This window comes from Aestuariivirga sp., from assembly GCF_046294715.1.
Classification (GTDB): Bacteria; Pseudomonadota; Alphaproteobacteria; order Rhizobiales; family Aestuariivirgaceae; genus Aestuariivirga.
The window spans coordinates 1-56,118 of record NZ_JBKBKI010000026.1; the positions used below are offsets into that span (position 1 = coordinate 1).

The window sequence follows — 56,118 nt, forward strand, 5'->3', positions numbered from 1 at the left end:
ATGCTTCATCTCGTGACGGATCATCGCTTCGGTCACGATGCCCTTCTCGTAGCATTCCTTCAGAAGGCCGAAGAACAGCCGCTCCTGGTTCGGATCCGGATGGCGGTGGTAGGTACCCAGCATGCCGTAGTCGCCGAACAGCGCCCGGCGCACGCGGTGGTACAGATTCTTCGGCGTGAGAGATCCCTTGCTCTCCGGCGGCCGGAAATCTACCGGCAGGCCGGATTTCCACGGCTGGGTCTGGCGCTTGGTGTTGTGGATCATGCGGGTTTCAGGGGTGAGCTTGTCGAAGTCGTTCCAGTAGGTTTCGAGGAGGCCGATCGAGCTCTGATCCTCCATTTGCAGCGTGATCCACTTCATGTAGTCGCGCTCGAAGCGGAACATCTCTTCGAAGTTTTCCCTCACCTTCCAGTGGGTGAGCTTGGCATTGTCCAAAACCATCACGCTCGAAGCCCAGACCTCTTGCTTTCCGCCCACGCGATGGCGCGCCAGAATTGCCTTGCCCTGCATGTCGCGCTGGAAGAGCTCCGTGACGTCGCTGATGCAGAACACGTCCGGGTCCACCACGATGGATCGGCCCTCGTAGCCCATGAGTTCCGGCGGCGTGAAGCGTAGAACCGTGAAGGACTGCAGGTCCTCGTTGAGCCATTTTCGCTTCAGACCGTCGCGCAGATAGAGTTGGCCCTCATGCGAGCGCAAATAGTCGAAATCCTTGGTCTCGACGAGCTTCACGTCGAAGGTCGAAGGATCGGATGCGAAACGCTCGAAGGAATACTTCGATACGATCGCGCCGACGATCTGCTTCTCGTTGGTGTGGATGAAGACGCAGGGCTTCATGGACGGTCATCCTTCTTTCGAATGAAGGCCCATTAGCAAATCGGGGCGCTCTGCTCAATCTCCGTGGAGGGCAATTCTTCTCAGGCGCTCCACGACCTTGGGTGTGTCGTCAGCAGGCGGCAAGGATGCCTGCGGCAGGCTCTCGCCCAGGCGGATCGCGTGCCCGCCGCGGATGAGGAAATCGGCGGCTGCCCCGAGGTCCCGGGAACCGGGGCGAAGGAAAGGGCGGGCGAGACGGCGCCAGAGCGATACCTGCTCCGGCGGCTCTGCAATGGCCAGCGGACGGCCCAGACGAGCCACCTCCGTCAGCATCGAGAGGCTGTCCGCCGTCACTGTGAAGCTGTCGCCATGGGCGAGGAGGCCGAAATAGGGATTGTCCGCCGCACCCTCACGCCAGCGATAGAGCCTGTCCTGCGGCCTGAGCGCTCTTGCCACTGCCTCCGCCGCATCGGCGGGGGTGCGGCGCGAGGTGCTCACGTAGATCGAGCCGTCCCGGGCAAAGCCCTCCTGCATGCGGCGCAGGGTCTTTGTCACAAAACCCGCGTCGAGCCTGCGTGCACCCATGTCGCCGCCAAGCAGCAATACATGAAGGGGGCGGAGGAGGTCCTCGAAAGTGGAAGCGAAGTCCTGGCGCGCCTTGTTGACCCGTGCGGGGTCGGCCGCGATCAGCGGCAAGCCGATACGGCAGACGCCGGGGCCGTCGGGGAAGCTGTAATAGGCCGGAACGACCACCAGGTCGAAATCCGCCGCTCGGCCCTTGGGTGCATTGAAAAGGGCGATCCGGGTCTTGCCGCCGGACTGCTGCTTGATCCACAGCGCCGCGAGCGACAGCCGCCTTCCGATGGTGATGACGAGATCGGGCCAAGGTGGCGAAAACGTGTCCGAGGCCGCGAGTTCGACGATATGAAGTGAAGGCTCGACCTTCGGCTTTGCCGTCTCGAACTCCGGCCGAAGCACGATCCGCTTCACCTCGAAGGGCAGGTCCATGGCACGGGCGGCGCGCAGGACCTGGGCATTGTCACCCGTCTTTCCGCCGGTGAGCACCCAGATGAGGGGCAAGCCTAGCGCCTCCGGAACCGCCAGCCGGGCTGCACGCTCTCGACCATCATCATCTCCGCGATGTTGTCATGGGTGAGAATGCCGACGGGCCGTCCTTCGGCGTCGATCACCACCTCCGCCTTCACGCCACGGCCCCGCATCGCGGTGAAGGCATCGATCAGGGTCTGCTCGGCGCGAAGCGGTTCGGACGCGCGCATGACCTCGCCCACTGAAACGGCGGAGCCGCGGTCCCGGAGGCCGAGGATCATGGCGTCGCGATCAAGGAGGCCGACGATCCGGGAGCCGGCATCGAGCACAGGGTACTCCTTCTGCGGCGAGGAGAGCAGCGCCTCGATCGCCCGGGTCAGCGGCTGGGTGGACTCGAGCAAAATGGGGGAGGGCTCCATCGCATCCCGAACCCGGAGCTGCGAGGCAAATCCAGTGAAGGATGACTGCTGTTCCTCCGCAGTCGCGGCGAAATAAATGAAGATGCCGATGAGCATCAGAATCGGGTTGTAGAACAGCCCCAGGAGCACGAAGAGGAAGGCGAAGCCCTGACCGATCCGCGCCGCGAGAGCGGTTGCCCGCTGCGACCCCATGTTCATGGCGAGCAGAGCTCTCAGCACCCGGCCCCCATCCATCGGGAAGGCAGGGATGAGATTGAACAGCACCAGCGTCACGTTCACGATGAGGAGCCGCTCCGCCAGGGTGGACGATTCGAAGTGGGCCGCGGTGGCGGTGTCGATGGCGAGGCCGAAAGCTGCCATCAGCAGAAGCGCGATCGCCACGTTCACCAGCGGCCCGGCAATCGCCACCAAGAGTTCCTGCGCCGGCTTCTGCGGCATGCGCTCGAGGCTGGCGATGCCGCCGATGGGAGAGAGGATCACCTGCGGCGTGCGGATGCCGAAACGCCGCGCCATGGCGATGTGGCCGAACTCGTGGAGCGTCACGCAGAGGAAGACCAGCAGGATGAAGGAGATCGAATCCAGCGCTGCAGCCGGCCCACCCGCCATGTAGTCGGCGACCCCGATCCACACCAGGAACAGAAGGAATGTGAAATGCAGCCGGATGTCGGTTCCGGCGATGCGACCTATGGTGAGAGACCAGCCCATGGACCTTAAATACCCGAGACCGGGCCCAGTTCAAAACCGAAGCTTCAAGTTCCCGGGAATTCGTCTCTTCTCCATGCCTGCGAGGCTCACAGCACCGGCCGCTTCCTTTTGTCGCCGTACCAACCTCCGACCGCCTTTTCGTAGGCGAGAGCGGCCCTGAACACACGGGCATCGTCCCAGGTGCGGCCGACGATCTGGATGGCGGTCGGCACTGCCGTAGCCGCATGGCCCGTGGGCACGGACAGAACCGGGCAGTTGTGCAGCATGTTGAACTGGTGCGTCATCACCCATCCATACTCGGGATCGACCTTGCGACCAGCCACAGTGAAGTTGGGGTCGTAGGGATCGTGGTCGGCCCTGACCGCCGGTGCGTTGTTGGTGGGACAGATGAACACGTCGTGCCCGGCGAGGACCGGCCCCAGCGTCTGGTACATGCGATGCGCCTGCTCCCAGGACTTGTGGACGTCGTCGATGTTGCTCGATGACTTGGCGATATCGGCGAACTTCAGGGCATAGTCGGTCATCAGGTCGGCATTCTGCTTCTGCTGCCACACCGTCATGCGCCCGAAATGCATGGTGTTGTACCAGTGCATGCCGTTCCGCTCGACGTCCCCCGTCCAACCGAGATCGACCTCCTCCACCTCGGCGCCGAGCTTCCTGAACACGTCCAGTGCCGCCATCATGTTCCGGCGCACTTCGTCCTCGACCGGCACGTAGCCGAAATCGACGGAATAGGCGATCTTCATGCCCCTGATCGCCGCAGGCTCGGTGGGCAGCCGCACCTTCTGGCGGATCGAGTCATGGTCGAGGGGATGCGGGCCAGAGGTAATGTTCTGCATCAGCGCCGCGTCGGCCACGCTGCGCGTCATAGGGCCGCAATGGTTGAAGCGGTCGAAATTCGCGGGCGGCCCGTCGGGGTTGCGGCCGTGCGGCGGCTTGAAGCCGACGATGCCGCATGCGGCAGCGGGAATGCGGATCGAACCGCCGATGTCGGTTCCGGTGGCGAGCGTGGTGAGACCGGCTGCAAGCGCCGCGCCGGACCCCCCGGAGGAACCGCCCGGTCCCCACACGGTGTTCCAAGGATTTCGCGTGACACCCCAGATTCTCGAGGCCGTGATGCCGGAGAGACAGAATTCCGGGGTCGTCGTACGGGCGAAGATGTTGGCGCCTGCCTTCTCGAGGCGCTCGATCATGGGGTCGGAATGCTCGTCAACCCAGTCCTTGAAAATAAGCGAGCCCTGTGTGGTGCGCTTTCCCGCCACACGCTGCACGTCCTTGACCGCCAGCGGAATGCCTTCGAGCGGACGCGTCCTGGCGCCGCGCTTCATGTAGCGCGACTCTGCGGCGCGAGCCCTGGCCAGCGCCTCCTCGAAGTACCGGTCGGCGAAGCAGTTCACCTTCGGATTGACGCGTTCGGCGCGTGTGATGAGCGATTGGAGAAGTTCGACCGGCGAAAGCTTCCGCTTCTTGAAAAGCTTCAGGGCCTCCGTCGCGGAGAGATAGCAGACATCATCGTTATTCATGGACAAAACTCATGGTGAGGCGCTAGGGAGTGCGCCAGTAGAGCAGGATCAGGGGAGAGATGTCCATGGCCGGAAGGCTTTCTGGAAAAACGGCGATCGTTACATCCGCAGGTCAGGGGATCGGCCGGGCATCCGCCATTTGCATGGCGCGCGAAGGTGCGAAGGTCTGGGCCACGGACATCAACGCCGAGGCGCTTGCCTCGCTCGCCGCCGAACAGGCGGGGATAGAGACTTTCACCCTCGACGTGCTGAAGCAGGACCAGGTGGATGCCGCCGCCTCCCGCGTGGGCACGCCCGACATCCTCTTCAACTGCTCGGGTCATGTGCATGCCGGCACCATCATGGAGACCGACGACAAGGCCTGGGACTTCTCCTTCGACCTCAACGTCAAGGCTCATTACCGCATGATGAAAGCCTTCATGCCGGGCTGGCTGTCGCGCGGGAACGGCGTCGTGATCAACATGGCCTCAGCTGCTTCCTCGATCAAGGGCGTGCCCAACCGCTTTGTTTACGGCGCCACCAAGGCCGCCGTCATCGGCATGACCAAGGCGCTCGCAGCAGACTATACATCCAGGGGCATCCGCGTGAATGCCATCTGCCCGGGCACCGTCGAAAGCCCCTCGCTGATGGATAGGCTGAAGGCCACGGGTGATTTCGAGGCTGCAAAGTCAGCCTTCATCTCGCGCCAGCCGATGGGACGCATGGCACGGTCCGAGGAAATCGGCATGCTGGTGGTCTATCTGGCAAGCGATGAGGCTGCCTTCGTCACCGGCCAGACCTTCGTGATCGACGGCGGCTGGTCGATCTGAGCCATTGCCAGGCCTTGTCCTGCATGGCCGTCGCGTCACATCGGCTTTGTCGCTGAACCCATTGGCAAGACGGCAAATCTCGGCATAGGATGGAAATCGCAACCGGCATGAAGACACGGCGCGGGGAGGGAATATCTTGGCAGCGGGCCAGACCGCCATCGAGGCGAAAGGCGTCACGAAACTATTCCAAGGGGCGGGGCAGGACGCCGTCAAGGCTCTCGACAACGTCTCGGTGTCGATCCGGGAGAACGAGTTCTTCACGCTTCTGGGGCCATCCGGCTGCGGCAAAACCACGCTGCTGCGCCTGATCGCCGGCTTCGACTTCCCGACCGAAGGCGAGATCCTGCTCTACGGGGAGAACATCGCGCCCCTGCCGCCCTACAAGCGGCCGGTCAACACCGTGTTCCAAAGCTATGCGCTGTTCCCGCACATGACCGTGGGGCAGAATATCGGCTTCGGTCTCGAGATGCTGGGCAGGCCCAGGGCCGAGATCGATGCGCGGGTGGGTGAAATGCTGAGGCTCGTGCGCATGGAGGAACTCAGGAACCGGCGCACGAGCCAGATCTCCGGGGGCCAGCAGCAGCGGGTGGCGCTGGCGCGCGCACTTGCCCCCAGCCCCAAGGTGCTGCTGCTCGACGAACCGCTCTCTGCCCTCGATTACAAGCTCCGCAAGGACATGCAGATCGAACTGAAGCGGCTTCAGCACGAAACCGGCATCACCTTCATCTTCGTGACACACGACCAGGAAGAGGCCCTCACCATGTCGGACCGCATCGCGGTCATGTCCCGCGGGCGGATCCTGCAGGTCGGCAGCCCGCGCGACATTTACGACAGGCCTTCAGAGCGCTTCGTGGCGAATTTCATCGGCGAGACCAATTTTCTCGAGGGCGAGGTAATCGGCGGCGACGGCCAGGAGGCGTCCGTGAAGCTCGCAAGCGGCGCCACCATCAGCGCGGGTCTGCCTCAGGGCATCAGGCCATCGGGCCGGGTGACGGTGGTGGTGCGGCCCGAACATGCCGATCTGGTGAAGCCCGGTGCTGCCGCCGATCTTTGGGGAAAGCTCGAGAACGTCGTCTACTTCGGCACCGACACGCATTATCACCTGCGGCTCGACGGCGGCGTGCCCTTCATCATCCGGCAGCAGAATTCGCGCGGTGGCGGATTGGGGTTCGAAGCGGGTGACGCCGTCGGCGTCCAGCTCGAACAGCACGCCGCGCAGGTCCTGAGGGACTAGGCCGATGGTGAGCGCCCGCGAGTTCGCCGAGGCAGCCGAGCGCAAGGACGTGCGCGGCCGCTGGCTGCTGACACTACCCGCCCTTGCCATCATCGTCTTCGCCGCGGTGGGGCCGCTCCTCGTCGTGCTGCTCTATTCGTTCATGGAAAAGGGCGACTACGGTGGCGTGAAATTCGGCCAGCTCTCCACCGAAGCCTGGTTCAGCGTGTTCCTGCAGCGCGACATCTTCGATGATACTGTGACGCTGGCTGACGCGCATCTCGCGATCTTCTCGCGTTCTGTCGTGCTTTCGCTCGCCACCACCGTGGCAGCGCTCATCTTCGGTTTTCCGACGGCCTACTTCATCGCCACCCGGCCAGAGCGCACGCGCGAAGTTTGGCTCTTCCTCATCACTATTCCGTTCTGGACCAATCTCCTGATCCGCACCTTCGCGATGATGGAGGTGATCCGCAACGAGGGCATCCTGAACACCACGCTCATCAGCCTCGGCATCATCGACACGCCGATCCAGATCATGTTCACCGACACGGCGATCATGCTGGGCATGCTCTACGTTTATCTGCCGCTCATGGTGCTGCCGCTCTATGCCTCGATGGAGAAGCTCGACTTCAGGCTGGTGGAGGCGGCCTATGATCTCTATGCGACGCGCTTCAGGGTTTTGTGGCGGGTGGTCATCCCAATGGTGAAGCCCGGCATCATCGCCGGCTCGATCCTCGTCTTCATTCCCTCGCTTGGTGCCTACGTGACGCCGCGCGTGCTGGGCGGCGGCAAGAACATGATGCTTGGCAACCTGATCGACCTGCAGTTCGGCCAAGGCCGCAACTGGCCGCTCGGTGCCGCGCTTTCCATCACCCTGATGGCGATCGTCATGGTGGCGATGCTGATCTATGTGCGGCAGGTTTCCCAGAGGGACCAGACGCATGGCTAGGGGCTTCTCGATCCGCCGCCAGCCCGGCTTCACAACGGTTGCAGCCATCTGCTTCCTGATGCTCTATGCCCCGGTCCTCACGCTGATCTTCTATTCCTTCAACGAGGGCCGTTCCATCGCCATCTGGGAAGGTTTTTCGCTGCGCTGGTACGAGGCGGCCTGGAACAACAGCCAGATCCAGGAAGTCTCTCTCCGCTCGCTGCTGATCGCTTCGATCGCCGCCACCGTGTCGACCATCGTCGCCACCATGGCAGCGCTCGCCACGACGCGGAAGAAGGCCTTCGCCGGCATGACCACGATCTATGCCCTGATCAACGCACCGCTGATCGTGCCGGAGATCGTCACGGCCGTCGCGCTGCTCATCACCTTCGCCTCGATCAAGGTGGCCACCGGCTATGCCGGGCTCGGTTATCTCCTGGCGGCGCATTCCGCCTTCTGCATTCCCTTTGCCTATCTTCCCGTGCGGGCGAGGCTCGAGAGCATGGACCTGACGCTCGAGCGCGCTGCGGCCGATCTTTACGCCACGCCGTGGAACGCCTTCCGGCGCGTGACCCTGCCCTTGCTGTGGCCGGGAATCATTGCCGGATTCATGCTGGCCTTCGTCATTTCTCTCGACGACGTGGTCATCACCGAGTTCGTGAAGTCGGCGGGACAGGACACGCTGCCAACCTACATGCTTGGCCAACTCCGGCGCGAGATCACGCCGGAAATCAATGCGATCTCGACGGCCTTCTTCCTTCTCTCCGTCGTGATCGTGACGTTGTTCTTCTTCCTCAACAGGCGGAAGAGCTAGGGACTGCGAAGTGTCAACAGGGAGAAACGTGACATGAACTGGAAGCTGACTGGCGCCGCTGCGGGCGCGCTGATGCTGGCCTTTGCCGGCCCTGCCGCGGCCGAGGGCGAGCTCAACATCTACAATTGGGGCGATTACACCAACCCCGAGCTCATCAAGAAGTTCGAGCAGCAATACAATGTGAAGGTGACGATCACCGACTACGATTCGAACGACACCGCTCTCGCCAAGGTCCGCCAGGGCGGCCATGGCTTCGACATTGTGGTGCCGTCGGGCAGCGTGGTTCCGATCTGGATCAATGAAGGCCTGGTGCAGGAAACCCGTCCGGACCAGATGGAAAACTTCAAGAACATGGACGAGCGCTGGGTCAACGTCGATTTCGACCCCGGCCGCCGCTACTCGGTTCCGTGGCAGTGGGGTACCACCGGCACCTACGCGCTCAAAAACGTCTATAGCGGTGACGTGAACACCTCGGCGATCTGGCTCGATCCGCCGCAGGAACTCGTCGGCAAGATCAACGTCGTGCCGGAGATGGCGGATGTCCTCACGCTCGCGGTCTATTACATGGGCGGCAAGACCTGCGAATCCGACAAGGAGATCCTCAAGAAGGTGCGCGACAAGCTGCTCGAGGCCAAGCCCAAGTGGCTGTCCATGGATTACGGCTCCGTCGAGAAGATCTCGAAGGGCGATTTCGCCGGCGGCGTGAACTGGAACGGCTCCACCTTCCGGGCGCGCCTGCAGAATCCCAACGTCGTCTACGGCTATCCGAAGGAAGGCTTTGTGCTGTGGATGGATAACGTGATGGTTCTGAAGGACGCCAAGAACGTTGAGAACGCCAAGCTGTTCCAGAACTTCATCATGGACCCGGAGAACGCGGCGCTGATCTCGGCCTATGCCCGCTATGCGAACGGCATCAAGGGCTCCGAGCAGTTCATGCCAGCCGACATGAAGGACGCGCCAGAGATCAACATCCCTCCGGAACTGGCCGACAAGGGTCACTTCAACATGACCTGCCCGCCCGAGGTGAACGAACTCTACACCCGGATATGGACCGAGCTTCAGAAGTAACGCTCCCGCTCCACCGCCCCGGCGCCCGGCGCCGGGGCTTTTTCTTTGCCGGAAGAGGCCGATGTCCAGCTACCGCAATTCCGAGACGCGCCTGCCCATCATGCAGGGTTCGCCGCCCGCTCTGGTGCCGCCCAGGATGGACTGGGACCGCCCACCCTGGAACCGCTGGAGCTTTCAGAACATCCGCCAGATCTTGCCGACGGCGGAAGTGTGGCGGGGAGGCCGGTCCGCCCGCGAGCTGCCGCGCCGCGAGATCGACCTCGACGGACTGAGCGTCGACTCCACCCTCGGCGGCGCCACCACGCTCGCAGGGCTTCTCGACGAGACCTATACCGATGGCTTTCTCGTGGTGAGGGACGGCGCCATCGTTTATGAACGCTACTTCAACGGCATGACGCCCCGCACGCTGCACCTGTCGCAGTCCGTGGCGAAGTCGGTTACTGCAGCTGCTGCGGGGGCTCTTATCGGCAAGGGCCTGCTCGACCCGTCGGCTTCCGTCACCCACTACCTTCCCGAACTCAACGACACCGCCTATCGTGGTGCGCTCCTCCAGCACGTCCTCGACATGACGAGCGGCGTCTCGTTCGACGAGATCTATACCGATCCCTATTCCGACATCGGCCAGCTCGATGTCTCCTCGGGGTGGAAGCCCATTCCGCCGGGCAGCGATCCCTCTTTCCGCTGGCCGCGGCACGTCTTCGAGCAGGTGCTCGGGCTCGAAAGGCTGGAGCGCCGCCATGGCGACCTCTTCAGCTACCGCTCGATCGAAACGGAGGTGCTGGGCTTCTGCATGGAACGCGCCGCCGGCAAGCGCCTGCCGCAGATCGTCTCGGACGAGATCTGGGCGCCGATGGGCGCGGAGGAGAGCGCCAGCTTCACCGTCGACGCGGTGGGGAGCGCGCTTGCGGATGGCGGTTTCAATGCCACATTGCGCGACTATGCCCGTCTCGGCCTTCTCTATCTCGAGGACGGCGGCGGCATACTTCCACCTTCATGGATCGAGGCAACGCGCACCGGCAATCATGCGATCTTCGGTGCGCCCTACACGGATTCACTTCCCCACGGGGCTTACCGGAACCAGTGGTGGATCGAGGACAGCCACTCGCGCGCCATCTATGCGCGAGGCGTTTTCGGTCAGATGATCCATGTGAACTGGGATTACCGCATGGTGGCCGTGAAGCTCTCGAGCTGGCCCGATTTCCTCAACACGCGCTTCACGACCGCAACCCAGAAAGCACTGCATGCCATAGGACGGCACCTCTCATGAGCGACACAGAACTCTGCTACCTTCCCGCTGCCGAAGCGCTGCGGCTCTTCCGTAAGAAGAAGCTCTCGCCGGTCGAACTGATGGAGGCGACGATCCGGCGCGCCGGGGTCACCCAGGCCAAGGTCAATTGCTTCACCTATACCCATTTCGACGAGGCGATGGGCCTCGCCCGGAAGGCTGAAGCGAAGTACGCGAAGGGCAGGAGGACTGGCGCGCTCGAAGGCCTGCCCGTCGGAATCAAGGACGAGAGCTACATCGAGGGGAAGCCGACCTCGAATGGCTCTCTGGTGTTCAAGGACTACATCGCCACGCACACCTCGCCCATGAACGCGCGCATCCTGAAGGAGGGCGGCATCGTGCATGCGCGCACCGCGACGCCGGAGTTTTCCTGTGCGGGCTATACCTGGTCAAGGCTCTGGGGCGTCACCCGCAATCCCTGGAACCTGAAGTTCACGCCAGGCGGTTCGTCGGGGGGAACGGCCGCGTCGCTGTCCACCGGAACCTCTGCCATCGCCACGGGCTCCGATATCGGCGGCTCGATCCGAATTCCAGCATCGAATTGCGGGCTCGTGGGCTACAAGCCGCCCTATGGCCGCAATCCGGACGATCCGCCCTTCAATCTCGACTTCTACTGCCACACTGGGCCGCTCGCGCGCACCGTGGAAGATGCGATCCTGCTTCAAAACGTCATGGCGGGCCCGCACCCGCTGGACATCGCCACGCTGCGGCCGAAGCTCACGCTTCCCACCTCCTTCAAGCCGATCAAGGGCTGGAAGATCGCCTTCTCGATGGACCTCGGTTTCTATCGCGTGGACCGCGAGGTTCAGAAGAACACGCTGGCTGCTCTGGACGTCTTCCGTTCGCTCGGCGCTGAGGTGCACGAGGTCGACCTCGGCTGGACGGAGGAGGCTCTCGACGCCTCGATGACCTATCTCGAGCACCTGTTCGGAGCCTCCGTGTCGCGGCTTCTGGCGGAGCATGGCAGCAAGCTCACAACCTATGCCCGTGCCTTCGCAAAGAAGGGGCAGAAGTCGAAGGCCGTCGATTTCGTGCGCTCGCTGGACATGGCGAACAGGATGTATTCGACCCTGGGCCCCATCCTCGAGGATTACAACGTTCTCGTCTGCCCGACTTCCGCCATTCCGGCGCTCCCAGCGGATTACGACCAGTCCAAGGATGTGCCGAAGATCAACGGCAAGCCCATCCGGAACGCCTTTCTCGGCTGGGCGATGACCACGCCCTTCAACGCCATGAGCCGTTGTCCGGTGATCTCGATACCTTCCGGCCACGCCCGGAACGGCGTGCCCACCGGCATTCAGATCGTGGGCCGAACCTATTGCGATGCCGATGTGTTCCAGGCCGCCATGGCCTATGAGACGGCGCAAGGGCAGTGGTATCGTTCGGAGGGCATGAGGCCGAAGCTGTGACGCTCGAAGAGGCAATTGAACGACATGAACTCCGCCGGGCAGGCGCCCCGCCTTCGCGCGCGGGGGGAGTCGTCCTGCTGATCCACGGCCGCGGCGCCACGGCCGAAAGCATGCTCCCGCTGAGCGATGTCATCGCCATGCCCGATCTCTGCTATCTGGCGCCACAGGCCGAGGGCTACACATGGTATCCGCAGAGCTTCATGGCGCCTACCTCGTCGAATGAACCCTACCTCTCGCGCGCCCTTCAGCGTACTGCCTCGATCATCGCAGATGTGCTTCAGGCGGGGGTGGAGCCCGGACACTTGTCCGTGATCGGCTTCAGCCAGGGAGCCTGTCTTGCCAGCGAGACTGTGCTGCGAAATCCGCGCCCTTACGGCTTCGTCGGAATCCTGAGTGGAGGTGCCATCGGGCCCCCTGGAACGCCACACGACCATCCGGGATCCCTTGCCGGGGCGCGCGTGTTCCTCGGCTGCTCCGAACGAGACCCGCACATCCCGCTCACCCGCGTGAAGGAAACCGCCGAAGTCTTCACCCGCATGGGAGCGCAGGTGACGGAACGGATTTATCCCGGCAGTTTCCATGGCATCAACGACGACGAGGTCACGCAGCTGAGAGCGGGTCTCGCGGCACTCCTGTCTGCAAGTCCATAATTTTGCCCGCTGCGCAGGAGAGTCTGCCTGCAAGACAAGGAGGCCTACCCATGGACCGCCGTGCCGTGCTGATCGGGTTCTTATCCGCCGCTGCCGTCCGCCCTTCCCTGGCCCAGGAGGAGTTCGGGACGCAATCCGGACGCGTCAAGCTGGAAACCGTGGCATCTGGTCTCGATCATCCCTGGTCGCTCGCCTTCCTCCCCGACGGCCGGATGCTCGTGACGGAACGCAATGGACAGCTTCGCGCGATCACGGCCGCGGGTGAGCTCTCAGAGCCGATCAGGGGCCTCCCGGAAGTGTCTGCCGTGGGGCAGGGCGGCCTCCTCGACATTGCTCTCCACCCGCAGTTTCCATCCAATCGGCTCGTCTTCCTCTCCTTCGCGGAGCCGCGCGAGACAGGAAACGCCACCAGCGTGATGCGCGGTCGCCTCTCGGAGGACGCGACACGGCTTGATGAGGTGAAGGTGATCTTCCGCCAGCAGCCCTCCGCATCGGGCGGGCACCATTTCGGCTCGCGGCTGGTGTTTGACAGGACAGGCGCCCTTTTCGTCACGACCGGAGACCGCAACAGGCTGCGCCAGCTGGTGCAGCAGACGGACAATCACATCGGCAAGATCATCCGCATCACCGAGGACGGCGGCATCCCGCCGGACAATCCGAAGCCCCAAGGCTGGCTGCCGGAGATCTGGTCGATGGGCCACCGCAACCTGCAGGGCGCAACGCTTCACCCGGACACGGGAGCGCTCTGGACGGTCGAGCATGGCGCGCGCGGCGGGGATGAACTGAACCGGCCCGAGGGTGGCAAGAATTATGGCTGGCCGCTCATATCCTATGGAAAGGAATATTCGGGTGCGCGGATTGGCCAGGGCCGCGTGATGGAGGGCATGGAACAGCCCGTCCATTATTGGGACCCTTCGATCGCCCCCTCCGGCATGGTTTTCTATACGGGTGACAAATACCCGGGTTGGAAGGGCAACCTGTTCGTCGGCGCGCTGGTCCAGACTCATCTCGCGCGCCTGCTCATGCAGGGCGACGAGGTCGTGGAAGAGGAACAGCTGTTCAAAGGCATGGCGCGCATCCGCGACGTTCGCCAGGGGCCGGACGGTTTCCTCTATCTCGTGACGGACGAAGGCGCGCCCGACGGGCGCATCCTCCGCATCGTTCCCGCCTGAGCGCGCGGCTTCACATGGTGATGCCGGGAAGCTTCAGCCCCTGTTCCTTCGCGCAGGCGATTGCCGTCTCGTAGCCCGCGTCGGCGTGGCGCATGACGCCGGAGCCGGGGTCGTTCCAGAGAACGCGCTCGAGGCGGCGCGCTGCGTCTTCCGTGCCGTCCGCCACGATCACCATGCCGGCATGTTGCGAATAGCCGATCCCCACGCCGCCGCCATGGTGCAGCGACACCCAGGTGGCCCCGCTTGCGGTGTTGAGCAGCGCGTTGAGCAGCGGCCAGTCCGAGACGGCATCGGATCCGTCGAGCATCGCCTCCGTCTCGCGGTTGGGTGAGGCGACCGAACCTGAATCGAGGTGATCGCGGCCGATCACGATCGGTGCCTCGAGCTCGCCCTTCCTCACCATTTCGTTGAAGGCTAGGCCCAGGCGGTGGCGCTGGCCAAGCCCCACCCAGCAGATTCGCGCCGGAAGCCCTTGGAAGGCGATGCGCTCGCGCGCCATGTCCAGCCAGTTGTGAAGATGAGGATCGTCCGGGATCAGTTCCTTCACGCGCTGGTCGGTCCTGTAGATGTCCTCCGGGTTTCCCGAAAGCGCGGCCCAGCGGAAGGGTCCGATGCCCCTGCAGAAGAGCGGGCGGATATAGGCGGGAACGAAGCCCGGGAACTCGAAGGCGTTCCTCACCCCCATCTCCAGCGCCATCTGGCGGATGTTGTTGCCGTAATCGAGCGTCGGAACGCCCATGTGCCAATAATCCAACATTGCCTCGACATGGACCTTCATCGAGGCCATGGCGGCGGCCTTGACGGCCTGCGGGTCGGAGGCGCGCTTTTCCTCCCATTCGGCAAGCGTCCAGCCGGCGGGGAGGTAGCCGTTCACCGGGTCATGCGCCGAGGTCTGGTCGGTCAGCGCATCCGGCCTGATGCCGCGCTTCACGAATTCCGGGAGGAGTTCCGCCGCGTTGCCGAGAAGGCCGACGCTGACCGGCTTTCCCGACCTGTGTGAGCGGTCGACGATCTCGAGGGCTTCCTCGATCGAGCTCGCCTTCATGTCGAGATAGCGGGTCTTGAGGCGGAATTCGATGCGCGAGGGCTGGCACTCGATGGCGATCATCGAGGCGCCTGCCATGGTGGCGGCCAAGGGCTGCGCGCCGCCCATGCCGCCCAGCCCCGCCGTGAGAAACCATTTTCCCTTGAGGTTTCCGCCATAGTGCTTGCGGCCCACCTCGGCGAAGGTCTCGTAGGTGCCCTGCACAATGCCCTGGGTGCCGATATAGATCCAGGAGCCCGCCGTCATCTGGCCGTACATCATGAGGCCCTTGCGGTCGAGTTCGTTGAAGTGGTCCCAGGTTCCCCAATGCGGCACGAGATTGGAGTTGGCGATAAGAACGCGCGGCGCATCCTTGTGGGTGCGGAAGATGCCCACGGGCTTGCCGGACTGGACGAGCAGCGTCTCGTCCTCCTCGAGCGAGCGCAGGCCCGCCACGATCTTGTCGAAGGCCTCCCAGTTGCGCGCGGCGCGCCCGATCCCGCCGTAGACGACGAGTTCCTCGGGGCGCTCCGCAACGCCGGGATCAAGATTGTTCATCAGCATGCGCAGAGGCGCCTCGGTGAGCCATGACTTGGCCGTGAGCGCCGTTCCGGTTGGTGCCTTGATCAGGCGGGTATTGTCGCGGCGGCTGTCCATGAAGGCTCCTGTCGAATGCTCATTGCGGGAAGGTGCCGCGCGCCGTGGTGCGGTGCCGGCTGTAGAGCGCGTAGCGGCTGGCGGGATAGGTGAGGGTGGCGGCGGTGGCGATGCGGCCCCGGCTCCACGAGCGCCTATGCAACGCGAGGCAGGGCTCGAGCGGGCCGATGCCGAGCAGCCTTTGCTGGTCGGAGGTGGGAAGCGTGGCCTCCACCGTGTGTTCGAGCTCGTCCACTGGTGTGGCGGCAAGGAGGATGGCTGTCGGGGTCGCAGTCTGGAAATCGCGCTCCAGGAAGTCCGGAACCGCGAGAGGGTTCACGTAGCGGTCCTCGAGTTGCACCGCCACGCCGTTTTCCTCGTGCACGATCACGACGTGGAAGAGGCGCTTGAGCATGCGGTCCTCGAATTCCTCGGCCAGTGCCGCGTTCGTGTCGACCTCCGAACGGGCGATGAGTCGCGCGGAGTAACGGTGGCCGCGTTGGGCGATTTCCTCCGCGATGTTGCGCAGTTCGAGGAGGCTCGAGAAGGCGGTGGGCTCCTTCACGAAGGTTCCCACCCCGGGGACGCGTGAGAGGAGGCCCTCGGCGCTCAGCTCGCGCAGCGCCCGGTTCGCGGTCATGCGGCTGATGCCGAAGCTTTCGACGAGTTCGTTCTCGGAAGGCACGCGCCGGCCGGGCTCCCACGTACCGGCGCGGATGTTCTCGCGGATGTGGTCTTTTACCCTAGCGTAGAGCGGCTGGGCGTCGCTCATGCGAGACGCCCCCGAACCACTTCGCCGTTCTGGATGACCGCAGCGAGCGGATTGAAGCCCAGGGGATAGGCGAGATCGCCGGGGCGTTCCACCTCCCAGAGCGCGATATCCGCCTTCAGGCCGGGCGCGATCGCGCCTCTGTCCGCGAGGCCCAGTGCCCGCGCCGCATTGACGGTGACGCCGCGCAGCGCCTCCTGCGGCGTCAGGCCGAAGAGCACGCAGGCCATGTTCATGGTGGTGAGGATAGAGTGAACGGGCGAGGAGCCGGGATTGAGGTCCGTGGCGACGGCAATCGGCACACCCGCCTCGCGCAGGGAATCCACTGGTGGCAGCTGCTTCTCCCGGAGGTAATAGAAAGCGCCGGGCAACAGTACCGCCACCGTCCCGGCTGCGGCGACAGCCTTCACCCCCTCCTGGTCCAGATATTCGATGTGATCGACAGAGAGGGCGCCGAAGCCGGCCGCCATCTTGGCGCCGCCCAGATTGGTGAGCTGCTCGGCGTGCAGCTTCACAGGCAGGCCATGCGCTCTTGCGATCTCGAAGACGCGGCGCGTCTCGTCCACCGAGAAGGCGATCCCCTCGCAAAAGGCGTCCACTGCGTCGGCGAGTTTCGCGCTGGCAACGGCAGGCAGAACCTCGTCGCAGACGAGATCGACATAGGCGGTGCGGTTCTCCCTGAATTCAGGCGGCAGGGCATGGGCGCCGAGATAGCTGGTCACGACATCAATGGGGCGCATCCTTCCGAGGCGACGGGCCACCTTGAGCATCTTCAGCTCCGTGTCCAGGTCGAGCCCATAGCCGGACTTGATCTCGATGGTGGTGATGCCTTCCCCAAGCAGGGTATCGAGCCGCTTCAAGGCCGAAGCCGTCAATTCATCTTCGGACTGGCTGCGGGTGGCCCGCACCGTCGAAGCAATTCCCCCACCTGCCTTCGCAATCTCGGCATAGGGAACGCCGGTGAGGCGTTTCTCGAACTCGTCGGCGCGGTTTCCACCATAGACGATGTGGGTGTGGCAATCGATCAGGCCAGGGGTGGCGAGCTTGCCGCCGCAATCGACAACGTCTGGCCAGGAAGGCGCGTCGCGGCGCGGGCCCACCCAAGCGATGCGCGTTCCGTCGATCAGGATTGCCGCATCCTCTCGGAGGCCATATCCGTCCCGCATGGTGGCGGCCGTGAGGTTTGTGAGCAGCATGAGAAGCCCCTTGTATAAGGTTGTATATACAGTATGCTCGCGCCCATGCAAGCGACCAGATTCCACTTTGCCCATGCCTTGACGCCGGAAGGCTGGAGCACCGGCGTTACGGTCGAATGCGATTCACACGGCATCATCACGCGCGTGGCGATTGGGAGCGGGGCCGGCGCCGAGAGGCTCTCGGGCATTGCCGTTCCGGCCATGCCCAACGTCCATTCCCACGCCCATCAGCGCCTGATGGTCGGCCTCGCCGAGCGCGCGGGCCCCGGTTCCGACAGTTTCTGGACGTGGCGTGAAACGATGTACGGCTTTGCCCTGCGCCTCTCGCCAGAAGATCTCGAGGCCGTGGCGGCCCAACTCTACGTCGAGATGCTGAAGGCCGGCTTCTCGGCGGTCGGCGAGTTCCAGTATCTTCATCACCAGCCTGATGGTGCCCCCTATGCCGATCCCGCGGAGATGAGCCTCCGCTGCCTCGCCGCGGCGGACAGGGCGGGGATCGGCGTCACTATGTTGCCCACGCTCTACGCCCATGGCGGTTTTGGGGGGCAATCCCCGGTGCCGGCCCAGCGTCGCTTCATCAACGGCGTGGAACGCTTTCTGAAGATCGTCGAGCGGTTGACGGGCGAAGCGGGGCAAAACGCCCTCCGCCGGACCGGCATCTCGCCTCACTCTCTGCGCGCCGTGACGCCTGAGTTGCTGCGGGAGGTGATCGCCGCGCTTCCGCTGGAGGCTCCCATCCACATCCATGTGGCGGAACAGGTGAGGGAGGTCGAAGATTGCCTCGCCTCTTGTGGCCGCCGCCCGGTGGAAATGCTGATCTCGGAGCTTGACCTGTCGGATCGCTGGACGACGATCCACGCCACCCACATGACTGCCGCCGAGACGAGGGCACTCGCCGGATCGGGCGCCATTGCAGGGCTCTGCCCCACCACCGAGGCCAATCTGGGCGACGGCATCTTTCCGGCCGTCGGTTACATGGCGGCGGACGGCGCCATCGCCATCGGCTCCGACAGCCACATCAGCGTCTCCCCTGCGGAAGACCTCCGCAGTCTCGAGTATTCCCAGCGCCTTCGTGACCGAAGCCGGAACGCGCTGGCGGGCGGCGCGGGCCACTCCACCGGCCGAACACTCTACGAGGCGGCCCTAAGGGGAGGTGCCCGTTCCCTGCGCCAGCCGATGGGCGCCATCGCGCCGGGCTACCGCTGCGATGTCGTGATGCTCGATGCGGACCATCCGCTGCTCGCCGGCCGCTCCGGCGATGCGGCGCTCGACACGTGGATCTTCTCGGGCGGCAACGCGCTGGTGAAGGACGTTCTCGTCGCCGGCCGGCACATCGTGAAAGACCGTCACCACATTCATGAAGAGGCGGTTGCGCGGGACTATCGCGCCGCCATCCGGAGGCTCGAAACATGATCCCCATCGGAGACCGGCCACTGGAACTGGCAGACATGCGCGCAGCGCTCGAAGGGCCTCTCCGCGTGGAGCTCTCGGCGAGGGCCCGGGGTCTCATCGCCCGTTCGGCCGAAACCGTCGCCCGACTGCTGGCCACGGGTGAAGCGATCTACGGCGTCAACACCGGCTTCGGCAAGCTGGCCAAGACGCGAATTCCAGCGCAGGACCTGGACCGCCTGCAGGTCAACATCGTGCGTTCCCATGCGGCGGGCGTTGGTGAGCCGCTGTCACAGGGCGTTACTCGGCTCATCCTGCTTCTGAAGCTCAATGCGCTGAGCCAGGGTGCCTCCGGCATCTCGCCGGCCGCCATGCAGGCGCTCGCGGCCCTCATCAATGCGGATGTGCTGCCGGTCATTCCCGGGCAGGGTTCGGTCGGCGCCTCGGGCGACCTGGCGCCGCTCGCCCACATGAGCCTCGTCCTTATCGGCGAGGGGGAGGCTTTTGTGCGGGGAGAGCGCTTGCCGGGCGCAACGGCACTCCACCGCGCCGGTATTTCGCCTGTGGCGCTCGGCCCCAAGGAGGGGCTCGCATTGCTGAACGGCACCCAGGTGTCTACGGCACTGGCGATCGCCGGCCTTCTCGCGGCAGAGCGCAATGCCGAGGCGGCGATTATCGCCGGCGCCATGTCCGTCGACGCGGTGATGGGCTCCGACACGCCGTTCGATTCGCGCATCCACGCCTTGCGGCCTCATCCCGGCCAGCAGCTCGCCGCCGCGCATTACCGCCGCCTGCTGTCCGGTAGCGAAATCCGCGCCTCTCACCTGATGGGTGATGATCGCGTGCAGGACCCCTATTCCTTCCGCTGCCAGCCGCAGGTGATGGGGGCCTGCATGGACCTCCTCGCCCATGCCGGCCGAACCCTCGTGGTCGAGGCTAATTCGGTTTCCGACAATCCTCTGGTCTTCGCCGAGGATGGCGCGGTGCTCTCCGGCGGCAATTTCCACGCCGAGCCCGTCGCCTTCGCCGCCGACGTGATCGCCATGGCGATTGCGGAGATGGGCTCGCTTGCGGAGCGGCGGATCGCGGCGCTCATCGATTCGTCGATCTCGCTGCTCCCGCCCTTCCTGATCCGCAATCCTGGCCTCAATTCGGGCTTCATGATCCCGCAATGCACGGCGGCGGCTCTGATGAGCGAGAACAAGCAGATGTCGCATCCGGCGTCCGTCGATTCCGCACCGACCTCCGCCAACCAGGAGGACCATGTCTCGATGGCGACGCACGGCGCACGCCGGCTGGGGCCGATGAACGTCAACCTGGCCCGTATCCTGGCAGTCGAGCTCATGGCCGCGGCGGAGGGCATCGACTTCCGCCGCCCCCTTCGCTCCTCGCCGCTCCTCGAGGAGGCGCATGCGCTGGTGCGGGAGAAGGCGGCCAAGCGGGACGAGGACCGCGAATTCTCCACCGACATGGAGGCCGTCGCCACGCTCGTTGAGCAAGGCAGCCTTGCGCGTTTCGTGCCGGATCTTCTCAGCGCTCTCGGCTGCCGCTAGAAGCCGGGCATGACGAAGCTCTTCGATCTCTCCGGCCGCGTCGCGGTCATCACCGGGACGAGCCGAGGCATCGGCCGCGAACTGGCCCACGGTTTCGCTGATGCGGGCGCCGCCGTCGTGGGCTGCGCCAGGAGCTACGAGGCGGCTGAGAACACCGCTGCCGAACTCCGCGCCAAGGGGTACGAAACACTGCCGGTCCTCGCGGACGTCGCGACGCCCGAAGGGGCCGAGGCTCTCGTCACCTCCGCCGTGCGCCGCTTCGGCCGGATCGACATCCTCGTCTGCAATGCGGGGGTCAACGTGAAGAAAAAGGCGCTGGACTTCACGCCCATGGAGTTCGACACGGTGATCGGCGGAAATCTCCGGGCCTATTTCCTCTGCGCCCAGGCCGCGGCCCGCCAGTTCATCGCCCAGGGCGGGGGCGGCGCCATCGTCATGAATTCCTCCAACGCCTCCGTCGCCGCCTTCGAGGACCTCACACCCTATTGCGCCGCCAAGGGCGGCGTCGACATGCTTGTGAGGGGGCTCGCGGCCGAATGGGGTCCGCACGGCATCAGGGTCAACGCCTTCAACCCCGGTTACACGCGGCATTCGATGACGGTGGAAGGCCAGGCCTATCTCGCCCAGGCCGAGAAGGAGATCGCTGCGCGGACGCCGCTCCGCCGCATGGCCGAGATGAAGGAGATGGTCGGCCCCGCCGTGTTCCTCGCCTCGGATGCGGCGAGCTTCGTCACCGGGACCATCCTGCTGGCCGATGGCGGATGGTGCGCGCAGTGAACATCGACCACCCCTGGGTGGCGCTCGAACACGCGGCAGCACGCTGGCCCGATGCCGCGGCGCTGGTCTTTCCGCACCAGAACGCGCTGCGGAGCTTCGCACAGTACAGGAATGAAGCGCTGAGCCTGGCCGGGGCCCTCGCCGCGCGCGGCATCGGGCCCGCAGATCATGTCGCATTGCTGGCGGAGAACCGCGCCGAGTGGCCAGTCGTGCAGATGGCATGCGCGGCACTGGGCGCCGTCTTCGTGCCGCTCAACACCCACTACCGCCGCGACGATCTCGCCTATGCGCTGAAGCAGTCGGACTCGTGTGCCCTGATCTGCTCCACCCAGTACCGTTCCAATTCCTATCTCGAGAATGTCACGGCGCTCAGGCCCGGGCTGCCGCAGCTCGAACACGTCTTCACGCTCGAGGAAGACTATCCCCGGCTCGTTTCGGAGCCTCACGCCTTCACGCCCGCCGAGCCTGACCCTTCGGCGGTGGCGGCCCTTCTTTACACCTCCGGCACCACCGGCTTTCCCAAGGGAGCGCTCCTCTCGCATCGCGCGATGATGATGGTCGGCCGCAACAGCGCGGCGCGTCTGGGCCTTGCCGCCGACAGCCGCTGGACCTCGATCATACCGCTCTTCCATTGCGCCGGCTGCATACTCAATCTCCTGGGCTGCCTCAGCCATGGTGCCGCTTATGTGGGCGTGCCGAGCTTCGACCCGGAGAACATGTTTCGCCTCATCGAGACGGAACGCTGCACGCATCTCTCGGGTGTGCCCACCTCCTATCTCGCCATGCTCGATCATCCCTCGCGCAAGGACTATGACCTCTCGAGCCTCGTTGCCGGAAGCTGCGGCGGGGCGGACTGCAACCCCGATGTGCTGCGGCGCTGCGCGGAAGAGTTTCCCATGCCCGGCCTCTCCCAGGTCTATGGCCAGACCGAGGGCGGAACGCTCTTCGTATGCCCCGAGCATGACGACCCGTTTCGGTGGGAAACGGCGGGCAAACCCCTTCCCGATTATGACCTGCGCATCGTCGATCCGCAGACAATGGCCCCGCTTGCCGCGGGCGAAATCGGTGAGATCCAGGCGCGCGGTCCCATGGTGATGGAGGGCTATTACAGGAAGCCCGAGGAAACCGCCGAAACGGTTATCGCCGGCGGCTGGCTGCGCACCGGCGATCTCGGCTACCTGCGCGATGACGGGCGCCTCGTCATCGCCGGCGGCCGCCTGCGCGACATGATCATCCGCGGCGGCGAGAACATCTATCCGGCCGAGATCGAGAACGTGCTGCAAGCTCACGAGGCGGTGGCCGAGGCCGCCGTCTTCGGTCTGCCGGATGAATACTATGGCGAGATCGTCGCCTCCGCCGTGAAGCTCGTCCGCCCCGTCTCCGCAGGAGAACTCCGTGCGTTCTGCGCCTCCCGCATCGCGAAGTTCAAGGTGCCTGCGGTGGTCTACACGCTCGAGCGCTTTCCGCTCACCCCCTCCGGCAAGATCCGCAAGGTGGAGCTTCGCGAATGGGCGCGGGAGAACCGCATGGAGCGGCTGGCATGACAAGCATCACCTTCTGGTTCGACGTCCACTCTCCCTGGGTCTATCTCGCATCCTTCCGGGTAGGAGACATAGCAAGAAAGCACGGGCTGCCGCTTCGCTGGCGGCCGCTGCACCTGCCGCGCCTGCTGGACGAGATCGGCGGCGTGAAGCCGCTCGAGGCCTCTCCGCAGCGGGTCGCCTGGTTCCGGCAGGACATGCGCGACTGGGCAGAGCTCCAAGGCGTTCCCCTTCGCCAGCATCCCCGCTACCCGTTGCGGAATTCCAGAGCGCTGCGCGCCTGCATTCTCGCCGAAGACGAGGGCAGGGGAGAGGATTTCGCGCGCCGCGTCCTCCGCGGCTATTGGGCCGAGGAGGCGGACATCACCGATCTCGATCAGCTGGCCCGCTGGGGCGGCGAGGCGGGGCTCGAGCCCGCAGCCGTCAAGGCCGCGGCGGTGAGCGAGACCCTCAAGGAGCGGCTCGACGCCAACACGCGCGAGGCGATCGCCAGGGGCGTCTTCGGCGTGCCGACCGTCGACACGGGATCGAGACTCTACTTCGGCAATGACAGGCTCGACCTGCTCGATATTCATATCTCGCAGGGCAAAATCCCGATAGCCTGAGCCGCCATGCAAAGGACCCTCGTCGAGCGCCTGCGCGAGCTCACTCCGCGCATGGCCGGCACCAGTCTCCGCGAGCGCAGCATCGCCTGCCTCGGCGCGCTAATCGGTATCGGCATTGCGGGCCTGGTTTCAGGCTGGGTTGTAGGGGGCAGCGAGCAGCTTCCCCTGCTGGTGGCGCCGATGGGGGCTTCCGCGGTGCTCCTCTTCGCCGTGCCGGCGAGCCCGCTGGCGCAGCCTTGGTCCATCATTGGCGGCAACACGGTCTCGGCGCTCGTGGGCATCGCCATCGCCCATCTGGTGCCGGACAAGGCGCTCGCCGCCGCGCTTGCCGTGGCACTTGCCATCGGCGTGATGTCGGCGCTGCGCTGCCTCCACCCGCCGGGCGGCGCTGCTTCGCTGCTCTCCGTCCTCGGAGGACCCGCCGCGGCGTCATGGCAGTTCAGTTTCGCGCTCGTGCCCGTGGCGCTCAATTCGGTGCTGCTGGTCCTGCTGGGGGTGCTCTTCCACCGCTTCTCGAGGCATTCCTATCCTCACCGGCCGAAGCTCGTGATGGCGAGCACCCACGGCACATCCGACCTGCCGCCGCAGCTTCGCGTGGAACTCACCGCGGCGGATATCGATGCCGCCCTCGCCGAGAGCGGCGAGCCCTTCGACATCGCCCGCGAAGACCTGCACCGCCTGGTGCGCCGCGCCGAGTTCGCAGCGCTCGAGCGCACGGCGGAGGTGCCGCGCTGCAGTGACATCATGTCCCGGGACGTGCTCAGCAGCAGGGCCGATGCGCCGTGGAGCGAAGCGCATGCGCTGCTCCTCGCGCATGATCTCCGCATCCTGCCCGTCGTCGACGCTGAGAACAGGGTGGCTGGCATCGTCGAGATGCATGAGCCCGATCATACGCTGCAATACGTTTCGGAGATGATGAGCGACGCCGTCACCGCCCTGCCGGGCGACAGCATGCTGATCCTCGTCGATCCCCTTTCGGACGGCCGCCATCATGCCGTCCTCATTACCGACGGCGCCGGGAGGCTCCTGGGCCTCGTCACCCAGACCGACATGATCGTGGCGCTGGCCCGCCTCGCGGTATCCGGTGCAGCAAGACCACACCGGTGTGGCGAGGGGGTGGCGCGGCGCGCGCCGGATGAGGGCCGGTCGGACTGATCTCACGCCTTGGTGAGCCGTCCCTTCTCCTTCAGGTACCGAACGACCAGATCTGCCGCCCCCTCCGGGGTCACCTTGGCGGTGTCGATGCGGATCTCCGGGTTCTCCGGCGCCTCGTAGGGAGATGAAATCCCGGTGAAGTGCTTGATCTCGCCGCGCCGCGCCTTGGCATAGAGCCCCTTCACGTCGCGCTTCTCGGCTTCAGCCAGCGTCGTATCGACGAAGATCTCGATGAATTCGCCATCTTCCATCAACTCCCGCGCCATCAGCCGCTCGGAGCGGAAGGGCGAGATGAAGGACACGAGCACGATGAGGCCTGCATCGACCATGAGCTTCGAGACCTCGGCCACGCGGCGGATGTTCTCCACGCGGTCGACGTCGGAGAAGCCCAGATCGCGGTTCAAGCCGTGGCGGACATTGTCGCCGTCGAGCAGATAGGTCATGTGGCCTGCCGCGTGGAGCTGCTTCTCCACGAGGTTCGCGATCGTCGACTTGCCCGCACCCGAAAGCCCGGTGAACCACAGCAGCGCAGGCTTTTGTCCGGCGAGCGCGGCGCGCGCCGCCTTGTGAACGTCGACCGCCTGCCAGTGGATGTTGGCCGCCCGGCGGAGCGCGAAGCGGATCAGCCCCATGCCCACCGTGTTGTTGCTGAAACGGTCGATGATGATGAAGGAGCCGAGATGCCGGTTCTCGATATAGGATGAAAAGGCGATGGCCGAGTCGAGCTCCAGGTTGCACACGCCGATCTCGTTGAGCTGCAGCGTCTTCGCCGCCACGTGTTCCATGGTGTTGACGTTCACCTTGTACTTCAGTTCCTCCAGTGTGCCAGGCACCGTCTTGGTGGAGGACTTGAAGAGATAGGGCCGGCCGGGCAGCATGGGCTCGTCGCTCATCCACAGGATCTCGACCTCGAATTGGTCCGACACCTCGACCGGGTCATTGGCGGCGCAGATCACGTCGCCCCGACTGATGTCGATCTCGTCTTTCAAGGTCACGGTGAGGGACTGGCCGGCGATTCCCGCTTCGAGATCGCCGTCATGGGTGACGACGCGCTCGATGATCGAACTGCGGCCCGATGGCAGCACCTTGACGGCGTCGCCCGGCTTCACCGTGCCCGAAACGATGGTGCCGGAGAAGCCGCGGAAATTCTGGTTCGGGCGGTTCACCCATTGCACCGGAAGCCGGAACGGCTTCTCCGCGAGGTCATCGCCCACCGGCACGGTCTCGAGATGCGCCATCAGCGTCGGCCCGTGATACCACGGCATGTTGAGCGACCGGTTGATCATGTTGTCACCGAGGAGGGCGGAGACGGGGATCACCGTCACGTCGTCGGCCCCGATCGACTTGGCGAAGGCGCGGTAGTCCGCCTCGATGCGCTGGAACACCTCCTGGTCGAAGCCCATCAGGTCCATCTTGTTGACGGCGACGACGAGGTGCCGGATGCCGAGCAGCGTGCAGATGAAGGTGTGCCGACGCGTTTGCGTCAGCACGCCCTTGCGCGCGTCCATCAGGATGATGGCGAGATCGGCGGTGGAAGCACCCGTCGCCATGTTGCGGGTGTACTGCTCGTGGCCCGGCGTGTCGGCCACGATGAACTTGCGCTTGTCGGTGGTGAAGGCGCGATAGGCGACGTCGATGGTGATGCCCTGCTCGCGTTCAGCCGCCAGCCCGTCGACGAGCAGCGCGAAATCGAGGTTGCCGCCCTGCGTGCCCATCTTCTTGGAATCGGCCTCGAGTGCGGTGAGCTGGTCCTCGAACAGCATTTTCGCCTCATAGAGAAGCCTGCCGATGAGGGTGGACTTGCCGTCGTCCACCGAGCCGCAGGTGATGAAGCGCAGGAGGTCCTTCTGCTCCTGTGCCTGCAGATAGGCCTCCACGTCGCCGCCGGTGAATTCGATGAAACGGGCCATCAGAAGTATCCTTCCTGCTTCTTCTTTTCCATGGAGGCGGAGGCGTCCTTGTCGATGACGCGTCCCTGACGCTCGGAGGAGGTGGCCACCAGCATCTCTTCCACGATGTCGAGAAGCGTGGTGGCGCCGGAGTCGATGGCGCCCGTCAGCGGATAGCAGCCGAGCGTCCGGAAGCGCACCTTGCGCATCTCCGGCACCTCGCCCGGGTTGAGGCGCATGCGCTCGTCGTCGACCATGATCATCTGCCCGTCACGCCACACGATGGGCCGCTCGGCCGCAAAGTAGAGCGGCACGATGTCGATGTTCTCGCGGTGGATGTATTGCCAGATGTCGAGCTCGGTCCAGTTCGACAGGGGGAAGACGCGGATCGATTCGCCCTTGTTCTTGCGCGCGTTGTAGAGGTTCCACAGCTCGGGGCGCTGGTTCTTCGGGTCCCAGCGGTGGCGCGAGTCGCGGAAGGAGAAGATGCGCTCCTTGGCGCGGGACTTCTCCTCGTCGCGGCGCGCGCCGCCGAAAGCGGCGTCGAATCCGTACTTGTCCAGCGCCTGCTTTAGCCCGTCGGTCTTCATGATCTGGGTATGAAGGGCCGAGCCGTGGTCGAAGGGGTTCACGTTCTTGGCGAGGCCTTCCGGGTTCTTGTGGACGATGAGCTCCCAGCCGTATTTCTTCGCGGTCGCCTCGCGCATCGCGTACATGTCGCGGAACTTCCAGCCGGTATCGACGTGAAGCAGCGGGAAGGGCGGCTTCGAGGGGTAGAAGGCCTTGATGGCGAGATGCAGCATCACGGCCGAGTCCTTGCCGATCGAATAGAGCATCACCGGCTTCTCGCACTCGGCTGCGACTTCTCGGATGATGTGGATCGATTCGGCCTCGAGCCGCTCGAGATGGGTGAGGCTGGCCTTCGCAGGAACGGACGTTTCCGGCCCCGGACGCGCTCCGGAGGAGGACCTCGGAGCAACGGTCTGCTGCTGCTCCATCCACGCCCTCACCTTGTCGATCGTGCGGGTCGAGGGGGAACGTCCCTTGCGCAGGTCGAACACGAAGGAGGGGTCACCCAGCGCCTGCTTGCCGAAGGCGGTCGGCTCCACCCCCGCCGTCTCCAGGAACCGCTCGATTTCCGAAAGGAAGTTTTGCCCGATGCTGTTCATGATAGGATATTGCCTTCTGCTGCGCTTCGCGACGGCCTGAGATAACCGATTTCCTATCACTTGCCCACGCAAATTTTTCTCATGCTGAAGCTGAAATAGGAACTAGCCTATTTCGGAGCTTCACTTGAGCTGTCCTCGTGGAAGGTATAGAGTTTTTCACAGGAGGAAATAATTTGGCCAGAGGCAATGGAGCCAAAGCTGCCGCCGAGCAGTCCGGCATGCCCTTCCAGGACCCGCATGGGCATGGAACGGTTCAGGGCAAGCTGCTCGAGCAGGCCATTGGCCGCGAGGTCAAGGGCTATCGCGAGAAGCTCGGGCTCACCATCGCGGAGCTCGCCAAGGCGGCCGACATGTCGGCCGGCATGCTCTCGAAGATCGAGAATGGCGCCACCTCGCCCTCGCTCGCCTCGCTGCAGGCGCTGGGCCGGGCGCTCCAGGTGCCGGTGACGTCCTTCTTCAAGTCCTACGAGGAAATCCGGGACGCAACCTTCGTCAAGGCGGGGCAGGGCCTCACCATCGAGCGGCGCGGCACGCGCGCCGGCCACCAGTACCAGCTCCTCGGCCATAGTCCCCATGGGCCCGTCATGGTCGAACCCTATCTCATCACGCTCTCCCAGGAGTCGGACGTCTTCCCCACCTTCCAGCATGCCGGGCTCGAGTTCCTCTACATGCTCGAGGGCAATGTCGTGTACCGCCACGGCGACAAGGTCTATGACATGCATCCGGGCGACGCGCTCTTCTTCGACGCCGACGCCCCGCACGGACCCGAGGAGCTGAGGAAATTGCCGATCCGCTACCTCTCCGTCATCAGCTATCGCCGCGAGGATTGAAGAGCCCGTGCGGCGCCTTCTCCTTTTCATCGCAGCAGCCGCTTTCGGTCTTGCCTCCGCCCGCGCCGACGAGCCGATCGAGGGGGAGTTCATCGCGGAGAGGGTCTGCCCGGCCATGCTCTCCTTGCGCAAGGGCACCAACCCCGACCTGGCGGTGACCGGTCCGGGCATTTCCTACAGGCTGCTCGCCAGGAACCGGAAGAAAGCGACCCACTACCGGATCGAACTTCCTGGTGCCGCGCCGCCTGAGCGTTGGGTCGCCGCCGATTGCGGCAGGATCGTCAAGGCGGCGGAGCCGAAAAAGCCCGCCACGGATCTTCCGGCCTATGTCCTGGCGGTCAGCTGGCAGCCCGCCTTCTGCGAGGCCAACGCCTCGAAGCCAGAATGCCGCTTCCAGACCGCCACCCGCTTCGACGGCTCCAATTTCGCCCTGCATGGACTTTGGCCGCAACCCCGGACGAAGCAGTATTGCGGGGCGAGCCGGAAGGAGCGGCAGGCCTCCGCCGCCGGCAAATGGAAGGATTTGCCGCCTCTCGATCTGATGCCCCTCACCCGCGCCGAGCTCGACGAGGTCATGCCCGGCTCCCGTTCGCACCTGGACCGGCACGAATGGATCAAGCACGGCACCTGCTATCCGGGGCGCGATCCGGAAACCTATTACCGCGACACGCTCCGCCTGATGGACCTCCTGAACCGCTCTCCAGTCCGCGATCTCCTGGCCGAAAACATCGGCAGGACAGTGACTTCCGAAGAAATCCGGGGCCAGTTCGATGTCGCCTTCGGAGAGGGCGCGGGCGAGCGCGTCCGGGTGGCCTGCCGTGACGATGGCGGGAGGCGGCTCATCGCGGAGATCACCATCGGCCTCCGGGGCGACCTTTCCGGGCGAACCCCCATCTCGCAGCTCATCCTCGGCTCCGTTCCGACCGACCCCGGTTGCCCGGGTGGCGTGGTCGACCCCGTGGGCCTGCAATAGGAGCATGAGGGAATGCAATTCCCCACATGAAAAAATAGTTCCTCATAGTTGAAACCTGCCCGAGGGGCTGATATGCTTCGTCGATCACTCCAGACGAGGATATGGCCCATGTGCGGCATAGTCGGACTCTACCTGAAGAACCCGAAGCTGCAGCCGCAGCTCGGCGCGATGTTCAAGCCGATGCTCATCGAGATGACCAACCGCGGCCCCGATTCGGCGGGCGTCGCCATCTACCGCAACCCGGTGAAGGCCAACGAGATCAAGTTCTCGCTCGCCCACGACGACCCGGCCTATGACTGGAAGCACGTCGATGCCGGTCTCGAGGAGGCGCTGAAATGCGACGCGAAGATCGAGCAGATCGGAAACCATTGCATCCTCGTCACCACCGCCAGGGAAGAAGACGTGGTGAAGTGGCTCAAGGCCAATGCGCCGGGCGTGCGCGTGGTGGGCTCCGGCCACACTATCGAGATCTTCAAGGAAACCGGCCTGCCCGAGAAGGTCTATGACCGCTTCGACTTGGAAAGCGCCACGGGCACCCACATCATCGGCCACACCCGCATGGCCACCGAGAGTGCGGTGACCACCGCCGGCTCGCATCCTTTCGCCACCGGTGCGGATCTCTGCCTCGTGCACAACGGCTCGCTGTCCAACCACAACCGCCTGCGCGAGAACCTGAAGCGCGAGGGCATGGAGTTCCAGACCGAGAACGACACCGAGGTCGCCGCCGCCTACATGACCTGGAAGCTTCGGAACGGCGCCACACTCAAGGAAGCGCTGGAAGACGGGTTGAAGGACCTCGATGGCTTCTACACCTTCCTCGTGGGCACGGCGGACGGCTTCGCCGTTGTGCGCGATCCCATCGCCTGCAAGCACGCGGTGATGGCCGAGACAGATGACTGGGTGGCGATGGCCACCGAATGGCGGGCGATCGCCCATCTTCCCGGTGCTGACGATGCCAGGGTCTGGGAGCCCGAACCGACGACGATCTACACATGGGGCGGCAGCGCCTGACGAGTCCTCCCGGCGCCGGGGCCGCACCTCCTCCTTGCGGTTCCGGCGTTTTCCTTCAACCCCCTCTTTCCCGCCTCACGGAACGGCGGGGCGAGGGTCGCTCCACAAGGGCTGAAAACGAAATGAACGAGCTTGATCTCAAGGCGGTCGGTGTCACCGCCATCAACCAGAAACTCTACAAGGTGCCGAAGGACTCCAACGAGCGGCACTGGGTCATCCGCAATCCCATGGGCCAGCACGCCATCGCCTGCGGCCTCGACGGGCCACTCCAGGTCGACATCATGGGCCATGTCGGCTTCTACTGCGGCGGCATGAACAAGGAGGCAGAGATCACCGTGCACGGCCATGCCGGTGTCGGCGTCGCCGAGAACATGATGTCAGGCGTCGTCTGGGTGAAGGGCAGCGCCTCGGAATCTGCGGGCGCCACCGGCAATGGCGGGCTCCTCGTCATCGAGGGCGATGCCTCCTCGCGCTGCGGCATCTCGATGAAGGGCATCGACATCGTGGTGGGCGGTTCGGTCGGCCACATGTCGGCCTTCATGGCGCAGCGCGGCAATCTCGTGGTCTGCGGCGATGCCGGCGAGGCGCTGGGCGACTCGATCTACGAGGCCCGCCTCTATGTGAAGGGCCGTGCCGACAATCTCGGAGCCGACTGCATCGAGAAGGAAATGCGCCAGGAGCACCTCGAGGACCTCGCGAAGCTGCTCGAGCGCGCCAAGATGAACCATCGGCCGGAGTCCTTTCGCCGCTACGGTTCGGCCCGCAAGCTCTACAATTTCAACGTCGACCACGCCGACGCTTACTGAGGCAAGCACCATGGACATCAACGTTCCCCGTACACCTCCGCGCAAGTCCGCCACCTTCGACGATTATACGCTCGCCGAAATCCGCCGTGCGGCGACGACCGGCATCTACGACATCCGCGGCGCCGGCACCAAGCGCAAGGTGCCCCACTTCGACGACCTGCTGTTTCTCGGCGCCTCGATCTCGCGCTATCCGCTCGAAGGCTACCGTGAAAAGTGCGGCACGGACGTGGTCTTGGGCACCCGCTTCGCCAAGAAACCGCTCGAACTCAAGATCCCCATCACCATCGCCGGCATGAGCTTCGGCTCTCTCTCGGCCCAGGCCAAGGAGGCCCTGGGCCGCGGCGCCTCGATGGCCGGCACCTCGACAACCACGGGCGATGGCGGCATGACGCCGGAAGAGCGCGGCCAGTCGAAGCATCTCGTATATCAGTATCTCCCCTCGCGCTACGGCATGAACCCGGACGACCTCCGCAAGGCGGACGCCATCGAGGTGGTGGTGGGCCAGGGTGCGAAGCCCGGCGGCGGCGGCATGCTGCTCGGGCAGAAGATCTCCGACCGCGTCGCCCAGATGCGCTGCCTGCCGAAGGGCATCGACCAGCGCTCGGCCTGCCGCCATCCGGACTGGACGGGCCCGGACGATCTCGAGATCAAGATTCACGAACTCCGCGAGATCACCTGCTGGGAAAAGCCGATCTACGTGAAGGTCGGCGGCACCAGGCCATATTATGACGTGGCGCTCGCGGTCAAAGCCGGCGCGGATGTCGTGGTGCTGGACGGCATGCAGGGCGGCACCGCGGCCACCCAGGAAGTCTTCATCGAGCATGTCGGCATCCCGACGCTCGCCTGCCTCCGCCCCGCGGTGAAGGCGCTGCAGGACCTCGGCATGCACCGCAAGGTGCAGCTCATCGTATCGGGCGGCATCCGCTCGGGCGCCGATGTTGCCAAGGCGCTGGCGCTGGGGGCCGACGCGGTGGCGATCGGCACGGCGGCGCTCGTGGCACTGGGCGACAACGACCCCCATCTCGAGGAGGAGTACAGGGCGCTCGGCACCACCGCCGGCGCCTATGACGACTGGCACGAGGGCCGCGATCCGGCCGGCATCACCACGCAGGATCCAGTGCTGGCCGCCAGGCTCGACCCAGTCAAGGCCGGCCGCCGGCTCTCCAACTACCTCAAGGTCATGACGCTCGAGGCGCAGACCGTGGCGCGTGCCTGTGGCAAGAGCCACCTTCACAACCTCGAGCCTGAGGATCTTTGTGCACTGACCGTCGAGGCTGCGGCCATGGCGCAGGTGCCTCTTGCCGGAACAAGCTGGATTCCTGGCAAGGGCGGGTACTAATATAACAGCGCGTACGCCCCTCCGGTTCTCGGATCAGAGGCGCCGGAGGGCACTAAATCATCTCACGGGAGTGAAACACACTATGGGCGATCTCGCCTCCTATGCCAAAGAACACGGCATCAAGTTCTTCCTCTTCAATTTCACCGACCTGTTCGGCGTGCAGCGCGCCAAGCTCGTTCCGGCGGAAGCAGCAGCCAGGATGCAGAAGGCCGGCGCGGGCTTTGCGGGCTTCGCGACCTGGTTGGACCAGACCCCCGCTCACCCCGATATCCTGGTGATGCCGGATACCAACGCCATCATTCCGCTGCCGTGGCGGCCCGAAGTGGCATGGGTCGCGGGCGAGCCGTGGATGAACGGCGAGCCGCTGGCCCAGGCGCCGCGCGTCGTCCTCCGCAAGCTCACGGAACATTACGCCAAGCAGAACATGAAGCTGATGGCTGGCGTCGAGCCGGAATTCCACCTCATCAATGCCGACGGCTCGGCCGTCTCCGACCACCGCGACACGGCGGAGAAGCCCTGCTACGACCAGGCCGCCATCATGCGCAGGCTCGATGTCATCGCCGAGATCTGCCAGACGATGACGCAGCTCGGCTGGGGCCCGTACCAGAACGATCATGAGGACGCCAACGGCCAGTTCGAGATCAACTGGAACTTCAACGACGCGCTGACGACGGCGGACCAACTCGCCTTCTTCAAGTTCATGGTGAAGTCGATCGCCGAGAAGCATGGCCTTCGCGCCACCTTCATGCCGAAGCCCTTCATCAATCTCACCGGCAACGGCTGCCACGTGCACCTTTCGGTATGGACGAACGACCGCAAGACCAACCTCTTCGAGGACGAGAAGGGCGAGCTCGGCGTGTCGAAGCTCGGCTATCACTTCCTCGGCGGCCTGATCCACCACGCCGCATCAATGTGCGCCATCACCAACCCGACGGTGAACTCCTACAAGCGCATCAATGCGCCGCGCACCCTTTCGGGCGCCACCTGGTCGCCGTCCTCCATCACCTATGGCGGCAACAACCGTACCCACATGGTGCGCATCCCCGACGGCGGCCGCGCCGAGTACCGCCTGCCGGATTGCGCCGCGAACCCCTACCTGCTGCTGGCCTCGGTCATGGTCGCCGGCATGCATGGCGTTGAAAAGCAGATCGACCCTGGCCAGCGCCTCGACATCGACATGTATGCGGAAGGCCACAAGGTCACCAACGGCAAGAAGCTGCCGCTGAACCTTCTCGACGCTCTGCGCAACTTCGAGCAGGATACTTATCTGCAGGAGATGCTGGGCAAGGAGGTGTCCGCCGGCTACCTCAAGCTCAAGCACAATGAGTGGAACCAGTACTGCCGCCACCTCACGCAGTGGGAGCGCGACACGACGCTCGACGTGTGATCGGCCATTCAGCAACAAAGCCCGGCGCAATGACCGTTGCGCCGGGCTTTTGTTGTTGTTGGGTCGCCGAGATGCTTTCACCCGGGACAGTGGGGGGTCACTTCCGCTCGGACGCCGGCGTCACCCCGAACGTATTCTTGTAGGCGCGGCTGAAGTGGCTGGCGCTCGAGAAGCCGCAGCCCAGGGCGATCTCGGTGATCGGCACGGCGGATTGCCGCAACAGGTCGCGGGCGCGTTCGAGCCGGATGCGGCGATAATGTTCGGCATAGCTGAGGCCCAGCTTCTCCGCGAAAAGCCGGTCGAGCTGGCGCGTCGAGAGCCCGATGCGCCGCGCCGTTTCGCTCCGCTTCAGGGGTTCTCCCGGATGGCTCTCCATCAGTTCCAGCGCTCCCGCCAGGCGGTCGTCGTGAACGCCATAGCGCTCGGAGAACGAGGCGCGCTGCGCGCTCTGCGCCGGCCGGATGTCCGTGTGCATGAACCAGTCCGAGACCCGGCGTGCGAGCTCCGGCCCGTGCGCCTCGGCGATCAGCGCATGCATCATGTCGAGCGGTGCGGTGCCTCCGGCACAGGTGAGCCGGTTGCGGTCGACGATGTAGATCGAGCGTGTCAGCATGACCGCCGGGAAGGCTTCCGCCACCGCCGGCGCGTGCTCCCAGTGCACCGTCATGTGGTAACCGTCCATGATGCCGGCCCTGGCGAGGATCACCGGGCCGCCTGAAACCCCGCCGATCCGCAGGCCACGCGCGGCGAGAGTCCTGAGCCACCGCAGCGTTGTCCTGTCGCGGAAGGAGGCGGGGTTGCCTCCGGCGCAGACGAAGAGGAAATCGAGTTTCGCCGTTTCTCCCGCCTTGACGGGGCAGGGCACCGTCGCGCCGCAGGAGGCCCCGACCGTCTGCGGCCCGGGCGTGATGTGAATCCAGCGGTAGAGCTCCCGTCCCGCCAGCAGGTTGGCGGCGCGGAGCGGCTCCACCACCGAGGCATAGGACATCAGCGCGAAGCCGGGGACGAGCAGCAGGCCGACCGTCTGGGGTGCGGGAGACATGGCGCAATTCTATCAGGAAACGGCTCTCAACTGCAAGACGCGCCCACGCCCGGGGCCTACACCTGTCGGCAACAAGCTCCAGGACCAGCGCATGCGCTACAACGTATTCTCGCTCATCAAGAACTCCTTTTCCGGCCACAAGAACTGGCAGCCCGCATGGCGGGAGCCCGAGCCCAGGAAGGAATATGACATCGTCATCGTCGGCGGGGGCGGCCATGGGCTCGCCACGGCCTATTACCTCGCCAAGGAGCACGGCCTCACCAACGTCGCCGTGCTCGAGAAGGGTTGGCTCGGCTCCGGCAACATCGGCCGCAACACCACCATCATTCGTTCAAACTACCTGCTGCCGGGCAACAACCCGTTCTACGAATGGTCGATGAAGCTGTGGGAGAACCTGGAGCAGGATTTCAACTTCAACGCCATGGTCTCGCAGCGCGGCGTTCTGAACCTCTGCCACACGGACGCCCAGCGCGACGCCTTCGCCAGGCGCGGCAACGCCATGCGCATCGACGGCGTGGATGCGGAATTGCTCGACCGCGAGCAGGTGCGCGAGATGTATCCGTTCTTCGACTACGACAATGCCCGCTTCCCGATCAAGGGCGGTCTCCTGCAGCGCCGCGGCGGCACGGTGCGCCATGACGCGGTTGCCTGGGGCTATGCGAGGGGCGCCGACAGCCGCGGGGTGGACATCATCCAGCACTGCGAGGTGAAGGGCATCAGGATCGAGAACGGCAAGGTGCTGGGCGTCGACACCAGCAAGGGCTTCATCAGGTGCAAGAAGCTCGGCCTCGCCACCGCCGGCAATTCCTCCGAGACGGCCGCCATGGCCGGCATGAAGCTGCCCATCGAAAGCCACGTGCTGCAGGCCTTCGTGTCGGAGGGCTTGAAGCCCTACATCGACGGTGTCGTCACCTTCGGCGCGGGTCACTTCTACGTCTCGCAGTCGGACAAGGGCGGCCTCGTCTTCGGCGGCGACATCGACGGCTATAATTCCTATGCACGCCGCGGCAACCTGCCGATGGTGGAGCATGTGGTCGAGGCGGGCGTCGCCATGATCCCGTCTCTCGCCCGCGTGCGCGTGCTCCGCTCCTGGGGCGGCATCATGGACATGTCGATGGACGGTTCGCCCATCATCGACAAGACGCACATCCAGGGCCTCTATCTCAACACCGGCTGGTGCTACGGCGGCTTCAAGGCGACCCCCGCCTCGGGCTGGTGCTTCGCCCACACCATCGCCAGGGACGAACCTCACAAGCTCAACGCCGCCTATCGTCTCGACCGGTTCAGGACCGGCCACATGCTCGACGAGAAGGGCCAGGGCGCCACACCGAACCTGCACTGACGGAACCAGCCATGCTCATCCCATGCCCCCATTGCGGAACCCGCCCGGTCGAGGAATTCACCTTCCTCGGCGACGCCTCGGTGACCCGCCCCACCACCAACGATCCGGCCTCCATGGACCAGTGGTTCGACTACGTCTACCTGCGCGACAACCCGCGCGGCCGCTTTGACGAATACGCGCATCATTCGGGCGGCTGCCGCGCCTGGCTCGTCGTCACGCGCAACACCGACACGCACGAGGTCCATGGCTGCGTCACCGCCCGGGACCATGCAAAGGCGAAGGGAGCGCAGTCATGACCTCCTACCGTCTCCAGAGCGGCGGCCTCATCGACCGTTCGGCCGAACTCGCCTTCAGCTTCGACGGCAAGCGCTTTTCCGGTTACCGGGGCGACACGCTCGCCTCCGCATTGATCGCCAACGGCGTTCACCTGATGGGCCGGTCCTTCAAGTACCACCGGCCGCGCGGCGTCATCACCGCGGGTGCCGCGGAGCCCAACGCGCTCGTCGAACTGCGCGAGGGCGGCCGCAAGGAACCGAACACCCGCGCCACCATGATCGAGCTTTATGACGGGCTCGTCGCCACCAGCCAGAACCGATGGCCCTCGCTCGACTTCGACGTCGGCGCGGTCAACTCGCTCGCCTCCTCGATCTTCGTCGCGGGCTTCTATTACAAGACCTTCATGTGGCCGAAGAGCTTCTGGGAAAAGATCTACGAGCCGCTGATCCGCCGCGCCGCGGGGCTCGGCACCGCATCCCGCCTCCCCGACCCCGACAAGTACGAAAAGGCCTACGCCCACTGCGACATGCTGGTGATCGGCTCCGGTCCTGCCGGTCTCATGGCTGCGCTCGCCGCCGCGCGCTCGGGCAAGCGCGTGATCCTGGCGGATGAGGGCGCGGCGCTGGGCGGCTCGCTCCTCAGCGAGCGCGAGGAGATCGGCGGCACCACCGGCCTCGATTGGGCGATGGGCGTGCTCGCCGAACTCGCGTCGATGCCCAACGTCACGCTGATGCCGCGCACCACGGTGATGGGCTGGTTCGACGGCAACGTCTTCGGCGCCGTCGAGCGCGTGAACGATCATGTGGCCGCGCCCGATCCCTACGAGCCGCGCCAGCGCTACTGGCGCATCATCGCCAGGCGTGCGGTTCTGGCGGCGGGTGCCGAAGAGCGCCCCGTGGCGTTCGGCGGCAATGACGTGCCGGGCGTCATGCTGGCCTCCGCCATGCGTGCCTATGCCAACCGCTATGCCGCGGCGGCCGGCCGTTCCGTCGTCGTCTTCGGCAACAACGACTCGGCCTACCGCACCGCGCGTGACCTCAAGGCGCACGGCGTGCACGTCGAGGCGATCGTCGACAGCCGCAAGGAGTCGAAGGCGGATGCCGCGGGCGTCCTGGTGCTCCGCGGGCGGATGCTCGCCGACGTGGCTGGCGGCAAGGGCGTCAAGGGCGTGCACCTCACCGACGGCACCCACATCAGCTGCGACGCGGTGGCCATGTCGGGCGGCTGGAGCCCGGTCGTCAATCTGGCCTGCCATCGCGGTCAGAAGCCCAGGTGGGACGGCAATCTCCTCGCCTTCCTGCCGCCCGATACCGGAAGCGCCTTCAGCGTCGCAGGATCGGCCGCGGGCAAGATGCTTCTCTCGGAGTGTTTGGCAGACGGCGCGGCGAAGGGCGCAGCGGACGGCAAGGCGATCGCCGTGCCGCAGTGCCGTGACGAGGCCTTTGCGATCGCGCCGCTGTGGTGGGTGAAGGAGAGCCACGGCAAGGCCTTCGTCGACTACCAGAACGACTCGACCGCCAAGGACCTGCCGCTCGCCGCGCGCGAGGGCTACCGCGACATCGAGCTCGCCAAGCGCTACACGACCACGGGCATGGCCACCGACCAGGGCAAGCTCGGCAACGTGATCGCCATCGCCATCATGGCGCAGGCCACCGGCCGGAGCATGGACGAGGTGGGCACCACCACCTTCCGGCCATTCTACACGCCCGTCGCCTTCGGCGCGCTGGCGGGCCCATTCACCGGCCACCATTTCCAGCCCGTGCGCAAGACGCCGCTGCACGAGTGGGGGGAGGAGCAGGGCGCGGTCTTCGTCGAGACCGGCCTCTGGATGCGCTCATCCTGGTTCCCGCAGGAAGGCGAGGACTGGCTCGCCTCCGCCTCGCGCGAGGTGCTGGCCACGCGCAGCGCCGTCGGCCTCTGCGACGTCTCCACCCTCGGCAAGATCGACGTCCAGGGCAAGGACGCCGGCGCCTTCCTCGACAAGCTCTACTGCAACACCTTCTCCACTCTCGCGGTGGGCAAGGCGCGCTACGGCCTCATGCTGCGCGAGGACGGCATCGTCTATGACGACGGCACCACCTCGCGCCTTGCGGAGGACCATTACGTGATGACGACGACGACGGCGAACGCCGCCAAGGTCATGGCGCAGATGGAATTCGCGCACCAGGCGCTCTTCCCCGATCTCGACGTGACCTATGTCTCGGTCACGGAGCAGTGGGCGCAGATGGCGGTAGCTGGGCCGAAGGCCCGCGCCACGCTGCAGAAGATCGTCGACGGTCTCGTCATGACGGACGAAACCGTCCCCTACATGGCGGCTCTCGAAGTCACCATTCTGAGCGGTGTCCCGGCGCGGCTCTTCCGTCTTTCCTTCTCGGGCGAGCATGCCTATGAACTGGCCGTGCCTGCCGATTACGGCAACATGGCCGCGCGCGCCGTCATGCAGGCGGGCGAGGAGTTCGGCATCACGCCCTATGGCGTCGAGGCGCTGTCGATCATGCGCATCGAGAAGGGCCATGTGGCGGGCGGCGAGCTGAACGGCACCACGACCGCCGCCGACCTTGGCCTCGGCAAGATGATGTCCACCAAGAAGGACTACATCGGCCGCATGATGGCGCAGCGCCCCGGCCTGACGGACGCCAACCGCCAGTGCGTCGTCGGTATCCGGCCGGTGGATTCCACCGACCGCATCCGCTCCGGCGCGCATCTCCTGAAGAAGGACGATACGCCCTCCATGGCCAATGATCAGGGCTACGTCACCTCGGTCGCCTGGTCCCCCATGCTGAACATGTGGATCGGGCTGGCGCTCCTCGCCAATGGCCGCGCCCGCCACGGCGAGATCGTGCAGGTCTGGGACGGCCTGCGCGGCTCGCGCGTGATGGGCGAGGTCTGCGATCCCATGCATTTCGACAGGGAGAACAAGAGACTCCATGCCTGACACATCCGAGATCATGCTGCCGCGCGTCTCGCCCCTCAGGGACGTCGCGGTTCAGGGCCGCTTCGGAGCCTCCCGCGGGGTTCCCGGCGTAAGCTTCAGCGTCCGCCATCCATTGTCGATCGTGACGGTCATCGCCCGGGCGGGGCAGGGCGCTGCCACCGGCGCGGCGCTCAAGCCATACGCGGCGCAGTGGGCGGGTCCCGACCAGTATTTCGTGCTGGCGGAGGGCCGCGGCGAGGGAGCTCTCTACCGCGAGCTCAAGGCAGCATTGGCAGGCATTGCCTCGGTGAGCGACCAGAGCCATGGCCGCGTCGTCATCCGGATTTGCGGTCCGAAGGCACGCGCCGTGCTCGCCAAGGGCACGCCGGTCGACCTGCATCCGGATCACTTCCCGGTCGGCAAGTCCGCCATGACGCAGATGGCCCATGTCGGCGTCCATCTCACCCGCATAGGGGAAGACTCCTATGATCTGTCGGTCTTCCGCGGCTTTTCCGAAAGCTTCTGGGAATGGATCACCGAACAGGCCGAGGAATTCGGCTATCAGGTGACCTAGCGTTCGGCAGCCTCGGCGCATTATACTTTCGACTAAGTCGGCTTTTCCCATTGAACCGGCTCCCCGGATCATGCGTTAATTGTCGCTAAGCGCAAAAGCGCATGCATGAGCGGCAGCCCAAGGCCGCAAGAACCAGGGAGGACTAAATGCCGAAGATACGAAAGCCCGCCGAACCCGCATCCCGCCGCGCGTTCCTGAAATCGGGCGCTACCGCAGCCGCGGCGGGGGCAGCCACGCTCGCCATGCCGAATGTGGTGCGTGCGCAGGAAGCCGCGGTGTTCAAGTTCCAGAGCACCTGGCCCGCGAAGGACATCTTCCACGAATATGCCCAGGACTTCGTCAACCGCGTGAACGAGATGGGCGGCGGACGGCTCAAGATCGAGCTTCTGGCGGCCGGTGCCGTCGCCAAGGCGCTCGAAGTGCATGACGCGGTGCTCTCCGGTACGCTCGACGGCGGCCACGGGGTTACCGCCTACTGGTATGGCAAGCACAAGGCCTTCTCGCTGTTCGGCACGCCGCCCGCCTGGGGCTGGCGCGCCAACCAGATGCTCGGCTGGATCAAGTATGGTGGCGGCCAGGCGCTTTATGACGAGCTCGTCCAGCAGGTTCTTGGGCTCGATCTCGTCGGCTTCCTCTCGGGGCCGATGCCTACCCAGCCGCTCGGCTGGTTCAAGCAGCAGGTCACGGATGCCGAGCAGCTGAAAGGTCTCAAGTACCGCACGGTGGGCCTTTCGGCCGACCTGTTCAAGGAACTCGGCGCTGCGGTGACGATCATGGGCGGCGGCGAGATCGTGCCGGCCATGGACCGCGGCCTCCTCGATGCGGCGGAGTTCAACAACCCCACCTCCGACACGCTGCTGGGCTTCCCCGACGTGTCGAAGGACTACATGCTGCAGGGCTATCACCAGTCGGCCGAGTGCTTCGAGATCATCTTCAACAAGACGAAGTTCGATGCGCTGGCGCCGGAGCTGCAGGCGGTGATCCGCTATGCCGCCGAAGCGGCCTCTGCCGACATGAGCTGGAAGGCGATGGACCGCTATTCCAAGGACCTGGAGGCGCTGAAGGCCGCGGGCGTGAGGGTTCACCAGACGCCCGAGTCGGTGCTCCGGGCGCAGCTCGCCGCCTGGGACAAGGTGATCGAGGCGCAGTCTGCCGAACCCTTCTTCGCCAAGGTGGTGGAAAGCCAGAAGGCCTGGACGAAGCGCGTCGTGGGTGCCCAATTCGAGATCGAAGTCGACCAGAAACTGGCCTACGACTACTTCTTCAAGGCCTGACGACAGTGCTTCCCCGTCCGGCCGTCGAGGCCGGACGGCTTGGCTCTCGGGGGGAGGTTGAGGCATGAAGCGCGAACGCTGGGCATTCGTCCTGTTTGCTCTGGGCGTGGCCGGCATCGTTCTGGCCATCTTCTGGTCGCTCTCCGCCTATGGCGATGTGGGCCGGATGGTCGCCAGCAAGGGCCTGAGGCCCAACAACAGCTTTGCCTGCCTCGTCTCCTGGGCCGAGCGCTGTGCGCTGCTGGAGGAGGCCCACGCCACGAACGGCACCACGCCTTACTCCCCGCTCGTCTTCTGGGCCGGCGTGGCCATGATCCTCGTGAGCTTCGTGATGCAGCTGTTGCCGCAATCCCCGGGGGAGGGTTGGGCGCCGCGGCTGCAGCGCCTCCTTCTGCCGGTCGACCGTGTCAGCACTCTCGTTGGCCAGGTCTTCGCCTGGTCGATCCTGCTGCTCACCTTCGTGGTGAGCTACGAGGTGTTCTCGCGCTATGTGCTGGGTGCCCCCACCGACTGGGCCTTCGATGCGAGCTACATTCTCTATGGCGTTCTGTTCATCATGGCGGGCGCCTATGCGCTCGCGCGGAACGCCCATGTGAGGGGCGACTTCCTCTACCGCGCCTGGCCCCCGCGCCGCCAGGCGGGCATGGATCTCGTGCTGTATATCCTGTTCTTCTTCCCGGGCATCATCGCCTTCATCTACTCGGGCTACGGTTTTGCAGCGCAGTCGTGGTTTACCCACGAGCATTCGGCCTACAGTCCGTCCGGCCTTCCGGTCTACCATTACAAGACGGTGATCCCGGTGACCGGCGTGCTGCTGCTGCTGCAGGGCGTGGTCGAGGTGGTGCGCTGCCTCGTCTGCCTCCGCACCGGCCAGTGGCCGCAGCGCCTGCACGACGTGGAAGAGCTCGAAAAGGTCATCCTCGAACAGCATGCCGGCGAAGGAGCAAGGCCGTGACCGACCCTCAACTCGGCGTGCTGATGCTCGTGCTCTTCGTCGGGCTCATCATGCTCGGCTTCCCGATCGCCTTCACGCTCATGGCCATGGGTGTCGGCTTCGCCTTCCTCGCCTTCGACGGCAACTGGGAGCCTGTCATGGCGCTCCTCGTCCAGCGCACCTGGTCGGTGATGACGAACGACATCCTGATCTCAGTGCCGCTCTTCGTCTTCATGGGCTACATCGTCGAGCGCGCCAACATCCTGGACCGGCTCTTCCGCTCCATCCAGCTCGCGGCCGGCGGCCTGCCGGGCTCGCTCGCCGTTGCCACGCTCATCACCTGCGCGCTCTTTGCCACAGCCACCGGCATCGTCGGCGCGGTGGTGACGCTGATGGGCCTCCTGGCTTTTCCTGCCATGCTCCGCCATGGCTATGACGTGCGCCTGTCTGCGGGGGTCGTCTGCGCCGGCGGCTGTCTCGGCATCCTCATTCCCCCCTCGATCATGCTGATCCTCTACGGCGCCACTGCCGGGGTCTCGCCCGTCCAGCTCTATGCCGGAGCACTGTTCCCCGGCCTCATGCTGGCGGGGCTCTACATTCTCTATGTCATGGTGCGCGCCATGCTGAACCCGAAGCTCGCGCCGCCGCTTCCCCTGGAAGAGCGCAACGTGCCGGTCGGCACCGTCATCTACGAGCTTCTCACCTCCTTCATGCCGCTGGCCCTGCTCATCCTGGCGGTGCTGGGAGCGATCATGTTCGGCCTGGCGACGCCGTCCGAGGCGGCCGCCATCGGCGCGCTGGGTGCGCTGATCCTCGCCGCCGCCTACCGCTCGCTGAACTTCGAGAAGCTCAAGGAATCCGTCTACCTGACGGCGCGCACCTCTGCCATGGTGGGCTGGCTCTTCGTCGGCTCCTTCACCTTCTCGGCGGTCTTCGCCATCCTGGGCGGCGATGCCGTGATCAAGGATTTCGTGGTGGGGCTCGATCTCTCGCCCTTCATGTTCCTGCTGGTCACGCAGATCATCATCTTCATTCTGGGCTGGCCCCTGGAATGGACGGAGATCATCGTGATCTTCGTGCCGATCTTCCTGCCGCTGCTCGATCACTTCGGCATCGACCCGCTGTTCTTCGGCCTCCTGATCGCGCTCAACATCCAGACGTCCTTCCTGTCGCCCCCCGTGGCAATGGCGCCCTTCTACCTGAAGGGCGTGGCGCCGAAGGAGGTGAACATCAACGACATCTTCGCCGGCGTCATGCCCTTCATCTTCCTGGTGATCGCGTCGATGGCGCTGCTCTACGCCTTCCCGCAGATCGGCCTCTGGCTGCCGCAGCAGATCTACGGACGCTAGCCGTCAGCCTTCCTGCTTCCATCGCTGCGCAGCGGAAGAATGCACTCGCCGTTCAGATCCGCTCCGCCAGCCTTGCGATGCGCTTGCAGGCTTCCGCCATCTCCTCCGCGCTGACGGTGAGCGCCACGCGCAGGTGGCCGGAACCTCCGGCCCCGAAGCTCTCGCCGGGCATGGTGACGACATTCTCCTCCTCGAGCAGGCGCCAGGCGAAGGCCTCGCCGGAAAGTCCCGTCTTGCGCACGTCCACCATCACGAACATGCCGCCCTCGGGCATCCGCGCCGAAACCCTGTGCGAGCCGGCGAGCGCCTTCACCAGCGCCCGGGCGCGCTCCTCATAGGCGCGCTTCATCGCGTCGAGCTCGGGGAAATGCGTGTCGAGCGCGAAGGCCATCGCGTCTTCGAGGAAGGGCTGGGAACCGAACAGCATCGTCTCCGTCACCGGGATGCAGCGGTCGCAGAACTCAGGCGACGCCGCGATCCAGCCGCAGCGGAAGCCGGGAAGCGCGTGCGACTTCGAGATCGAGGAGACGACGATCGTCCGCTTCTCCAGCTCCGGCACGTCGAAGGGCGAGGCGAAGACCGTGTTGCCATAGGTCAGCGTGGCGTAGACCTCGTCTGAGATGATCCAGAGATCGTGGGCCTCGCACAGCTTTCCGATTTTCTCGATCTCGGCACGGGTGAAGACCGCACCGGTGGGGTTCGACGGCGTGTTCATCAGCAGGGCGCGCGTCTTGGGCGTGATCGCCTTCTCGACGTCCCGGGCCTTGAGGTGAAAGCCGTGATCCGGGTCGACGCGGATCGGCACCGGAATGCCCCCGGCGGCGGCGATCACTCCTTCATAGGTGGCGTAATAGGGGTCCGCCATCAGCACCTCCTCGCCCTCGTCCACCACCGTCATCATGGCGGCGTAGAGGGCGGTCTGGGTGCCGGGGAGATAGATGAACTGGTTCTCGTGGATGGCGCGGCCGGTCTGCCGGGTATAGAGCCGGGCGAGCGAGCGGCGCACGTTGATCTCGCCCCGGCCTTCGGCATAGCGAAGCCGGCCGGCGCGCATCTGCCGGTCCGCCTCGTCGAGGATGGCCTGCGGCGGCGGCGCGTCCGGCTCCCCGATCGACAGGAAGATCATCCGCTCGCCCAGCGCCGCCCGGCGCCTGCCCTCGATGTGAACGGCCCATTTCTCGGAGCCGAGGCCGTCCAGCCTCGCCGTGACTTTCGCAAATTTCATCCTGGGAACCCTTGTTTTGCCGCGCTTTTAGTGCAAGGCCACGGCGCGGTCGAGGGGCCGCGGGATGGGCTTTACATTTTCGGGAGTTAGGCTAGCTTGTGCGCCGCACCATTTTTCTCGGATTTCCCCAGAATGGAATTTTCACGGCGTCAGGTCCTGAGGTCGGCGGCAGTGCTTGGCGCGCTCGCGGCGGCGCTCCGTCAGGGACTGCTGCCCAGCGTTGCAGAAGCCTCCGATCTCTTCATCGAACGCCAGCCCTTCGCCGAGGACCACGTCCGCAAGCTTGCCGAGTCCCTCGCTCAGAAGCCTTGGGAAGACGTGCGGATCGCCATGCCCCCTGGCTGGGAGGCGCTCACCTACGACCAGTACCGTGACATCCGCTTCAACCCGGAAAAGTCCTTCTGGAAGGGCGAGCCGCACCAGTTCTCCTTCGACCTCTTCCATTCCGGCTTCCTGTTCACCGCGCCCGTCGACGTCCACGTCGTCGAGAATGGCGAGGCCGCGCGCATCAATTACAGCCCGGAGCTCTTCAACTTCGGCCCGCTGGCGCCCGAGATGGACGGCAAGACCGACATGCACTATGCCGGGCTGAGGCTCCGGCATCCGATCAACTCGAAGGAGTACAACGACGAGTTCCTGGTGTTCCAGGGCGCGTCCTATTTCCGCGGGGTGGGGCGCGGCCTGCTTTATGGCCTTTCGGCACGGGGCCTCGCCATCGACACCGGCCAGCCCAAGGGTGAGGAATTCCCCATGTTCCGCGCCTTCTGGGTGAGGAAACCGGATCCCGCCGCCACCACCGTCGTGGTCGAAGCCCTGCTGGACAGCCCCTCGGTCACCGGGGCCTACAAATTCGCGGTGAAGCCCGGCGAGGATACGCAGATGGACGTCGAGCTCGTGCTCTTCCCCCGGCGCGACCTCCCGCATGTCGGCATCGCGCCGATGACGTCGATGTTCCTGCTCGATGCGCTGTCCAGGCCGGTCGACGATTTCCGTCCCGCCGTTCACGATTCGGACGGGCTGATGATGCAGACCGGGGCGGGGGAGTGGCTGTGGCGCCCTCTCGCCAATCCCAAGACGCTGCAGGTCAGCGCCTTCATCGACACCAGCCCGCGCGGCTTCGGCCTGATGCAGAGGAAGCGCCAGTATCGCGACTTCCTGGACCTCGAATCCCGCTACGAGCGCCGTCCCAGCCTGTGGGCCGAACCGGTCGGCGATTGGGGGCCGGGCGCCGTGGAGCTCTACGAGATCCCCACCCAGCTCGAGACCAACGACAACATCGTCGCCTTCTGGCAGCCCAAGGATCCGCTGAAGCAGGGCCAGAGCTATTCCTACGTCTACCGCCTGCACTGGTGCGCGGATTGGCCCATGGGTGTCGAACTCCCCGTCGGCCGCACCGTGTTCTCCGGCGCCGGTGTCGATCCCAACTACTCGTCTGATCCGCCATCTTATGACCCAGATCTGCGGCTCTACATCGTCGAGTTCGCGGGCGGCGATCTCGAAGGAGACGTCGTTGCGGACGTCACGGCCTCCGCCGGCGTGATTTCCAACGTGCATGCGGCAAAGAACGACGTCGAGAAAACGACGCGGCTCTCCTTCGAGCACAACGTCAATGGGGCAGACATCGCGGAACTGCGCGCCGTGCTGAAGCGCGGCGACAAGAAAGTGAGCGAGACATGGCTCTTCCGGTGGACCAGAAGCTGACCGACACCATACCGCCTCCGGCACCGCTCGACATGCCCATCCAGGATCTGAAGTCCTGGGCGGGCAAGGCCCGGCCCGTCGGCAATGGCGCGGACGTCGTGATGGCGCGGATCTTCGTGTTCGGCGCCTCCTTGCTCATCACCGGCTTTGGCACCTGGAAAATGTACGAGGTGATCAGCCCGGTGAACGTCACCGCGCTGCAGGTGCTGTTCGCGAGTTTCTTTGCGCTCACCTTCGCATGGATCGCCTTCTCCTGCGCAAGCGCCATTCTGGGTTTCGCCATGCTGATGCGCGGCAGGCCGGCACTGCCGCCGCTCGCGGGGATCGAGGAGACGGGCCGCACCGCGCTGCTGATGCCCGTCTACAACGAGGATCCGGAACGGGTCTTCAACGCGCTCTTGCGCATGGGCCAGGCGCTCCGCCGCGAGGGAGTTGCACGGCGCTTCGACATTTTCGTGCTGAGCGACACCCGCAAGGACTCGATCGCCGCCGCCGAGCGCGAGGCCTTCTCCTGGCTCAGGCGGCAGCTCTCGCCCGCGATGCGCGTCTACTATCGCCGGCGCGAGAACAACCACCACCGCAAGGCCGGCAACATCGCCGATTTCGTCACGCGCTGGGGTGCTGCCTACGACCACATGATCGTGCTCGATGCCGACAGCGACATGAGCGCTGCCGCCATGATCACGCTGGCCCGCGCCATGGCGGCCGATCCGCAGGCGGGCATCATCCAGTCGCTGCCGCTGCTCCAGAACCGCTGGACGCCGTTTGCCCGCATGACGCAGTTCGCCGGCCGCGTCTACGGGCCGCTGGTGGCCACCGGCCTGGCCGCCTGGCACGGACGGGACGGAAACTACTGGGGCCACAACGCCATCATCCGCACCCGCGCCTTCGCCGAGGCCGCGGGCCTGCCGGAGCTCACCGGCCGCAAGCCCTTCGGCGGCCACGTTCTGAGCCATGACTTCGTCGAGGCGGCCCTGATCCGGCGTGCCGGCTACGCCGTCACCATGCTGCCGCAGCTCGCCGGCTCCTATGAGGAGACGCCCCCATCCCTCGTTGATCTCGCCACGCGCGACAGGCGCTGGGCGCAGGGCAACCTGCAGCACATCAAGATCGTCGGTGCGAAGGGCCTCCACTGGGTGAGCCGCGTCCACCTCGTACAGGGCATCATGTCCTATCTCGCCTCGCCGCTGTGGCTGATGCTTCTGATGGCGGGGCTGCTGCTCGCCACCGTCGCGCGTCACGTCACGCCCAACTATTTCCCGGAGAGCTTCTCGCTCTTCCCCGTCTGGCCCGTCTTCGATCCCGAACTGGCGCTCCGCCTCTTTGCCATCACCTTCGGCGTGCTCTATCTCCCGAAACTGCTGGCGCTGCTGCTGGCGTTGCGCGACCCTGACCTGCGCAAGGGCTGCGGTGGCGTCGCCGGCCTGTTCAAGAGCGTGGCCGCCGAAACCCTGGTCTCCATGCTGCTCTCGCCCGTGATGATGCTCATCCAGTCGCGCTTCGTGGCGGATGTGTTCCTCGGCCGCGATTCCGGCTGGAACGCCCAGAACCGCGACGATCAGGCGATGCCGCTCGCCGCCTGCGCCCGCACCCATGCCGCGCATGTCCTCGGGGGCCTGGGCTTCGCGGTACTCTCCTTCCACGTTTCCTGGGCCGCATTCCTGTGGCTGGCGCCGATCGCCGGGGCGCTCATGCTTTCCCCGCTCGTGTCCTGGGCTTCGGGACTTCCCGAACTCGGCCGCAGGCTGTGGCACTGGAACGTATTCCGCATCCCGGAAGAGGCTCCGCGCCGGCCTGAGGAAGCGGCGTTCGACGAGGATCTGGCCGCCGAGCCGCTGCTCGAGGCGGCGCAGTGATCAGCCGGGCCTGACCGCCTTCGCGATTTCGATGCTCACGGCTTGACCTGCTCGCGCGCCATGCGGTTCAGCGCCTGGTAATCCGTCTTGCCGGAACCGAGCAGCGGCAAATCCTTTATGACGATCACGTTGCGCGGCACCATCAGCGCCGTCGTCCCCAGTCGTTTCATGCCTTCCGCCACCTTCTTGGCATCGAGCTCGGGGCTTGTGGTGAACATCACGAGCTGCTCGCCCTTCCTCAGGTCGGGCACCGCCACGACGGCGTGGTCCGCCTCGGCGAAGGCCTGCTTCAGCTTCTGCTCGACGAGGCCGAGCGAGATCATCTCGCCGGCGATCTTGGCGAAGCGCTTGGCACGCCCCAGGATGGTCACGAAACCATCTTCGTCGATCTTCACGATGTCGCCCGTGTCATACCAGCCGTCGGGCGGCGCCTCGACCACGCCGGGATTGTCGGCGCGGAGATAGCCCAGCATGATGTTGGGACCTTTCACGAAGAGCCGCCCGCCCTCGTCGATGCCGGGCACCGGCTCGAGGCGATACTGGATCTGGTCGAGGAGGCGGCCCACGGTGCCGGTGCGGAAATGCATCGGTGTGTTGACGGCAACGACCGGCGCGCATTCGGTGGCGCCATAGCCCTCGAGGATGCGGAGCCCGAACTTCTCCATCCAAACCTCGCGCGTCTCGGGCTTCACGCGCTCCGCCCCAGCAACGACGAGGCGCACGTTGAAGAAGTCGTAGGGGTGGGCGCTTCGGGCATAGCCCATGAGGAAGGTGTCGGTGCCGAACAGCACCGTTGCGTTGGTCTCGTAGCAGAGCTCCGGCACGATCTTGTAGTGGAGCGGCGAGGGGTAGAGGAAGGTCCTGACGCCCGCCAGCACGGGAAGCAGCGCCCCGCCGGTGAGGCCGAAGGCGTGGAACATCGGGAGCGCGTTGAACACCACGTCGGAGGCGGTGAAGGCGATGCGCGCCGCCGCCTGGAAGCGGTTGGCGTGCAGGTTCCTGTGCGACAGCACCACGCCCTTTGGCAGGCCCTCGGAGCCCGAGGTGAAGAGGATCACCGCGGGGCCATTGGGGTCGCGGAGCGCGCCGGTCATGCGCAGCGCCGTCTTCGAGAAGAAGCGCGCCCAGAAGCCGAAGGCCTTGTCCCGGAGCGTCAGCGTCTCGCGCAGTTCTTCGAGGAAGATCACCTTGCGCCCCTCGGAGAGCACCTTGAGGTCTTCCTCCATGTTGCCCGCTTCGATGAAGCGCCGCGAGGTGACGACGGTCGAGACCTGCGCGGCCGTGCAGGCCGCCGCCATGTTCACCGCCCCGGTCGAGAAGTTCAGCATGGCCGGCACGCGTCCGAAGGCGTGAAGCCCGAAGATCGTCACGAAGCAGGCCGTGGCGTTGGGCAGCAGCACGCCCACGTGGCGCTGCCCGGGCGTCATCTCCGCCATGCGCCGGCCGAGGATGAAGGCGCCCATCACCAGCCTGTCGTAGTTTGCCGGGGTGCGCTGCACGTCCTCGAGCACCACGTGGCGGCGTCCGTGGGTGTGGCGCGCGTCGAGAAGCGCCTCGAGCAGCGTGCGGTCGATGTTCGAGGTGCGGAAGACCATGTCGGTCATAACGTCATAGAGCTTGTCGGCCTGGTGCTGCCGCAGCGCCGCGCCGCGCCTGCCCTCCGGCGGATCGAACTTCACCGGCGGCAGGAAGGTGATCGTGATCTTGGGGAACCAGCGCAGCCTGAGCTTGCCGCGCATGCGCGAGAAGGGCGTGTAGAGCGCGCCGTCGATCCGCACGGGCAGCACGCGCGCGCCCGCCATCTGCGCGATGGCGCCCGGCCCCTCATAGACCTTCATCAGCGCCCCCGTCACGGTGAGGCGGCCCTCGGGGAAGATCACCACCTTGCGGCCCTTCTTCAGCTCGTCCACGAGCACGCGCAGCGCCATCGGGTTCGTGGGGTCGATGGGGATCATCTTGAACAGCGCGAAGCTGGGCTTCGCCCACCACGCCTGTCCGACATGCGTGTTGATGGCGAAGCTCGCCCGCTCGGGAAGGAAGGCGGAAATCAGCGGTCCGTCGAGGTAGGAGGTGTGGTTGGCGATGATCACCGCCTTCCGCCCAGCGGCGCGGTAGTTCTCCATCCCCTTCACCTCGACGCGGTAGACGAGGCCGAAGATGAGCCGCGCGATGCTGGCGGCCAGTTCCTGGGTGAGGAGCCGCGCCACGAACAGCGAGGCCACCGCGTTGGCAAGCCCCAGCAGCAGGAAGAAGGCCTGCGCCGACATGGCCTTGAGCAGCACCGCGCCCGCCACCGCCGAGGCGATCATGAAGATGGCGTTCATCACGTTGTTGGCGGCGATGACCCGCGCCCGCCGCGAAGGGTTTGAGCGGTGCTGCATGATGGCGTTGAGCGGCACCGCGTAGAGCCCGCCGAAGAAGGCCACGAAGAACAGGTCCGCCGCCACGCGCCAGCCCTGCCAGTGGCCGAAGAAGGCGGCAATTCCGTTGTTCGCGCTCCCCGCCAGGATGGCGTTCACGGCACCCGCCGCGAAATAGAGGTCGAGCAGGAACACCGTCATCATGATCGAGGCGATGGGCACGTAGCGCGGCGAGACCTCGCCCTTGAGCAGCGCGTTGGTCAGAAGCGAGCCCGCCCCGATGCCGATGGTGAAGAGGCCGATGAAGGCATTGGCCACCGTGTCGCCCGCCAGCAGCACGTCGCGGGTGAATACGGGAAGCTGCGCCATGATGGCGGCGCCGAGGAACCAGAACCACGAAGCGCCGATCACCGACCAGAACACGTCCTCGCGCTCGCGCGCATAGGAAAGGAGCTTCAGCGTCTGGCGCGGCACGTTCCAGTCGAAGACGATCGTGCGGTCGCCGGGCGCGGAGGGCATCAGGAAGGCGCAGCCGAACGCGGCCACGGCGAGCGCCACGATCGAGAGGGCGAGCAGCGGCCTTCCCCAGTCCTCGAGCACCAGGAAGCCGCCGAACAGCGTGCCGAGAAGGATGGTCACGAAGGTGCCGAGTTCGATCAGCGCGTTTCCGGCGATCAGCTCCTCGCGCCGCAGGTATTGCGGCAGCACGCCATACTTGATTGGCCCGAAGAAGGCGGCGGTCGTGCCCGCGAGGAACAGCACGGCAAGGTGCATGAATGGGTTCTCGAGCCACAGGCTCAAGGCCCCGAACACCATGGCCGCGAGGTCGAACGCCTTGATCCAGCGCGCCAGCATGGCCTTGTCGTGCTTGTCGGCGAGCTGGCCCGCGATGGCCGAGAACAGGAAGTAGGGCAGCATGAACAGCGCCAGCCCCGCCTGCACGAAGAGCGTGGCGTCGAAGCCGAAGCGCACCGCCAGGTCGTAGGTGATGAGGATGGCGATGCCGTTGCGCACCGCGTTGTCGTTGAAGGCGCCGATCGCCTGGGTGACGAAGAGCGGTAGGAAGCTCCGCGACTTCAGGATCGCGAACTGGCTCTGGCTGTCGTGGGGTCCGCCGCTCATGAACTGTCAGGTCCGGCCATTGGGGGTTTTTTCGGAGTGGGCCCGCCGAATATGTCAGACCTGTGGTGGATCATCAAACGCCGAAAAACTCTTTGTGAAACACCGTGCGCAAACCGCGGCACAGAGGGCCCCGTAACGCTCCCTGTCAACTCTGACCTCAGGGAGAACCCGATATGAACCGTTTCCGCAACTTCGCCGCCGCCGCCGCACTGGCCGTCTCGAGCGTCGCGCTCTCCGCCCAGGCCTTCGCCGCCGACATCGTCGACACCGCCGCCGCCGCCGGCAACTTCAAGACGCTGGTCGCGGCGGTTGAGGCCGCGGGCCTCGTCGACACGCTGAAGGGCACCGGCCCCTTCACCGTCTTCGCGCCTTCCGACGAGGCCTTCGCCAAGCTCCCCGCGGGCACCGTCGATGACCTGCTGAAGCCCGAGAACAAGGACAAGCTGGTGGCCGTCCTCACCTATCACGTGGTTCCCGGCAAGGTGATGGCCGCCGACGTCGCCGGCAAGGAGACCAAGGCCAAGACCGTCCAGGGCGGCGAGGTGACGGTGAACGGAACCGACGGCGTCACGGTCGACGGCGCCAAGGTCGTCCAGGCCGACATCGCGGCCGACAACGGCGTGATCCATGTCATCGACGCGGTGATCATGCCGAAGATGTGACCTCCAATTGCCCTCTCCCCCGCGAGAGGCGATGGGAGAGGGTGCCCGGAGGGCGGGTGAGGGCCTCTTCAGCCGAGCAGGTCGCCGATCAGGCGGCGTGTGGTGACATGATCGCCGGAAAGATGGCTCGCGCCCGCCGCCCCCAGCCTTTCGCGCCGCGCTGCGTCCAGCGAGAAGCCGATGAAGTGGACGCCGTTGGCGAGTCCCGCCTCGACGTCGTTGAGGTTGTCGCCGATGTAGACGATGCGCTCGCGCGGTAGGCCCGTCGCTTCGATGGCGCGGGCCACCGTCTCGCGCTTGTGGCCGGAGCCTTCCGCTCCGAAGGCAAGCCCGCTCACCGGCTGCCACAGATTCCTTGATGCGAGCCGCAGCTTCGCCGCCGAGAGCAGGTTCGCCGTGGCGATTCCGAGCCGTGACTCCGGGAGCGATGCGAGGAGGTCCCGCGTCCCCGGGATTTCCATCGCCTGGAGCGCGCCCGAGCCCAGCCCTTCGGAGAGAAGCGCCAGGTAATCCGCGAAGATCCCATCCCTGTCCTCCGGCGGCAGCCCGTGCCGCTCCAGAATCTCCGCCACGATGTGCTCGTCGCTGCGGACCCGGTAGCTGTCCCAGTCGCGCGACAGGCCGGTAAGCCCATGGCGGCGCGCGAAGGGAATGAAGAAGGCGTCTTCTTCCTGCGGCGTCAGGTCGAGGAGCACGCCGTCCACGTCGAAGATGACGGCGCTATCCATTGACCATGCGTGGCGTCATCTCGATCAGCGTCGGCCCCTCCGCCACCAGCGCACCGCGGATCGCCTCGGCCAAAGCCTTGAGGTTCCCTGGCTTCTCCGCGCGGCAGCCATAGGCCTTCGCAAGCATCTGGAAATCCGGGTTCTTCAGCGTCACCGCATTGGGCTGGATGCCCTTGTTCACCATGTCGTCGCGGATCTGCCCCAGCGCATCGTTGTTCCACATCAGGATGACGAGCGGCAGCCCGTGCTCCGCCGCGGTGCCGAGCTCGTTGATGGTGTATTGCAATCCGTAATCGCCGATCATCACGGCGACGGGCCTGCCGCCCACGCCGAACTTGGCGCCGATGCCGGCGGGAAGCGCGAAGCCCAGCGTGCCGAAGCCCACGGGATGAAGCCACGTGCGCGGCCGGGAAACCGGGAAGATCTCGTTCGCCGCATAGGCGATCTGCGTCATGTCGGAGCAGATCACCGTGTCCTCCGGCAGTTCCGCGCGGATCACTTCCAGCACCTTGGCCAGCGTGGCGCGGAGCTGATCGGGCTCGCCGAGATCGAAGCTGGCCTTCGCCTCTCCGGCCTTCTCCTGCACGCCCGCGGCGATGGCCTCCAGCGCCTGCCGCGCATCGCCGAGGATGGCGATCTCCGGCGCATGCGGGCGGCTCATCACGGAAGGGTCGATGTCGATGCGGATGAGGTTGCGCCCGATCACCACGTCGTCGTTCCAGAAATCCGTTTCGGAAAGTTCGGAGCCCGCGCAGAGGATGGCGTCGGACTCCGCCAGCATCGTCCACGCGCCCTCGCGTCCCATGACATAGCCGAGGCAGAGCGGGTGGTCGGCCGGAACCGCACCCTTGCCCGCGGTTGTGGTGATGATCGGCGCCTTGATCTTCTCGGCGATGGCGAGGGCCGCTGCGCCAGCATGGAGTGCGCCGCCGCCCAGCACGATCACCGGCTTCCCGGCGCCGTCGAGCTTCCGGATCGCCTCGTCGATCTGCCGCTGCGAGGGCGATGCGACGGCCGGAAGGCCGCGCGCCTCCCAGCCATCGCCCGCCGGCTCCTTGAGCAGGTCGAGCGGGATCTCGAGATAGGCGGGCCTGGGCCGCTGGCTGGCGAAATTGGCGAAGGCGCGGGCGATGGCGTCGCGCACGTCCTTCGGCGTGTAGGCGCGCATGTGCAGGCTCGTCACCGTCGCCGCCGCGCCGCGCTGGTCGATCATCTCGTGCAGCCGCCCGCGCCCTTGCGCCGAATCCCGGATGTCGAGTGCGGAGGAGATGACCAGCACGTTGGAGGAATCGGACCACGCCTGCCCCATCGGCGTGAGGATGTTGGTGAGGCCCGGTCCCGTGATGGTGAAGCACACGCCGGGCTTGCCGGTGGCCCTCGCATAACCGTCTGCCATGAAGCCTGCGCCCTGCTCGTGGCGCACCAGCACGTGCCGGATCTTGGAGCGCGGCAGGGCGCGGTACATCTCGACATTGTGCACGCCGGGAATGCCGAAGATCGTATCGACGCCATAGGCTTCGAGAAGGCCGACGAGGGCCTCGCCGGTCGAGAGTTCCGCGCGTTTGGACATGTCAGGCTGCTTCCGTGCTCGTATCCGCTGAGGGAGGGTTCACGGCGTGGCATGCCACAAGGCTTCCCTCATGCGCAAGCAAGGCTGGATTGACCAGCGGGCAGATTTCGAACCGCCACGGGCAGCGCGGATGGAAGGTGCAGCCCGAGGGCGGGTTCAGGGGGGAGGGCAGTTCGCCCTTGAGCACGATGCGCTCTCTCTTGCGCGTCGGGTCGGGGTGCGGCGTCGCCGAGAGCAGCGCCTTGGTGTAGGGGTGCTGCGGGTTGCCGAAGATCGCCTCGCGCGGGCCCTGTTCCACCGCGCGGCCGAGATACATCACCATCACGTCGTTGGCGATGTGGCGGACAACCGAAAGGTCGTGGCTGATGAAGAGATAGGCCAGGTTGTGCCGCTCCTGGATGTCGGCCAGCAGGTTCAGTACCTGCGCCTGGATCGAGACGTCGAGCGCCGAGACGGGCTCGTCCAGAACGAGGAGCTCGGGGTCGAGCATGAGGGCCCGCGCGATGGCGATGCGCTGGCGCTGCCCGCCGGAGAACATGTGCGGGTAGCGGTCGTAGTGCTCAGGCCTCAGTCCCACGCTCGCCATCATGGCGCGCGCCTTCTCGGTGCGCTCGGCGGAACTCATCCGCGTGTTGACGAGGAGCGGCTCCTCCAGCGCATGGCCGATCTTCTGGCGCGGGTTGAGCGAGCCATAGGGATTCTGGAACACGATCTGCACCTTGGCCCGGAGCGCCTTGAGCGTGGTGGCGGAAGCGCCCGCGATCTCCTGGCCCGCGATGACGAGCGAGCCCGCAGTCGGCGTCTCGATCATGGTGACGAGGCGCGCCAGCGTGGACTTGCCGCAGCCCGATTCGCCCACCACGGCCAGCGTCTTGCCGCGCTCGAGGCTGAAGCTTGCTCCGTCGAGCGCCTTCAGGGTCGCGGGCTTGGCGAAGGCGCCGTGGCTCACCTCATAGTGTCGCGTCAGGTTCGTGGCGGAGACGACGGTGCTCATGCCGCCTCCTCCTTCTTGCCCGGGTGGCCCTGCGGCACGCCGTCCTTCAGCGCGTAGTGGCATAGGGCGCCGCGGGTGCGCATGGGCTGCACCCTGCGGCAGAGGTCGGTGGCGAGCGGGCAGCGCGGCGAGAACAGGCAGCCCGCCGGCCGGTCGAACTGGCCCGGCACCACGCCGGGGATCGAGGGCAGCCGCCGCCCCGTGGCGCGCTCGGGCAGCGCCGCGAGCAGTGCCGCCGTATAGGGGTGGTGCGGGTCGCGGAAGAGATCCCTGACGTTCTGCTCCTCC

General features: G+C 65.5%; 47 protein-coding genes. 31 read left to right on the forward strand and 16 right to left on the reverse strand.

The genetic code is table 11. The features are described from left to right. The 4 genes from ACK4HL_RS15360 to ACK4HL_RS15375 form a co-directional block, all read right to left on the reverse strand. Positions 1-837 (reverse strand): hypothetical protein (locus ACK4HL_RS15360; protein ID WP_409761885.1); only part of this gene is annotated, 837 nt, incomplete at its 3' end. Between the two features lie 54 nt (positions 838-891). Further along, positions 892-1,896 carry an ELM1/GtrOC1 family putative glycosyltransferase gene (locus ACK4HL_RS15365; protein WP_409761887.1) on the reverse strand — a complete coding sequence of 335 codons (1,005 nt, stop codon included), beginning with the start codon at positions 1,894-1,896 and terminating at the stop codon, positions 892-894. 2 nt (positions 1,897-1,898) lie between these two features. Then, entirely contained in the window at positions 1,899-2,987 is a 1,089-nt protein-coding gene (locus ACK4HL_RS15370) for a site-2 protease family protein (RefSeq protein WP_409761889.1), read from the reverse strand. Between the two features lie 86 nt (positions 2,988-3,073). Further along, on the reverse strand, positions 3,074-4,510 hold the full coding sequence (locus ACK4HL_RS15375; protein WP_409761891.1) for an amidase: 1,437 nt from the start codon (positions 4,508-4,510) through the stop codon (positions 3,074-3,076). 65 nt (positions 4,511-4,575) lie between these two features. Here ACK4HL_RS15375 and ACK4HL_RS15380 point away from each other — a divergent pair, with 65 nt between their 5' ends. From ACK4HL_RS15380 to ACK4HL_RS15420, 9 genes are all read left to right on the forward strand, one after another. Beyond that, a complete protein-coding gene (locus ACK4HL_RS15380) occupies positions 4,576-5,319 on the forward strand; it encodes an SDR family oxidoreductase (RefSeq protein WP_409761893.1) in 744 nt (247 codons plus the stop codon). A gap of 136 nt (positions 5,320-5,455) precedes the next feature. Continuing rightward, positions 5,456-6,553, forward strand: a complete 1,098-nt coding sequence (locus ACK4HL_RS15385) for an ABC transporter ATP-binding protein (protein ID WP_409761895.1) — start codon at positions 5,456-5,458, stop codon at positions 6,551-6,553. Positions 6,554-6,557: 4 nt separating this feature from the next. Beyond that, positions 6,558-7,481: an ABC transporter permease gene (locus ACK4HL_RS15390; protein ID WP_409761897.1), complete on the forward strand. Its 924-nt coding sequence runs from the start codon at positions 6,558-6,560 to the stop codon at positions 7,479-7,481. After that, entirely contained in the window at positions 7,474-8,274 is an 801-nt protein-coding gene (locus ACK4HL_RS15395) for an ABC transporter permease (RefSeq protein ID WP_409761899.1), read from the forward strand. The genes ACK4HL_RS15390 and ACK4HL_RS15395 overlap by 8 nt, the downstream gene beginning before the upstream one ends. A gap of 33 nt (positions 8,275-8,307) precedes the next feature. Then, entirely contained in the window at positions 8,308-9,342 is a 1,035-nt protein-coding gene (locus ACK4HL_RS15400; protein WP_409761901.1) for an extracellular solute-binding protein, read from the forward strand. 61 nt (positions 9,343-9,403) lie between these two features. Beyond that, positions 9,404-10,609 (forward strand): serine hydrolase domain-containing protein, encoded by a 1,206-nt coding sequence (locus ACK4HL_RS15405; RefSeq protein ID WP_409761903.1) that lies wholly within the window; start codon positions 9,404-9,406, stop codon positions 10,607-10,609. Next, complete coding sequence (locus ACK4HL_RS15410) at positions 10,606-12,036, forward strand: amidase (RefSeq protein ID WP_409761905.1); 1,431 nt, start codon at positions 10,606-10,608, stop codon at positions 12,034-12,036. The genes ACK4HL_RS15405 and ACK4HL_RS15410 overlap by 4 nt, the downstream gene beginning before the upstream one ends. Further along, positions 12,033-12,686 (forward strand): alpha/beta hydrolase, encoded by a 654-nt coding sequence (locus tag ACK4HL_RS15415; RefSeq protein ID WP_409761907.1) that lies wholly within the window; start codon positions 12,033-12,035, stop codon positions 12,684-12,686. Before ACK4HL_RS15410 ends, ACK4HL_RS15415 begins: the two co-directional genes overlap by 4 nt. Before the next feature lie 50 nt (positions 12,687-12,736). Then, complete coding sequence (locus ACK4HL_RS15420; RefSeq protein WP_409761909.1) at positions 12,737-13,858, forward strand: PQQ-dependent sugar dehydrogenase; 1,122 nt, start codon at positions 12,737-12,739, stop codon at positions 13,856-13,858. Positions 13,859-13,868: 10 nt separating this feature from the next. Here the strand turns inward: ACK4HL_RS15420 and hutU are convergent, their stop codons facing one another. Genes hutU through hutI form a run of 3 tightly spaced genes read right to left on the reverse strand, consistent with a single transcriptional unit; the run spans position 13,869 to position 17,483 of the window. Further along, positions 13,869-15,539 (reverse strand): urocanate hydratase, encoded by a 1,671-nt coding sequence (hutU, locus tag ACK4HL_RS15425; RefSeq protein ID WP_409761911.1) that lies wholly within the window; start codon positions 15,537-15,539, stop codon positions 13,869-13,871. 19 nt (positions 15,540-15,558) lie between these two features. Then, positions 15,559-16,290 (reverse strand): histidine utilization repressor, encoded by a 732-nt coding sequence (hutC, locus tag ACK4HL_RS15430; RefSeq protein ID WP_409761913.1) that lies wholly within the window; start codon positions 16,288-16,290, stop codon positions 15,559-15,561. Then, the gene (gene hutI, locus ACK4HL_RS15435; RefSeq protein WP_409761915.1) at positions 16,287-17,483 is read right to left on the reverse strand and encodes an imidazolonepropionase; all 1,197 of its coding nucleotides are present in this window, start codon (positions 17,481-17,483) and stop codon (positions 16,287-16,289) included. The genes hutC and hutI overlap by 4 nt, the downstream gene beginning before the upstream one ends. Positions 17,484-17,528: 45 nt before the next feature. On the opposite strand from hutI, the gene ACK4HL_RS15440 reads away from it, so the two are divergent. Genes ACK4HL_RS15440 through ACK4HL_RS15465 form a run of 6 tightly spaced genes read left to right on the forward strand, consistent with a single transcriptional unit; the run spans position 17,529 to position 24,503 of the window. Further along, positions 17,529-18,896 (forward strand): formimidoylglutamate deiminase, encoded by a 1,368-nt coding sequence (locus ACK4HL_RS15440; protein ID WP_409761917.1) that lies wholly within the window; start codon positions 17,529-17,531, stop codon positions 18,894-18,896. Next, positions 18,893-20,425 carry a histidine ammonia-lyase gene (gene hutH / locus ACK4HL_RS15445; RefSeq protein WP_409761919.1) on the forward strand — a complete coding sequence of 511 codons (1,533 nt, stop codon included), beginning with the start codon at positions 18,893-18,895 and terminating at the stop codon, positions 20,423-20,425. Before ACK4HL_RS15440 ends, hutH begins: the two co-directional genes overlap by 4 nt. A 9-nt stretch (positions 20,426-20,434) precedes the next feature. Beyond that, positions 20,435-21,202: an SDR family NAD(P)-dependent oxidoreductase gene (locus ACK4HL_RS15450; protein ID WP_409761921.1), complete on the forward strand. Its 768-nt coding sequence runs from the start codon at positions 20,435-20,437 to the stop codon at positions 21,200-21,202. Then, positions 21,199-22,746, forward strand: coding sequence for an AMP-binding protein (locus ACK4HL_RS15455; protein WP_409761923.1), 1,548 nt, complete (start codon positions 21,199-21,201; stop codon positions 22,744-22,746). The genes ACK4HL_RS15450 and ACK4HL_RS15455 overlap by 4 nt, the downstream gene beginning before the upstream one ends. Further along, on the forward strand, positions 22,743-23,348 hold the full coding sequence (locus ACK4HL_RS15460) for a 2-hydroxychromene-2-carboxylate isomerase (protein WP_409761925.1): 606 nt from the start codon (positions 22,743-22,745) through the stop codon (positions 23,346-23,348). Before ACK4HL_RS15455 ends, ACK4HL_RS15460 begins: the two co-directional genes overlap by 4 nt. 6 nt (positions 23,349-23,354) lie before the next feature. Continuing rightward, entirely contained in the window at positions 23,355-24,503 is a 1,149-nt protein-coding gene (locus ACK4HL_RS15465; protein ID WP_409761927.1) for an HPP family protein, read from the forward strand. Between the two features lie 2 nt (positions 24,504-24,505). On the opposite strand, the gene cysN is transcribed toward ACK4HL_RS15465, so the two are convergent. Together cysN and cysD are read right to left on the reverse strand one after the other, a co-directional pair. Next, on the reverse strand, positions 24,506-26,413 hold the full coding sequence (gene cysN, locus ACK4HL_RS15470; protein ID WP_409761929.1) for a sulfate adenylyltransferase subunit CysN: 1,908 nt from the start codon (positions 26,411-26,413) through the stop codon (positions 24,506-24,508). Continuing rightward, entirely contained in the window at positions 26,413-27,402 is a 990-nt protein-coding gene (cysD, locus tag ACK4HL_RS15475) for a sulfate adenylyltransferase subunit CysD (protein ID WP_409761971.1), read from the reverse strand. Before cysD ends, cysN begins: the two co-directional genes overlap by 1 nt. A gap of 377 nt (positions 27,403-27,779) precedes the next feature. On the opposite strand from cysD, the gene ACK4HL_RS15480 reads away from it, so the two are divergent. From ACK4HL_RS15480 to glnT, 6 genes are all read left to right on the forward strand, one after another. Further along, positions 27,780-28,391 (forward strand): helix-turn-helix domain-containing protein, encoded by a 612-nt coding sequence (locus ACK4HL_RS15480; protein ID WP_409761973.1) that lies wholly within the window; start codon positions 27,780-27,782, stop codon positions 28,389-28,391. A 7-nt stretch (positions 28,392-28,398) separates the two neighbouring features. Beyond that, complete coding sequence (locus ACK4HL_RS15485) at positions 28,399-29,364, forward strand: ribonuclease T2 family protein (RefSeq protein WP_409761931.1); 966 nt, start codon at positions 28,399-28,401, stop codon at positions 29,362-29,364. A gap of 108 nt (positions 29,365-29,472) precedes the next feature. Beyond that, positions 29,473-30,375 (forward strand): class II glutamine amidotransferase, encoded by a 903-nt coding sequence (locus tag ACK4HL_RS15490; protein ID WP_409761933.1) that lies wholly within the window; start codon positions 29,473-29,475, stop codon positions 30,373-30,375. A 122-nt stretch (positions 30,376-30,497) separates the two neighbouring features. Next, on the forward strand, positions 30,498-31,181 hold the full coding sequence (locus ACK4HL_RS15495; RefSeq protein ID WP_409761935.1) for a protein GlxC: 684 nt from the start codon (positions 30,498-30,500) through the stop codon (positions 31,179-31,181). 10 nt (positions 31,182-31,191) lie between these two features. After that, positions 31,192-32,520: an FMN-binding glutamate synthase family protein gene (locus tag ACK4HL_RS15500; protein WP_409761937.1), complete on the forward strand. Its 1,329-nt coding sequence runs from the start codon at positions 31,192-31,194 to the stop codon at positions 32,518-32,520. Positions 32,521-32,602: 82 nt separating this feature from the next. After that, complete coding sequence (gene glnT, locus ACK4HL_RS15505) at positions 32,603-33,907, forward strand: type III glutamate--ammonia ligase (RefSeq protein ID WP_409761975.1); 1,305 nt, start codon at positions 32,603-32,605, stop codon at positions 33,905-33,907. Between the two features lie 97 nt (positions 33,908-34,004). Here the strand turns inward: glnT and ACK4HL_RS15510 are convergent, their stop codons facing one another. Then, on the reverse strand, positions 34,005-34,949 hold the full coding sequence (locus tag ACK4HL_RS15510) for a GlxA family transcriptional regulator (RefSeq protein ID WP_409761939.1): 945 nt from the start codon (positions 34,947-34,949) through the stop codon (positions 34,005-34,007). A gap of 91 nt (positions 34,950-35,040) precedes the next feature. Here ACK4HL_RS15510 and ACK4HL_RS15515 point away from each other — a divergent pair, with 91 nt between their 5' ends. From ACK4HL_RS15515 to ACK4HL_RS15545, 7 genes are all read left to right on the forward strand, one after another. Then, positions 35,041-36,291: a sarcosine oxidase subunit beta family protein gene (locus tag ACK4HL_RS15515; protein WP_409761977.1), complete on the forward strand. Its 1,251-nt coding sequence runs from the start codon at positions 35,041-35,043 to the stop codon at positions 36,289-36,291. Between the two features lie 11 nt (positions 36,292-36,302). Continuing rightward, positions 36,303-36,587, forward strand: coding sequence for a sarcosine oxidase subunit delta (locus ACK4HL_RS15520; protein WP_409761941.1), 285 nt, complete (start codon positions 36,303-36,305; stop codon positions 36,585-36,587). Then, positions 36,584-39,502, forward strand: a complete 2,919-nt coding sequence (locus ACK4HL_RS15525; protein WP_409761943.1) for a sarcosine oxidase subunit alpha family protein — start codon at positions 36,584-36,586, stop codon at positions 39,500-39,502. The genes ACK4HL_RS15520 and ACK4HL_RS15525 overlap by 4 nt, the downstream gene beginning before the upstream one ends. Beyond that, entirely contained in the window at positions 39,495-40,055 is a 561-nt protein-coding gene (locus ACK4HL_RS15530) for a sarcosine oxidase subunit gamma (RefSeq protein ID WP_409761945.1), read from the forward strand. The genes ACK4HL_RS15525 and ACK4HL_RS15530 overlap by 8 nt, the downstream gene beginning before the upstream one ends. 146 nt (positions 40,056-40,201) lie before the next feature. Then, a complete protein-coding gene (locus ACK4HL_RS15535) occupies positions 40,202-41,329 on the forward strand; it encodes a TRAP transporter substrate-binding protein (RefSeq protein ID WP_409761947.1) in 1,128 nt (375 codons plus the stop codon). Positions 41,330-41,393: 64 nt separating this feature from the next. Further along, entirely contained in the window at positions 41,394-42,284 is an 891-nt protein-coding gene (locus ACK4HL_RS15540) for a TRAP transporter small permease subunit (RefSeq protein ID WP_409761949.1), read from the forward strand. After that, positions 42,281-43,612, forward strand: a complete 1,332-nt coding sequence (locus ACK4HL_RS15545) for a TRAP transporter large permease subunit (protein ID WP_409761951.1) — start codon at positions 42,281-42,283, stop codon at positions 43,610-43,612. Before ACK4HL_RS15540 ends, ACK4HL_RS15545 begins: the two co-directional genes overlap by 4 nt. 52 nt (positions 43,613-43,664) lie before the next feature. Here the strand turns inward: ACK4HL_RS15545 and ACK4HL_RS15550 are convergent, their stop codons facing one another. Next, positions 43,665-44,837, reverse strand: coding sequence for a pyridoxal phosphate-dependent aminotransferase (locus ACK4HL_RS15550; RefSeq protein ID WP_409761953.1), 1,173 nt, complete (start codon positions 44,835-44,837; stop codon positions 43,665-43,667). Positions 44,838-44,969: 132 nt separating this feature from the next. On the opposite strand from ACK4HL_RS15550, the gene ACK4HL_RS15555 reads away from it, so the two are divergent. Together ACK4HL_RS15555 and mdoH are read left to right on the forward strand one after the other, a co-directional pair. Further along, positions 44,970-46,538, forward strand: a complete 1,569-nt coding sequence (locus tag ACK4HL_RS15555) for a glucan biosynthesis protein (RefSeq protein WP_409761955.1) — start codon at positions 44,970-44,972, stop codon at positions 46,536-46,538. Then, on the forward strand, positions 46,511-48,394 hold the full coding sequence (mdoH, locus tag ACK4HL_RS15560) for a glucans biosynthesis glucosyltransferase MdoH (protein ID WP_409761957.1): 1,884 nt from the start codon (positions 46,511-46,513) through the stop codon (positions 48,392-48,394). The genes ACK4HL_RS15555 and mdoH overlap by 28 nt, the downstream gene beginning before the upstream one ends. A gap of 35 nt (positions 48,395-48,429) precedes the next feature. On the opposite strand, the gene ACK4HL_RS15565 is transcribed toward mdoH, so the two are convergent. After that, entirely contained in the window at positions 48,430-51,876 is a 3,447-nt protein-coding gene (locus tag ACK4HL_RS15565) for an acyl-[ACP]--phospholipid O-acyltransferase (RefSeq protein ID WP_409761959.1), read from the reverse strand. 173 nt (positions 51,877-52,049) lie between these two features. Here ACK4HL_RS15565 and ACK4HL_RS15570 point away from each other — a divergent pair, with 173 nt between their 5' ends. Beyond that, entirely contained in the window at positions 52,050-52,538 is a 489-nt protein-coding gene (locus ACK4HL_RS15570) for a fasciclin domain-containing protein (RefSeq protein ID WP_409761961.1), read from the forward strand. 68 nt (positions 52,539-52,606) lie between these two features. Here the strand turns inward: ACK4HL_RS15570 and ACK4HL_RS15575 are convergent, their stop codons facing one another. From ACK4HL_RS15575 to ACK4HL_RS15590, 4 genes are all read right to left on the reverse strand, one after another. Then, a complete protein-coding gene (locus tag ACK4HL_RS15575) occupies positions 52,607-53,266 on the reverse strand; it encodes an HAD family hydrolase (RefSeq protein WP_409761963.1) in 660 nt (219 codons plus the stop codon). Next, positions 53,259-54,836 carry a 5-guanidino-2-oxopentanoate decarboxylase gene (locus tag ACK4HL_RS15580; RefSeq protein ID WP_409761965.1) on the reverse strand — a complete coding sequence of 526 codons (1,578 nt, stop codon included), beginning with the start codon at positions 54,834-54,836 and terminating at the stop codon, positions 53,259-53,261. Before ACK4HL_RS15580 ends, ACK4HL_RS15575 begins: the two co-directional genes overlap by 8 nt. A 1-nt stretch (position 54,837) precedes the next feature. Continuing rightward, positions 54,838-55,830 carry a peptide ABC transporter ATP-binding protein gene (locus ACK4HL_RS15585; protein ID WP_409761967.1) on the reverse strand — a complete coding sequence of 331 codons (993 nt, stop codon included), beginning with the start codon at positions 55,828-55,830 and terminating at the stop codon, positions 54,838-54,840. Continuing rightward, the coding region (locus ACK4HL_RS15590) for an oligopeptide/dipeptide ABC transporter ATP-binding protein (protein ID WP_409761969.1) at positions 55,827-56,118 on the reverse strand (292 nt) is incomplete at its 5' end. The genes ACK4HL_RS15585 and ACK4HL_RS15590, both read right to left, overlap by 4 nt.

Bases quoted from the DNA above. Each gene is read 5' to 3' on its own strand.
- ACK4HL_RS15370 (WP_409761889.1), bottom strand. From the start codon at position 2,987: ATGGGCTGGTCTCTCACCATAGGTCGCATCGCCGGAACCGACATCCGG.
- ACK4HL_RS15375 (WP_409761891.1), bottom strand. From the start codon at position 4,510: ATGAATAACGATGATGTCTGCTATCTCTCCGCGACGGAGGCCCTGAAG.
- ACK4HL_RS15380 (WP_409761893.1), top strand. From the start codon at position 4,576: ATGGCCGGAAGGCTTTCTGGAAAAACGGCGATCGTTACATCCGCAGGT.
- ACK4HL_RS15390 (WP_409761897.1), top strand. From the start codon at position 6,558: ATGGTGAGCGCCCGCGAGTTCGCCGAGGCAGCCGAGCGCAAGGACGTG.
- ACK4HL_RS15395 (WP_409761899.1), top strand. From the start codon at position 7,474: ATGGCTAGGGGCTTCTCGATCCGCCGCCAGCCCGGCTTCACAACGGTT.
- ACK4HL_RS15400 (WP_409761901.1), top strand. From the start codon at position 8,308: ATGAACTGGAAGCTGACTGGCGCCGCTGCGGGCGCGCTGATGCTGGCC.
- ACK4HL_RS15405 (WP_409761903.1), top strand. From the start codon at position 9,404: ATGTCCAGCTACCGCAATTCCGAGACGCGCCTGCCCATCATGCAGGGT.
- ACK4HL_RS15410 (WP_409761905.1), top strand. From the start codon at position 10,606: ATGAGCGACACAGAACTCTGCTACCTTCCCGCTGCCGAAGCGCTGCGG.
- ACK4HL_RS15420 (WP_409761909.1), top strand. From the start codon at position 12,737: ATGGACCGCCGTGCCGTGCTGATCGGGTTCTTATCCGCCGCTGCCGTC.
- hutU (WP_409761911.1), bottom strand. From the start codon at position 15,539: ATGGACAGCCGCCGCGACAATACCCGCCTGATCAAGGCACCAACCGGA.
- hutC (WP_409761913.1), bottom strand. From the start codon at position 16,290: ATGAGCGACGCCCAGCCGCTCTACGCTAGGGTAAAAGACCACATCCGC.
- hutI (WP_409761915.1), bottom strand. From the start codon at position 17,483: ATGCTGCTCACAAACCTCACGGCCGCCACCATGCGGGACGGATATGGC.
- ACK4HL_RS15440 (WP_409761917.1), top strand. From the start codon at position 17,529: ATGCAAGCGACCAGATTCCACTTTGCCCATGCCTTGACGCCGGAAGGC.
- hutH (WP_409761919.1), top strand. From the start codon at position 18,893: ATGATCCCCATCGGAGACCGGCCACTGGAACTGGCAGACATGCGCGCA.
- ACK4HL_RS15450 (WP_409761921.1), top strand. From the start codon at position 20,435: ATGACGAAGCTCTTCGATCTCTCCGGCCGCGTCGCGGTCATCACCGGG.
- ACK4HL_RS15460 (WP_409761925.1), top strand. From the start codon at position 22,743: ATGACAAGCATCACCTTCTGGTTCGACGTCCACTCTCCCTGGGTCTAT.
- ACK4HL_RS15465 (WP_409761927.1), top strand. From the start codon at position 23,355: ATGCAAAGGACCCTCGTCGAGCGCCTGCGCGAGCTCACTCCGCGCATG.
- cysN (WP_409761929.1), bottom strand. From the start codon at position 26,413: ATGGCCCGTTTCATCGAATTCACCGGCGGCGACGTGGAGGCCTATCTG.
- ACK4HL_RS15480 (WP_409761973.1), top strand. From the start codon at position 27,780: ATGCCCTTCCAGGACCCGCATGGGCATGGAACGGTTCAGGGCAAGCTG.
- ACK4HL_RS15490 (WP_409761933.1), top strand. From the start codon at position 29,473: ATGTGCGGCATAGTCGGACTCTACCTGAAGAACCCGAAGCTGCAGCCG.
- ACK4HL_RS15495 (WP_409761935.1), top strand. From the start codon at position 30,498: ATGAACGAGCTTGATCTCAAGGCGGTCGGTGTCACCGCCATCAACCAG.
- ACK4HL_RS15500 (WP_409761937.1), top strand. From the start codon at position 31,192: ATGGACATCAACGTTCCCCGTACACCTCCGCGCAAGTCCGCCACCTTC.
- glnT (WP_409761975.1), top strand. From the start codon at position 32,603: ATGGGCGATCTCGCCTCCTATGCCAAAGAACACGGCATCAAGTTCTTC.
- ACK4HL_RS15510 (WP_409761939.1), bottom strand. From the start codon at position 34,949: ATGTCTCCCGCACCCCAGACGGTCGGCCTGCTGCTCGTCCCCGGCTTC.
- ACK4HL_RS15515 (WP_409761977.1), top strand. From the start codon at position 35,041: ATGCGCTACAACGTATTCTCGCTCATCAAGAACTCCTTTTCCGGCCAC.
- ACK4HL_RS15520 (WP_409761941.1), top strand. From the start codon at position 36,303: ATGCTCATCCCATGCCCCCATTGCGGAACCCGCCCGGTCGAGGAATTC.
- ACK4HL_RS15525 (WP_409761943.1), top strand. From the start codon at position 36,584: ATGACCTCCTACCGTCTCCAGAGCGGCGGCCTCATCGACCGTTCGGCC.
- ACK4HL_RS15530 (WP_409761945.1), top strand. From the start codon at position 39,495: ATGCCTGACACATCCGAGATCATGCTGCCGCGCGTCTCGCCCCTCAGG.
- ACK4HL_RS15535 (WP_409761947.1), top strand. From the start codon at position 40,202: ATGCCGAAGATACGAAAGCCCGCCGAACCCGCATCCCGCCGCGCGTTC.
- ACK4HL_RS15540 (WP_409761949.1), top strand. From the start codon at position 41,394: ATGAAGCGCGAACGCTGGGCATTCGTCCTGTTTGCTCTGGGCGTGGCC.
- ACK4HL_RS15550 (WP_409761953.1), bottom strand. From the start codon at position 44,837: ATGAAATTTGCGAAAGTCACGGCGAGGCTGGACGGCCTCGGCTCCGAG.
- ACK4HL_RS15555 (WP_409761955.1), top strand. From the start codon at position 44,970: ATGGAATTTTCACGGCGTCAGGTCCTGAGGTCGGCGGCAGTGCTTGGC.
- mdoH (WP_409761957.1), top strand. From the start codon at position 46,511: ATGGCTCTTCCGGTGGACCAGAAGCTGACCGACACCATACCGCCTCCG.
- ACK4HL_RS15565 (WP_409761959.1), bottom strand. From the start codon at position 51,876: ATGAGCGGCGGACCCCACGACAGCCAGAGCCAGTTCGCGATCCTGAAG.
- ACK4HL_RS15570 (WP_409761961.1), top strand. From the start codon at position 52,050: ATGAACCGTTTCCGCAACTTCGCCGCCGCCGCCGCACTGGCCGTCTCG.
- ACK4HL_RS15575 (WP_409761963.1), bottom strand. From the start codon at position 53,266: ATGGATAGCGCCGTCATCTTCGACGTGGACGGCGTGCTCCTCGACCTG.
- ACK4HL_RS15580 (WP_409761965.1), bottom strand. From the start codon at position 54,836: ATGTCCAAACGCGCGGAACTCTCGACCGGCGAGGCCCTCGTCGGCCTT.
- ACK4HL_RS15585 (WP_409761967.1), bottom strand. From the start codon at position 55,830: ATGAGCACCGTCGTCTCCGCCACGAACCTGACGCGACACTATGAGGTG.